The organism is Micromonospora fulviviridis (genome assembly GCF_014648395.1).
Classification (GTDB): Bacteria; Actinomycetota; Actinomycetes; order Mycobacteriales; family Micromonosporaceae; genus Micromonospora; species Micromonospora fulviviridis.
In genome coordinates this window covers 1-56,471 of the sequence record NZ_BMRA01000019.1, presented here as the reverse complement: position 1 = coordinate 56,471, position 56,471 = coordinate 1, and the positions used below count along the sequence as shown (strand labels likewise).

Here is a 56,471-nt window from a genome sequence, read left to right as displayed (position 1 = left end):
GAGCCGTTCCACGTCGCCCCAGCCGCCGATGCCGACGCCGATGCCCGCGCCGCCCATCTGCTCGCCGTTGTCCAGCCGGCCGCAGCCCACCACGACCACCCCGTCGATCAGGCTGTCCTGGAGGAAGTCGCAGCCCAGACCGGTCGCCCCGGTGTGGTGGATGTAGAGGTTGCGGAACACGCCGCGCACCACGTACTGGAGGCCGAGGCCCTTGGCGAGGTAGTTGTACCGGGCCATGCCGACGCCGGAACCGTCGATCTCGAAGTCGGCGAAGGTGCAGTCGGCAATGTGCCGGTCCCGGTCCGCGCCGTGCTGCACGGTGGTCCAGTACGCCAGCGGGACGGGGTCGTCCCGGTTGCCCTCGTTGCTGAGCAGGAACCGGGTCGCCGCCGATCCCGCGCCGACCAGCGACACCCCGCTGCGCCAGACGGTGCCGGCGTCCCGGATCGAGTAGATGCCCGGCGGGCAGTAGATCACCCGGGCCCGGCCGTCGGCGTCGTATCCCTCGCCCAGCCGGTCCACGAGGGCGGCCAGCGCCGGCTGGTCGTTGGTCACGCCGTCGCCGGTGAGCCCGAACTCGTGGGCGTCGCACCACAGCGGCGCGCCGGCCACCGGTGTCAGCCGCTGCGGGACGGTCGTGGCCAGGCCCTTGCGCGACACCGGCGGCTCCCCTCGGGCGGACGGTCCGTGACCCGGACCGCTTTCCCGCTGTCGGCGAGGGGTAACGCCGGTCCGCCGCCTCAGGCGGCCGCGGTGACCGGCTGCTCCGCCGGGGCGGTCGTGGTGGCCGGGGCCGGCGGAGCGGCCGGACGCCGCTCCCGGGTGGCCCAGAGCACGCCCAGGGTCGCCAGCAGCACCAGGCAGGAGCCGAGCATGTGCGCGGCGACCAGCACGGCGGGCAGGTGGGTGAAGTACTGCACGAAGCCGATCAGGCCCTGGCCCAGCTCGACCGCGACCAGCACCCCGGCGGCCCGGGCGGCGCGGGCGGCACCCACCGCGCGGAACGCGAAGAGCAGCGCCACCGAGAGGCCGATGAGCAGGAACACCCCGTCGGCGTGCACCTGGGAGATCGCCTCCGGGTCCAGGCCGTTGCGGGCCGCACCCTGGTCGCCCGCGTGCGGGCCGCTGCCGGTCACCCAGGTGCCGACCACCAGCACGGCCGCGCCGACCACGGTCGTGAGCACGGCGAGGGTACGGAGCGGCGCCGGCACGGTCGGGCGGACCGGCCCGTCCGGCTCGACGGTGCGCCGCCAGAGCGCGTACGCGGCGGCGATCACCACCATCGAGGCGAGGAAGTGCAGCCCGACCACCCACGGGTTGAGGTTGGTGAGCACGGTGATGCCGCCGATGACGGCCTGGGCGGGGATGCCGAACAGGACGCCGATCGACAGCGGCAGCAGCCCGCGCGGGCGGGTCCGCTGGGCCAGCACGGCGAGCACCACGGCCAGCGCGATGATTCCCACGGCGAAGGTGAGCAGCCGGTTGCCGAACTCGATCACCCCGTGCACGCCCATCTCGGCCGTGGTGTGGTACGACTCGTCGGTGCACCGGGGCCAGGTGGGGCAGCCGAGACCGGACGCGGTGAGCCGGACCGCCCCGCCGGTGACCACGATCGCCACGTTCGCGATGATCGAGGTGTACGCGAGGCGACGCAGCAGCGTGGGGGAGACCGGGAACCGGACGGAAGCCTTCACGGAGCGAATCCTACGCACCGTAGTGGATCCCGATCGGGTGACTCCGCCGCACCGGTGGTCGGGATCACCGGACCCCGGGTTTGCGGGCCTCCGGCGAATTACGTAACGTTGGCGTTGTGAAAAACGCGGCGGCGCTCTCCGGAGACCAGTCGGCGACCGCTCCGGTCGTCGGCGACGGCTCCAGGTCGCGGCGCGGCGTCAGACGCGCCGAGCTGGAGTTGTCGCAGGCCGCGTCCACCGATCTTTCCACCCGCGACCGGGTCACCCAGCTGCTGCTGGAGCAGGGCGCGACCACCGCAGCCCAGCTCGGCTCGGCGCTCGGGCTCAGCCCGGCCGCGATCCGCCGGCACCTCGACGCGATGCTCGCCGACGGCGACGTGGAGGCCCGCGAGCAGGTCGTCCGGGGCAGCCGGGGCCGGGGCCGGCCGGCCAAGGTCTTCGTGCTCACCGAGGCGGCCCGGGTGCGCTGCGGCACCCACCACTACGACAACATCGCCACCGCCGCGCTGCGCTGGATCTCCCGCACCGGCGGCTCGCGGGCCGTCGAGGCGTTCGCCGCCGAGCAGGTGACCGCGCTGGAGGAGCGCTGCCGCGCCGCCATGGAGGACGCCGGCGACGACCCGCTGGCCCGGGCGGAGGCGCTCGCCGGGGCGCTGACCGCCGAGGGTTACGCTGCCAACGCGTCCACGATCGCCTCCGGCGGCCAGCTGTGCCAGCACCACTGCCCGGTGGCGCACGTGGCCGCCGAGTTCCCCCAGCTGTGCGAGGCCGAGACCGCGGTGATCTCCCGTCTGGTCGGCACCCACGTGCAGCGCCTGGCCACCATCGCGCACGGCGACGGGGTGTGCACCACGCACATCCCCGCCCAGCCGCGTGCCCAGTCCGGTAACACCGTCACCACTGTGAGGACAGATAGATGACCGAGCAGATCGTCCAGCCCCTGACCCAGGAGGAGCAGCTCGCCGCCCTCGGTCGCTACGAGTACGGCTGGGCCGACCCCGACGTCGCGGGGGCGGCTGCCCAGCGTGGCCTCAACGAGGCGGTGGTGCGGGACATCTCGGCCAAGAAGAACGAGCCGGCCTGGATGCTCGACCTGCGCCTGAAGGGCCTGCGGCTGTTCGGCCGCAAGCCGATGCCGGCCTGGGGCGCGGACCTCACCGGGATCGACTTCGACAACATCAAGTACTTCGTGCGGTCCACCGAGAAGCAGGCCACCAGCTGGGAGGACCTGCCCGAGGACATCAAGAACACCTACGACCGGCTGGGCATCCCCGAGGCGGAGAAGCAGCGGCTGGTCGCCGGTGTCGCGGCGCAGTACGAGTCCGAGGTCGTCTACCACAAGATCCGTGAGGACCTCGAGGAGCAGGGTGTCATCTTCCTGGACACCGACACCGCGCTGCGCGAGCACGAGGACATCTTCAAGGAGTACTTCGGCACGGTGATCCCGGTCGGCGACAACAAGTTCGCCGCCCTGAACACCTCCGTCTGGTCCGGTGGCTCGTTCATCTACGTGCCGAAGGGCGTGCACGTGGAGATCCCGCTGCAGGCCTACTTCCGGATCAACACGGAGAACATGGGCCAGTTCGAGCGGACGCTGATCATCGTCGACGAGGGTGCGTACGTGCACTACGTCGAGGGCTGCACCGCGCCGCTCTACTCCTCGGACTCGCTGCACAGCGCGGTCGTGGAGATCATCGTCAAGAAGAACGCCCGGTGCCGCTACACGACCATCCAGAACTGGTCGAACAACGTCTACAACCTGGTCACCAAGCGCGCCGTCTGCCACGAGGGCGCGACCATGGAGTGGGTCGACGGCAACATCGGCTCCAAGGTGACCATGAAGTACCCGGCGGTCTACATGACCGGCGAGCACGCCAAGGGCGAGGTGCTCTCGGTGGCCATGGCCGGCGAGGGCCAGCACCAGGACGCGGGCGCCAAGATGGTGCACGCCGCGCCGCACACCTCCTCGACCATCGTGTCGAAGTCGATCGCCCGGGGCGGCGGCCGCACCTCCTACCGGGGCCTGGTGCAGGTGCTGGAGGGCTCGCACAGCAGCCGGAGCACGGTCAAGTGCGACGCCCTGCTGGTCGACACCATCTCCCGCTCCGACACCTACCCCTACGTCGACATCCGCGAGGACGACGTGTCGATGGGGCACGAGGCGACCGTCTCCAAGATCAGCGACGACCAGCTCTTCTACCTGATGAGCCGGGGCCTGAGCGAGGACGAGGCGATGGCCATGATCGTGCGCGGCTTCATCGAGCCGATCGCCAAGGAGCTCCCGATGGAGTACGCCCTGGAGCTCAACCGCCTGATCGAGCTCCAGATGGAGGGCGCGGTCGGCTGACCGCCGGCCCGCTCGCCCCGCACCCGACCCCGTCGTCGCAGAACAGACCAAGGAAGAGATGACTACCCAGGCTTCCGCGCCGCCCGCGACCAAGTCGCAGGCGCTCCGCTCGTACGACGTCGCCGACTTCCCGGCCCTCACGGGCCTGGAGGAGGAGTGGCGCTTCACCCCGCTCAAGCGCCTGCGCGGCCTCGTGGGTGGGGCGCAGGCCGCCACCGGCACGGTCCGCCACGAGCACGGCGACCTGCCCGAGGGCGTCACCGTCGGCCGGATCGGCAGGGACGACCCGCGGGTGGGCAGCGTGCTCACCCCGTTCGACCGGGTCAGCGCGCTGGCGTACGGCGGGGTCGACGAGGCGCTGCTGGTGCAGGTCGCCCGGGACGCCGTGGTCGAGGCGCCGGTGAGCCTGCGGGTGGTCGGCGGAGGCGCCGACACGCTCGCCCTCGGCCACACCTTCGTCGAGGTGGGCCGGTTCGCCGAGGTGACCCTGGTGCTGGAGCACGTCGGGTCCGCCACCCTGGCCGACAACGTCGAGGTGTCGGTGGGCGACGGCGCGAAGCTGACGCTGGTCACCATCGCGGACTGGGCCGACGACGCGGTGCAGGCGCAGCACCTCAAGGTGAAGCTGGGCCGCGACGCCAAGGTGGTGCACGTCCAGGTGAGCCTGGGCGGCGACCTGGTCCGGCAGTACACCTCGGTGGAGTACACCCAGCGCGGCGGCGAGGCCGAGCTGTACGGCCTCTACTTCGCCGACTCCGGCCAGCACCTGGAGCACCGCCAGCTGGTCGACCACACGGTGCCGGACTGCCGCAGCTACGTCGGCTACCGGGGTGCCCTCCAGGGCGACAGCGCGCACACCGTCTGGGTGGGTGACGTGCTGATCCGGGCCGAGGCGACCGGCACCGACACGTACGAGATCAACCGGAACCTGCTGCTCACCGACGGCGCCCGGGCGGACTCGGTGCCGAACCTGGAGATCGAGACCGGCGAGATCGCCGGCGCCGGGCACGCGAGCGCGACCGGCCGCTTCGACGACGAGCAGCTCTTCTACCTGATGGCCCGGGGCATCCCGGAGGGCGAGGCCCGGCGCCTGGTGGTCCGCGGCTTCTTCGCCGAGCTGATCAACAAGATTCCGGTCGAGGAGCTGCGCGAGCGCCTCGGTGACGCGATCGAGGCCCGCCTGACCAAGGCGGGCGCCTGATGATCAAGATCTGCTCGACCGAGGACGTGCCGAAGGGCACCGCGATCAGCGCCGACGTGGACGGCACCCAGATCGCCGTCGTGCACGGTGAGGACGACAACTTCTACGCCGTGTACGACGAGTGCTCGCACGCCGCGGTGGCCCTCTCCGAGGGCGAGGTCGACGGCTGCACGCTGGAATGCTGGCTGCACGGATCCCGTTTCGACCTACGGACCGGCGAGCCCACCGGGCTGCCCGCGACCGAACCCGTTCCCGTCTACCCCGTCGAAGTCCGCGACGGCGACATCTACGTCAGCCTGACGCCGAGCAATGGAGTGACCCGATAATGAGCACCCTGGAGATCCGCGACCTGAAGGTGTCGGTCAAGCTGCCCGAGGGTGAGCTCAAGCCGATCCTGGCCGGTGTCGACCTGACCGTGAAGGCCGGCGAGACCCACGCGATCATGGGCCCGAACGGCTCCGGCAAGTCGACCCTGGCGTACTCGATCGCCGGTCACCCCAAGTACGAGATCACCGGCGGCTCGGTGACCCTCGACGGCGAGGACGTGCTGGCCATGTCCGTCGACGAGCGGGCTCGCGCCGGCCTCTTCCTGGCCATGCAGTATCCGGTCGAGGTCCCCGGCGTCTCGGTGGCCAACTTCCTCCGCACCGCCAAGACCGCCATCGACGGCGAGGCGCCGAAGCTGCGCACCTGGGCCGGTGAGCTGCGCGGCGCCATGGAGAAGCTCCAGATGGACCCGGCGTTCGCCCAGCGCAACGTCAACGAGGGCTTCTCCGGCGGTGAGAAGAAGCGGCACGAGATCATGCAGCTGGAGCTGCTCAAGCCGCGGATCGCCATCCTCGACGAGACCGACTCCGGCCTCGACGTGGACGCGCTGCGCGTGGTCAGCGAGGGCGTCAACCGGGTGCGCGACACCGGCGACACCGGCCTGCTGCTGATCACCCACTACACGCGGATCCTGCGCTACATCAAGCCCGACTTCGTGCACGTCTTCGTGGCCGGCCGGATCGTCGAGCAGGGCGGCCCGGAGCTGGCCGACAAGCTCGAGGAAGAGGGCTACGAGCGGTACGTCGCCGGGGCCGGTTCGGCGCGGGCCTGAGCACCATGACCTCCATCGCGATCCCGTCGGGCATGCCGCAGTACGACGACGTGCCCCGCTTCGACGTGGCGCGGGTGCGGGCCGACTTCCCGATCCTGGACCGGGAGGTCAACGGGCACCCGCTGGTCTACCTCGACAGCGCCAACACCTCGCACAAGCCGCGGCAGGTGCTCGACGTGCTCGCCGAGCACTACGCGATGCACAACGCCAACGTGTCGCGCTCGGTGCACACGCTGGGCACCGAGGCGACCGAGGCGTACGAGGGGGCCCGGGCGAAGATCGCCGCCTTCATCAACGCGCCCAGCGTGGACGAGGTGGTCTTCACCAAGAACTCCACCGAGGCGATCAACCTGGTGGCGTACGCGTTCTCCAACGCCTCGCTGCGTCCGGACGCCGACCCGCGCTTCCGGATCGGGCCCGGTGACGAGATCGTCATCTCCGAGATGGAGCACCACTCGAACATCGTCCCGTGGCAGCTCCTCGCGGAGCGGACCGGCGCGACCCTGCGCTGGTTCCCGGTCACCGACCATGGGCGGCTCGACGAGTCGGGGCTGGACGACCTGGTCACCGAGCGGACGAAGATCGTCTCGCTGGTGCACATGTCCAACATCCTCGGCACGGTCAACGCCACCGCGCGGATCACCCAGCGGGTCCGCGAGGTGGGCGCCCTGCTGCTGCTGGACTGCTCGCAGTCCGTGCCGCACATGCCGATGGACGTGGTCGACTACGACGCCGACTTCATCGTCTTCACCGGCCACAAGATGTGCGGCCCGACCGGCATCGGCGTGCTCTGGGGCCGGGGTGAACTGCTCGCCGCGATGCCCCCGGTGCTCGGCGGCGGCTCGATGATCGAGACCGTGTCGATGGCACGCTCCACGTTCGCCGCGCCGCCGGCCCGGTTCGAGGCGGGCACCCCGCCGATCGCCGAGGCGGTCGCGCTCGGCGCGGCGGTCGACTACCTCACCGGGATCGGCATGCGGGCCATCCAGTGGCACGAGAAGGAGCTGACGGCGTACGCGCTGGACGCCCTCGCCACCGTGCCGGGCCTGCGGATCTTCGGCCCGAACGTGCCGGTCGGCCGCGGCGGCACGATCTCCTTCGCGCTCGGCGACGTGCACCCGCACGACGTCGGGCAGGTGCTCGACTCGCTCGGCGTGCAGGTCCGGGTGGGGCACCACTGCGCCAAGCCGGTGTGCACCCGGTTCGGCGTGCCGGCCATGACCCGGGCCTCGTTCTACCTGTACACCACGACCGAGGAGATCGACGCGTTGGTGGCCGGTCTCGAGCAGGTGCGGAAGGTGTTCGACTGATGCAGCTCGACCAGCTCTACCAGGAGATCATCCTGGACCACTACAAGCACCCGCACGGCCGTGGCCTGCGGGACGCGACGGACCCGGCCGCCCGGTTCGGCGAGGCGCACCACGTCAACCCGACCTGCGGTGACGAGATCACCGTGCGGGTGGCCACCGACGGCAAGGTGTTCACCGACATCTCGTACGACGGGATGGGCTGCTCGATCAGCCAGGCGTCGGCAAGCGTGCTGCACGAGCTGCTGCGCGGCCGGGCCGCCGACGACGCCGCCACGGTGCACGAGGCGTTCGTCGAGTTGATGTCCGGCCGTGGCCAGGTCACGCCGGACGAGGACGTGCTCGGAGACGGGGTGGCGTTCGCGGGTGTCGCGCGCTACCCGGCCCGGGTCAAGTGCGCGCTGCTGTCGTGGATGGCGTTCAAGGACGCCGCGGCACGCGCCGGGGTGGGCGTGAGCCCGGAGGTGAAGGCATGAGCAGCGAAGAGACCACCTCGACGCCGGACACCGGCGCGGTGGCGACCGACGGCCCGGCTCCGGCCGGCGGCGCGGCGACCGAGGGTGCCGTCCGCGGCGGCAAGGCCGCCATCGACGACATCGAGGAGGCGATGAAGGACGTCGTCGACCCCGAGCTGGGCATCAACGTGGTCGACCTCGGTTTGGTGTACGGCATCCACGTCGACGACCAGAACGTCGCCACCCTGGACATGACGCTGACCTCGGCGGCGTGCCCGCTCACCGACGTGATCGAGGACCAGGCCCGGCAGGCGCTGACCACCGGCCCGGGCGGCGGCCTGGTCGACGACATCCGGATCAACTGGGTCTGGCTGCCGCCGTGGGGCCCTGACAAGATCACCGACGAGGGCCGGGACCAGCTCCGCTCCCTCGGCTTCAACGTCTGACCGTTGCCGGTCTCCGTCGAGCGCGACACCCCGTGCGGGTGCCGCGCTCGACCCGTTTCACCCCCCGCTCAGCGGTTGTCGCCGCTGCCACCCAGCACGCCACGACCCTGGCGGCTGGCCAGCTTGGCCAGGTTGGCCGCCGCGATGTCGTCCAGCGACAGGTCGAGGTAGTCGGCGAGCACCGCCACGTACCAGAGCACGTCACCGAGTTCCCTGGCGATGTCGGCCCGGTCGATCCGCGACTCGTCGCTGTCGAGGTCCCGGACCCACTTCTTGAACTTCTCGGCGATCTCACCCGACTCACCGACCAGCCCGAGCACCAGGTGGAGCAGCTCGTTCCTCTTGTCACGGGGCGCGGCCGTCCGGAGGGCGCCCCGCTGATACTCGTCCAGGTCCATGGCGGACCAGTATGGCCGAACCCCTCGCACGCGCCGGGTCACGTGCGGGTGGGGAAATCGGGTGGCGGCCTCGGGGGAGGGCGTGCACGATGGGCGCGTGATCGAGGCGTACCCGAAGCAGGTCCCTGTCCGTGCGGCCACTGCCGCGCGCCGACAGCGCACCCTGCCGCCGGCCGCCTCGACCCGCCGCCCACCGTCGTGACCGGGGCGTTCCTCGCCGGTCTGGTGGCCGGCTACGGCGTCGCCGTCCCGGTCGGCGCGATCGCGATCCTCATTCTCGGGCTCAGCGCCCGTACCGGCTTCCGGGTCGGCGCGGCCGCGGCGCTCGCCGTGGCCACCGCCGACGGGCTCTACGCGGCGGTCGCCGCGCTGGGTGGCGCCGGGTTGGCCGGGCTCATCGCGCCGGTCGCGGGCCCGCTGCGGGTGGTGGCCGCGCTGGTCCTCCTCGGGCTCGCCGGCCACGGGCTGTGGCGGACCTGGTCCGCCCGCCGGACCCGGGAGGTCGCGGAGGCGCCCGTGGGGCGCGGGCTGAACAGCCCCGGGCGCGCCTATGCGGCGCTGCTCGGGCTGACCCTGCTGAACCCGGCCACGGTGCTCTACTTCGCCGCCCTGGTGCTCGGCCGCCAGGACACCGCCGACCCGGACGCGGCCACCGCCGCGCTCTTCGTGGCCGGCGCGTTCCTGGCCTCGGCGAGCTGGCAACTGGTCGTCGCCGGCGGCGGCACCATGGTCGGCCGGGCGCTGGCCGGACCGCGCGGCCGCCTGGTCACCGGCGTGGTCTCCAGCGCCCTGATCGCGGCCCTCGCCGTCGCCACCCTGCTGCCCGACTGAGCCGCACCCGTCGCGGCCGGCCGGCCGCGATGCGGTCCGCCGCAGCGCCGCCCGGCGACCCCGTCACGCCGGCCGTGCCGTACGGTCGGGCGGTGACCAGCCGACCCGCAGCCGGGGGCGGCCGGTGGGTCGAGGTCGACCCGGCCCGCGTCGCCCGCTGGGTCGAGGGCTTCGCCGACCGGCACGGCCCGCCCACCACGACCGTCGAGGGGTACGGGCTGCTGCTCACCGCCCCCGACGGTGCCACCGCCGAGCTGCACACCCCGCCCGGCGCCCCGGCCACCGCCGACGTGCCCGGGTTCGTGGCCGCGGCCGGCGCGCCCCGCCGGCTGGGCCTGCTGCTGGCCCGCAAGGGCGCCGTGGCGGTCGGCGTCGCCGACGGCCCCGACCTGGTCGTCTCCAAGGTGGACACCCGGTACGTGCAGGGGCGCACCGCCGCCGGCGGCTGGTCCCAGCAGCGCTTCGCCCGGCGGCGCGACAACCAGGCGAAGGCGGCGCTGGGCGACGCGGCCGAACTGGCCGTACGCCTGCTGTTGCCGGAGGCGGAGCGCCTCGCGGCCGTGGTCGGCGGCGGTGACCGGCGGGCCGTGGACACCGTGCTGGCCGACCGGCGGCTGGCTCCGCTCGCCGCCCTGCGCGCGGAGCGGCTGCTCGACGTGCCCGAGCCCCGGCACGCGGTGCTGGTCGGCGCGGTGGCCGCCGCCCGCGCGGTGCGGATCCTGGTCCGCGACCCCGAACCCGACGGCGCCCGCTGACCTCACCCGGTGGTCGGCGAGGCGACCACAGGTCTTCGCCGACGGCCGGCCACGCCCCGGAGTCGTGCGCGGATCAGCTTCCCGCCGACGCCAGCCGCGCCGGGTCGATGCGGTCCAGGAACTCGTCCTGATGGTCGGCGAGGCGGCCGGCGAGCGGCAGCGGGACGAAGCGGCAGGCGAAGCGCAGCCCGCCGTCCTCGCCGTCGCCCGCGACCCGGTGCGCCCAGTCACCGGCCGTACCACCGGTCACCCGGAGCTGGACGTACGTGGTGCGCCGGGCCCGGCCCGTCACCGGGTGCGGCCACTCGCTGACGCCCAGCTCGGCGACCGCCTCGACGCCGGTCAGCCCGGTCTCCTCGGCGACCTCGCGGACGGCCGCCTGGGCCGGGGTCTCGCCCGGTTCCATCCCGCCGGCCGGGATCTGGGTGCCCGCCTCAGGAAAGTCGACGTGGTCGAAGACGAGCAGCTCGGGGCCGTCCGCAGTGCGCCGGAGGACGTACGCGGCGACCCGGAGCCGGGGTGGGACGGTCATCCGGACATCGTGCCCCGGCCGGGCCCGCGCCGGTGCCCCGGGACACGACGGGACCCCGGCGCCGGGGCGGTCGCCGGGGTCCGAGGTGCGGGCGGTCGGGCGTTACAGGGTGCCGCCGAAGGTGTCGCAGGCCTTCGGGTCGCCGGTGGAGAAGCCCTTGGTGAACCACTGCTTGCGCTGCTCGGAGGTGCCGTGGGTGAACTCGTCCGGGTTCACCGGCCGACCGGAGCGCTGCTGGATCGCGTCGTCGCCGATCTTCTCGGCGGTGTCGATCGCCTGCTGGATGTCCTGGTCGGTGATGCTCTTGAAGATCTTCTGGCCCTGCTCGTCGGAGGTGCCCGTGGCGTTCTTCGCCCAAGCGCCCGCGTAGCAGTCGGCCTGGAGTTCCAGCTTCACCGAGAGGGTGTTGGCGTTCTGCGGGTCGCGCTGCTGCTGGCGGCGCATCTGCGCCTCGGTGCCGAGCAGGTCCTGGACGTGGTGGCCGTACTCGTGGGCCAGCACGTACGGCTGGGCGAACTCGCCCTGGGCGCCGAGCTGGTCGGCGAGCAGGCGGTAGAAGGTGAGGTCGATGTAGACCAGGTCGTCCGCGGGGCAGTAGAACGGGCCGACCCCGGAGTCGGCCGCGCCGCAGCCGGTGCTGACGTTCTGGCTGAAGAACACGGTCTTCGACGGCTTGTACTGCTCGCCGAACACCTCCGGCATGGCGGTCCGCCAGTACGCCTGGATCGAGTTGACGTAGAGGGTGTTGCGGCAGTCGAGCTGCTCCAGCGCGTCCTGCGCCGAGCACTTCTGCTCCAGCGAGGTGTTGTCGCCCTGCTCGGAGCCGCCGCCGTTGGTGGCCGCGTTCAGCCCGAAGCCGCCGCCCACCAAAGCGACCAGCACGGCGATGATGATGCCCACGATCCCGCCCCGGCCGCCGCCGATCGGGATCGGTATGCCCATCCCGCCGCCTCCGCCGGACCCTCGCCGATCCTCCACCTGGCTGGTGTCGACCCGCGCGTTCTCGTTCAGCTCCATGTTGACCCCGATCACCGAATAAGCCGTATGTGGTGGTTGCGGTACCGGACCGGGTCCGGACGAGGTTTCCGGTACCCGATGATCTTGCGCGGTAATCCGGCGGGCCCTCCAGGCGCCGCCCGGTACACTTGGCCCGTGCTGCGCTGCGAAGGCTGAACGGCCCCGCGCCGACGGGAAGTAACGACCCGCCGGCGCTTTCGCGTGCCCTGAATCAGCCCTTCGCCGAACCCCGAGAGCGAGTACCTCGAAATGATCACTGCCACCGGCCTGGAACTGCGCGCCGGTTCCCGGATCCTGCTGTCCGACACCACGCTGCGGGTGCAGCCGGGTGACCGGATCGGCCTGGTCGGCCGCAACGGCGCCGGCAAGACCACCACCCTCAAGGTGCTGGCGGGGGAGGGGCAGCCGTACGGCGGGCAGATCGACCGGCGCAGCGCCATCGGCTACCTGCCGCAGGACCCGCGAACCGGCGACCTGGAGGTCACCGGGCGGGACCGGGTGCTCTCCGCCCGCGGGCTGGACGTGCTCATGGCGCAGATGAAGGAGCTGGAGGCGAAGCTCGCCGAGGGCGCCGACGACGAGAAGCTGGTCCGCCGCTACGGCGCGCTGGAGGACCAGTTCGCCTCCCTCGGCGGGTACGCGGCCGAGGCCGAGGCGGCCCGGATCTGTGCCAACCTGGGCCTGCCCGACCGGGCCCTGGCGCAGACCATCGGCACCCTCTCCGGCGGCCAGCGCCGCCGCATCGAGCTGGCCCGGATCCTGTTCCGCGACGCCGGCGAGAACGGCGGCGGCATCCTGCTGCTCGACGAGCCGACCAACCACCTCGACGCCGACTCGATCACCTGGCTGCGCGGCTTCCTCGGCAACCACAAGGGCGGCCTGATCGTGATCTCCCACGACGCGTCCCTGCTGGAGGCGGTGGTCAACAAGGTCTGGTTCCTGGACGCCACCCGTTCCGTGGTCGACGTCTACAACCTGGGCTGGAAGGCGTACCTGGAGGCGCGGGAGACCGACGAGCGGCGCCGCCGCCGGGAGCGGGCCAACGCCGAGAAGAAGGCCGGCGCGCTGAAGGCCCAGGCGGACAAGATGCGGGCCAAGGCCACCAAGACCGTCGCCGCGCAGAACATGGCACGCCGGGCCGAGAAGCTGCTGTCCGGCCTGGAGGACGTCCGGGTCGCCGACAAGGTGGCGAAGGTGCGCTTCCCCACCCCGGCGCCGTGCGGCAAGACCCCGCTCACCGCCTCCGGGCTGTCCAAGTCGTACGGGTCGCTGGAGATCTTCACCGACGTCGACGTGGCGGTCGACCGCGGCTCCCGCGTGGCCATCCTGGGCCTCAACGGCGCCGGCAAGACCACCCTGCTGCGGATGCTCGGCGGCCTGCTGGAGCCGGACACCGGCGAGGTGCGCCCCGGGCACGGCCTGCGGCTCGGCTACTACGCCCAGGAGCACGAGACGCTCGACGTGGAGCGGACCATCCTGGAGCACATGCGCAGCGCCGCGCCGGACCAGACCGACACCGACCTGCGCAAGATCCTCGGTGCGTTCCTCTTCTCCGGCGAGGACGTGGACAAGCCGGCCGGGGTGCTCTCCGGCGGCGAGAAGACCCGGCTGGCGCTGGCCACCCTGGTCTGCTCCGGCGCGAACGTGCTGCTGCTGGACGAGCCGACGAACAACCTCGACCCGGTCAGCCGCGAGCAGGTGCTCGACGCGATCGCCCGCTACCCGGGCGCCATCGTTCTGGTGACCCACGACCCCGGCGCGGTGATGGCCCTCAAGCCCGACCGCGCCATCCTCCTGCCCGACGGCGATGAGGACGCCTGGTCCGACGACCTCCTCGAACTGGTCGAACTCGCCTGACCGGCGGCCCCCGCCGCCCCCGCCCCCGCCGCTCCCGGCCCCGCCGCTCCCGGCCCCGCCCGGCTCGTGTCGATCATGAGGTTGGCGGCACTTTCGGCGATCCACATCGCCGTCAACCTCATGATCGACGGGATGGGGTGGGGTGCGGCTTCCCTCAGGGGAGCAGGGCCGTCAGGGGAGCGGGGCCGTCAGATGGGGGAGGACGCCGGAGGTGGTCAGGATGATCAGGCCGAGGGCGATGAAGACGGTCGGGACCAGCCAGTGGCCGGCGCGGCCGACCAGGGCGACCACCCGGGGGTGGCTGCCCAGCGCGGCGGCGACCGCGCACCAGACGGCCACCAGGGCGGCGAAGACCAGCAGCCAGACCAGGCCGGCGGCCGGGTCGAGCGAGCGGAACACGGGCACGTAGACGGCGATGTTGTCGGCGCCGTTGGCCACCGTCACCCCGGCCACGCCGAGCAGGCTGCCGACCACGGCCGGGGGCTCGTCGTCGTCGCCGTCGCGGGTCAGCAGGGCGCGGACGCCCAGCGCGATCGGCAGCAGCCCGAGCAGGCCGGTCCACGGGTCGGGCACCACCAGCAGCCCGGCGGCGACCACCACGGCGACCGCGACCAGCGCGCCGATGCCCGCGTACTGGCCGGCGACGATCTGCCAGGGGCGGGGCCGGCCGGTGCCGCGGGCCGCCACGAAGAACACGGTGAGCACGACGATGTCGTCGACGTTGGTGGCGGCGAACACCCCGGTGGCGGCGGCCGCCGTGGCGAGCAGGTCGATCACGCGAGGCAGCGTACGGGTCGGCTGGCCGGGCGGCCCCTCATGATCCGGGCGGACGGCGTCGGCTGACCGGTCAGAAGGATCACTCTATCGGGAAGCTGACATTGCATAGCGTGTCGGTTGGCGAATAGTTGATATCTGGCGCATGATCGTTCGAGGCGGTCTAATAGGTGGGACCGTATCCGAACCGCACAGTCTGGGACGTGAGGAATCAGCATGGCAGCCACCGGCACAGCCACCAGCACTGAGAAGGGTCGCCGGATCGTCGGGGCCGAGCGCCAGACGCTCGCCAAGGACCTGGTAAAGCGGTACACCTCGGGTGAGAGCATCCGTGCGCTCGCGGCCTCGACCGGCCGTTCCTACGGGTTCATCCACCGGGTGCTCACCGAGTCCGGGGTGCAGCTGCGGCAGCGCGGCGGCGCCCGGCGCCGGAAGAAGGCGTGACCCGCCCCCCAGCGTCGTCCATCAGCGCCGTGCTCCGGGTGGTCCGGTGACCGCCGAGACGACCGGAGTACGACTCGACTGCGACGGGCCGGTCGCGACGGTGACGTTGTGCCGGCCCGACGTGCTCAACGCCCAGACCCCGGCGATGTGGCGCGCGATGAGCGACTTCTCCCGGGATCTGCCCGGCGACGTCCGCGTCGTCGTGGTGCGCGCCGAGGGGCGGGCCTTCTCCGCCGGCCTCGACCTGTCGGTCGCCGGCTCCTCCGGCCCGGGCTCCTTCGCCGAGCTCTCCACCCTGTCCGAGCAGGAGTGCGCCGACCGGATCGCCGAGTACCAGGGCGGCTTCACCTGGCTGCACCGGCCGGACGTGATCTCGATCGCCGCCGTGCAGGGCCACGCCATCGGCGCCGGCTTCCAGCTCGCCCTCGCCTGCGACCTGCGGGTGCTCGCCGAGGACGCCAAGCTCTCCATGGCCGAGGTGACCCTCGGTCTGGTTCCCGACCTGGCCGGCACCAAGCGCCTCGCCGAACTGGTCGGCTACTCCCGCGCGCTGGAGATCTGCGCCACCGGCCGCCGCATGGACGCCGCCGAGGCGGACCGGATCGGCCTGGCCACCCTGGTCGTGCCAGGCGCCGAGCTGGACGGCGCGGTGCGCGATCTGACCGCGGGCCTGCTGGCCAACAACCGGGACGCGATCGTGGAGATCAAGGCGCTGCTGGCCGGGGCCGGCGGCCGGACCCACGCCGAGCAGCAGCGGGCCGAGCGGGAGGCGCAGACCCGGCGTATCCGCGACCTGGCCGGGCGGGGCGAATAGTAAGGACCGTTCGGGAAGATCCGGGTTACTCGCGAGGTTGTCGTAGTCGTCGGGAGAATTGACCCCGACGGTCCACGGCTGCCGACGACCCGGAGGTGACGAGTGTCCAACCCGATGGCCGGTGGCGGCATGGGCGGCTGGAGCATGCTCCGGTCGATGCGCAACCGCGACGAGATCTCCACCCATCAGCTCAAGCGCGGCACCGCCAAGCGGATCGTCGCGTTCGCCCAGCCCTACCGGCGGGACATCATCGTCTTCCTGCTCACCGTGGTGATCGCCGCGGTGATCGGGGTGGCCACCCCGCTGCTCGCCGGTGACGTGATCGACGCGATCGCGGGCGGCGGCTCCGACGCGGGCGCCACGGTGGTCCGGCTCGCCCTGATCATCGCCGTGCTGGCCGTGGCCGACGCGCTCTTCTCGCTGGCCCAGCGGTGGTATTCGGCGCGGATCGGCGAGGGCATCATCCTCGACCTGCGCACCCGGGTCTACGACCACGTCCAGCGGATGCCGCTGCAGTTCTTCACCCGGACCCAGACCGGCGCGCTGGTCAGCCGGCTCAACAACGACGTGCTGGGCGCCCAGCGGGCGTTCACCTCGACGCTGTCCGGCGTGGTCAGCAACGTCATCCAGCTCGTGCTCACCGCCGGGGCGATGCTCGTGCTGTCCTGGCAGATCACCGTGCTGGCGCTGGTGCTGCTACCGATCTTCATCATCCCGGCCCGCCGGGTCGGGCGGCGGCTGGCCGAGATCACCCGCGAGTCCTACAACCTCGACGCCAAGATGAACGCGACGATGACCGAGCGGTTCAACGTCTCGGGCGCCCTGCTGGTCAAGCTCTTCGGCTCGCCCGAGGTGGAGGCGACGCGGTTCGCCGGCCGGGCCGAGCGGGTCCGCGACATCGGCATCCAGTCCGCCATGTACTCGCGCACCTTCTTCGTGGCCATGCTGCTGGTCGCCTCCCTCGCCCAGGCGCTCACCTACGGGCTGGGCGGCTGGCTCGCCGTCGCCGGTGCGGTCAGCGCGGGCACCGTGGTCAAGCTGGCGCTGCTGCTCACCCGCCTCTACGGCCCGCTCACCGCCCTCTCCAACGTCCGGGTCGACGTGATGAGCGCGCTGGTCTCCTTCGACCGGGTCTTCGAGGTGCTCGACCTGCGCCCCGGCATCGAGGAGAAGCCCGACGCCGTGCCGGTGCCCCGGGGCAACGGCCGGGTCGAGTTCCGCGACGTGCGGTTCCGCTACCCCACCGCCGCCGAGGTCTCGCTGGCCTCGCTGGAGGAGGTCTCCGCGCTCGACCGCACGGTCAACGAGCCGGTGCTCAAGGGCGTCTCGTTCGCCGTCGAGCCCGGCCAGATGGTGGCCCTGGTCGGCCCGTCCGGCGCCGGCAAGTCGACGCTGTCCATGCTGATCTCCCGGATCTACGACGTGAGCGACGGCCAGGTGCTGGTCGGCGGGGTCGACGTCCGGGACGCCACGCTCGCCTCGCTGCGCGACGAGATCGGCGTCGTCACCCAGGATTCCCACCTGTTCCACGAGACCATCCGGGAGAACCTGCGCTACGCCAAGCCGGACGCCACCGACGACGAGATCTGGGCCGCGCTGGCCGGCGCGCAGGTCGCCGACCTGGTCCGCGCCCTGCCCGACGGGCTGGACACCACGGTCGGCGAGCGCGGCTACCGCTTCTCCGGCGGCGAGAAGCAGCGCATCGCCATCGCCCGGCTGCTGCTCAAGGCCCCGTCGATCGTGATCCTCGACGAGGCCACGGCGCACCTCGACTCGGAGAGCGAGGCGGCGGTGCAGCGGGCGCTGTCGGTGGCGCTGACCGGGCGTACCGCGCTGGTGATCGCGCACCGGCTCTCCACCGTCCGCGACGCCGACCAGATCCTCGTCCTCGACGAGGGGCGGATCGTCGAGCGCGGCCGGCACGACGAGCTGGTCGCCGTCGGCGGCCTCTACGCCGAGCTCTACCGCACCCAGTTCGCGGTCACCGACTCGCCAGCCCCGTACGCCGAGCCCGAGCAGCCGGAGCCGGTGGTCACCACGGTGCCGGTCGGCACCTACGTGGCCCAGGAGGCACTGCCGCCGGCCGCCGCGAACTAGCCGGCCGGGCGGCCGAGGAGGCGCTGCCGCGGGCCGCCGCGAACTAGCCGGCCGCGCGAGAGGCGCCCGGCCGCTGGCCGGTGACTGCGGCGCGCAGCTCGCCGAAGGCCGCGCCGAGCGTCTCCGGGGTGAAGTGCGCGTTCAGCCCGCTCGGGTTGGGCAGCACCCAGAGCCGGGCCGCCGCGAGCGGTTCCGGCTGCGGCCCGAAGCCCGCCTTCGGCCGGGCGAACCCGATCCGGTACGCGGTCACCCCGACCACCGCCACCCAGTGCGGCCGGTACCGCGCCACCTTGGCGGCCAGCTCCCGCGCGCCCTCGACCAGTTCCCCGGCGGTCAGCTCGTCGGCGCGGGCGCTGGCCCGGGCCACCATGTTGGTGATGCCCAGCCCGAGCGCGGGCAGCTCGTCCTGCTCGCTGGGGTGCAGTTGGCGCGGGGTGAAGCCGCCCCGGTGCAGCGCCGGCCAGAACCGGTTGCCCGGGCGGGCGAAGTGCCAGCCGGTGGCCGCCGACCACAGGCCCGGGTTGATCCCGACGAAGAGCACGTCCAGCCCGGGGGCGATCACGTCCGGCAGCAGCTTGTCGGCCGCCGCCGCGAGCTGCTCCTTGGTCGGCCGGGGATACCGCCGCCCGGCCGCCGAGCCCGCCCCGGCCACCTCGGGCGGCGCCGCGTCGGTCGCGGCCGCTTCGGGCCGCATGGTGTCCGGCCCGGCCGCATCGGGCTGCGCGGCGTCCGCCTCGGGCCGCGTGGTGCCCGGCTCGGCCGCCCCCTGCTGAGCGTCCCCGGGCCCGCGTCGCCCGTTCACCGGCCCGCCGTCACAGGCCGCGCAGCGCGCCGCCGTCGACCGGCACGGTCACCCCGGTGACGTAGCCGGCGGCGGGGGAGAGCAGGAAGGCGGCCACCCGGCCGAACTCGGCGGGGTCACCGATCCGGCCCAGCGGGATCGACGCCTCCGCTTCGGCCCGGGCCCGTTCCGGGTCGCCGGCGGCGGCCAGGAGTTCCCGGTTCCGGGCGGTCATGATCCGGCCCGGCAGCAGGCTGACCACCCGTACGCCGCGCGGGCCGTACTCGTCGGCCAGGTCCTTGGCCACACCGGCCAGGCCGGGGCGCAGGCCGTTGGAGATGCCGAGCCCGGGGAGCGGGCCGCGCACCGAGGTGGAGAGCACCAACCCGATCGCGCCGCCACCGGTGAGCGCGGCGGCCACCGTGCGCGCGGTGCGGACACTGCCCAGGAAGACCGTCTCGAAGGACTCCCGCCACTGCTCGTCCGTGATCTGGGCGGCGGTGCCCCGGGGCGGGCCGCCGACCGAGATCAGCGCCCCGTCGAGCCGCCCGAACTGCTCGCGCGCCGCCGCGACCAGGCGCTCCGGGGTGCCCGGGTCGGTGAGGTCGGCGGTCAGCCCGATCGCCCGCTCCGGCCCGCCGAGCGCCTCGACGGCGGCAGCCACCCGCTCGGGGGCGCGGGACGAGATCACCACGCGGGCGCCGTCGGCGACGAGCTGCTCGGCGGTGGCGAAGCCGAGGCCGTCCGAGGCGCCGGTCAGCACGTACACCCGGTCGGCGAGTCCGAGATCCATGAGGCCGATCCTGCCGTACCCCGGGTGGGCCTGCCACCCGCTCTCAGCGGGGAGCCGGCCGGAGCAGGCGTACCCGGCCGGCGAGCTGGGCCGCGACGGCGCCGCCGGCCCGGGCGACGGCCGGCAACCGGCGGGGCCGGGGGGCGCCGCGGCCGTCGTAGCGGCTCGCCGCCTCGCGGACGGCCAGTTCCTCCGCGCCCAGCGACGGCAGCGTGCCCTGGTCGCGCAGCTCCCGGGCCAGGTCCCAGCCGTCGCGCAGGGAGCCGTTGGTGGGCCGGCCGGCCGCCCAGCCGGCGAAGGTGGCCGGCCAGGCGTCGCCGAGGCCGGCCGCGAGCAGCGGCCAGTGCCGGGCCACGTCGCCGGCCCGCTTGCGCAGCAGCGCCCGCCGGGCCGCCTCCACCGGTGCGGGGGCGAACCCGGCCGGCAGCGGCCCGCCGGCGACCAGCGCCGCGACCAGTTCCGCCTGCCGCGCGGCCAGGTCTTCGCCGGTCACGTGACCACCGGGTACCCGGACGCGGCGGCGAGGGCGTCCAACTCGCCGCGCAGCTCGGCGGCGGGCGGGTAGTGTCCGTCGCGCTCCAGCAGCAGCGCCGGTGGCCGACGCCGGCCGCACAGCTCGCGGACCAGGTCGAGCACCTCGGCGGGGACCGGGTCGGTGTGCGTGTCGTGGTAGAAGCCGCCCTGCTCGGCTCCGCCAGCCACGTGCACGTAGGCGATCCGGTCCAGCGGCAGCCGGTCCAGCAGGGCGGCCGGGTCGCCGCCCCGGTTGCGGGCGTTGGCGTGCACGTTCGCGACGTCGAGCAGCAGCAGCGCCCCGGTGGCGTCGAGGATCTCGGTGAGGAAGTCGGCCTCGTCCAGCTCGTCGTCCGGCCAGTCGAAGAGCGCGGCGATCGGCTCCAGGGCCAGCGGCACCGGCAGCTCCGCCTGCGCCCGCCGCACGTTTGCCACCACCGCGGCCACGGCCTCCCGGCTGCGCGGCAGCGGCAGCAGGTGACCGGCCTCCAGGCCGCCGGCCCGGACGAACGCGATGTGCTCGCTGACCAGCGGCGCGTCCAGCGCCGTGGCCACACCGGCCAGGTGCGCCACCCGGGCCGGGTCGACCGGTTCCGCGCCGCCGAGGGAGAGCTTCACCCCGTGGGGTACGACGGTGACGCCCCGCCCGCGCAGCTCGGCCAGGCCGTCGGGGAGCGGCCCGGCCGGGGCGACCGCCTCCGCGACGACCTCGACGAAGCGCAGCCCGGGCAGGCCGGCCACGAAGCCGGCGATCTCCGACCGCCACCCGATGCCCACACCGGACGGGCCGGTCGTCATCCGCCGCACCCGCCACCGCCGCCGCAGCCGCCACCGCCCCCGCAGGAGCTGCCCCCGCCGCAGGAGCTGCCGCCGCCGCACGAGCTGCCCGAGCTCCCGCTCGCCCCCATCGCCTGGCGCTGGATCTCGGCCTGCTCGGCGAAGCCCGGGTCCATGCTCCACAGGGTGGCGGTGCCGAACAGCGCCACACCCATCGCCGCGTCGGACGGGCCGTAGGTGGCGTACGCCGGTGCGGCGGAGGGGCGCAGCCAGGTGTGCTGGCGGCGCAGCTCGCGCAGCGCCCGGTCGGCCGCCCGGGTGCGCCACGGCACCCGGTTGAGGAGCAGGAACGCGATGAAGAGCGGCACCAGGGTGAGCATCAGCCAGCCGACGGGCCGGCTGTTGGACATCCCGGCGAAGGCCCGGACGAAGCCGAGCGCGAGCAGGGCCCCGACGAGCAGCGCCCCGCGGCGCAGCGTCGCCCGCCGCTCCTTGTCCAGTGCCAGGCCCCGTCGCACGAGACCGTCGCGCAGCTCGTCGAGGGCGCGCCGGACCCACTCGTCCCGGCCCAGCTCCCGGGAGCGCAGGCCCCGGCTCGCCGCGTGGTGGATCGCCTGGTCCAGCGGGGTGACCCCGGCCGGCAGCGGGCCGCCGGTGGTGAGCCGCCGGTCGGGGCGTACGCCGACCGCGCCGGCCCGGCGCAGCCCGCCGAGCGCGGTCCAGACGGCGAGCTGTTCGCCCCCGTTGAGGTACGCGACCTGCTGCGGCCCGAGCGGCCCACCGTCGTGGACCGGGGTGCCGGCCAGCGCGCGCCACCGGTACACCAGCGCGCCGACGACCAGCACGACGGCCGCCACGAGGTACCAGCGGAGGAAGACGGGGCCGGGGACGCCCCAGGTGTCGCCCGCGAGGACGGTCATGCTCTGCTCCTGTCGCGAGGGGTCGCGGCTCATTGTGGAGCAGGTGCGCCAGCGGTGATCTTCCCAGCCGGTCGAGTTACCGGACCGAGACCCGCGCCGGTCAGTGCCGGCGGACGGCCTCCTCGACCAGGTCGAGCACCCGGCCCAGGTCACCGGCGGGACGGCCCATCGCCAGGTGCAGCACGAGCCCGTCGTACGCCAGCTCCAGGAACTGGGCCAGCACGTCGATCGGCACGTCGTCGCGGAGCACGCCGGCCTCCCGCTGGCGCAGCAGGCGCTCCCGGGTGGCCTCGGCGATCGCCGCCGAGCGTTCCGCCCAGCGCTTGGCGAACGCCGGGTCGGTGCGCAACCGCCGGGACACCTCGAGCTGGCTGCCGAGCCAGCCGGTGGTGTCCGGGGAGATGGCCCGGGCCAGCAGGTCCCGCATCACCTGGACCAGGCCGTTGCGGGCCACGGTCTCCACCATGACCGCGGCGTCGTCCTCGGCCACCGCGAGGAAGAGCGAGTCCTTGTCCCGGAAGTGGTGGAAGATCGCGCCGCGGGACAGCCCGGTGGCCTCCTCCAGCCGGCGGACGGTGGCACCCTCGTAGCCGTGTCGAGCGAAACACGCCCGCGCGGCGCCGAGGATCTCCTGTCGGCGCGCGTCGAGCTGGTCCTGGCTTACTCTGGGCACGCCACGATCGTTCCAGGTGGACCCGGTCGATGCAAACCGTACGTACGGCTTGAGATGCGGTTTTCGCATGATCCGCCCGGTCGGCCCCGCCGGTTACCATCCTCCGGTGACCCAGGCCGTGCCACTCCCCGTCCGTCCGCTGACCGTGGCCACCGTGCAGGCCGAGCCCGTCCCCGGTGACGTCGCCGGCAACGCCGCCACCGCCGCCCGCCTCGTCGGCCGGGCCGCCGGCGCCCGGGTGGTGGTGCTGCCGGAGCTGTTCCTGCCCGCGTACCACCCACCGACCCTGGGCGCCGACCCGGCCGCCACCGACGTGGCCGCCGACGCCGAGGGCCGGGTCGACGACCCGCGGCTGGACCCGCTGCGCGCGGCCGCCCGCGACGGCGCGACGAGCGTCGTGATCGGTGCGGCGGTCCGCCACCCCGACCGGCGGCGCACCATCTCCTCGCTCGTGGTCGACCCGACCGGCGCGGTCACCGTCGGCTACGACAAACAGCAGCTCTGGGGCGGCGAGCGCGAGCTGTTCGTCGCCGGCCGGCGGGGCGCCACGCTGCTGGTCGACGACTGGCGGTTCGGCCTCGGCATCTGCTACGACGGCTGCTTCCCCGAGCACGGCCGGGCCGCCGCCGACGACGGCGCGCACGGCTACCTCTGCCCGAGCGGCTACCTGGCCGGCTCCGAGCACCGCCGCGACCTCTACTACGCCGCGCGCGCCCTGGACAACACCATGTACGTGGTCTTCGCCAACTCGGTCGACGGCGCGGACCCGTGGCGGTTCAACGGTGGGGCGGCGGTCTACGAGCCGGAGGGCCGGGCGCTGGTCCGGGGCGCGGACACCGGCGAGGACGTGCTGGTGGCGACCCTCGACCCGGCCGCCCTGGGCGCCACCCGGGCGGCGCACACCATGCTCGCCGACCGCCTGCCCGACCAGGGGCTGGCCCGGACGGCGCTCGTCGGCTGACGGCCTGGTGCCCTCGGCCCTGTCGGTGGCGCACCCCGTCCCGTAGGGTGCCCGAGTGCCGTTGCTCCTGCTGGATCTGGACAACACCCTGCTCGACCGCGAGGGGCCGTTCCGCGCCTGGGGTGAGCGGTTCCTGGACAGCGTCGGCGCGCCGCCCACCGACATCGACTGGCTGCTCTCCGTCGACGCCGACGGCCTGACCGACCGATGGGACGTCGCCGACGCCATCCGGGACCGGTACGGGCTGCGTATCCCCTCCATCGACCTGGTCGAGGAGCTGCACGACGGCGTGGTGGGGTTCACCCGGCTGGACCCGCTGGTGGCCTGCGCGCTGCGGATCGCCGACGACGCCGGCTGGGTGCCGGTGGTGGTCACCAACGGCACGTCCCGCCAGCAGGACGCCAAGATCCGCCAGACCGGGCTGGACCGGTACGTCGCCGACTGGGTGATCTCCGAGGAGGCCGGGGTCAGCAAGCCCAACCCGCGGATCTTCGCGCTGGCCGCCCAGCGGGCCCGGATGCCGCTGCGCGGCGCCTGGGTGATCGGCGACAGCCCGGAGGCGGACATCGGCGGGGCGACCGCGGTGGGGCTGCCCAGCGTCTGGCTGCATCGCGGGCGCCGCTGGTCGGACACCCGGTTCGCGCCGACCCGCACGGTGGACGGGCTGATCGCCGCGGTGGCCGCCGTCCTGGCCGGCTGAGCGGTAATTCGGTTGACCCGCCCGCGGCCGCCCCGTGAGCATGGTGCGGCGCGAGGGCGCAGCCGGGGATGCCCGGTCGAGGAGAGGAGGTCGGTCATGGCCGTCTTTGCAGGTTCGTACCACCTGCCTCCACCAGCCTCGATCGAAGGACCGATCCACCCGTGCGCGATCACGACTTCCCGGCGCCGCAGCGCCGTGGCCGCGGCAAGAGCCGCTTTGACGACGACGAACCGAATTTCCTGAAGCGGGGCCGGCACGCCGAGCCGGCCCTCGCCGACCCCGACGCCGAGCCGGACGCGGAGGACAGCTGGTCCTCCTGGGATCTGGCCGTGCACGGGCCCGAACCCCACCCGGACTGGCTGGTCACCGAGCTGGCCGCGAAGGACACCGAGCTGGGGGTGCTGAAGACCGGCAAGGAGGCGGACGTCCACCTGGTCCGCCGGGCCGTGCCGGACACCGGCCGCGGCTGCCTGCTGGCCGCCAAGCGGTACCGGGACCCCCAGCACCGCCTCTTCCACCGGGACGCCGGCTACCTGGAGGGGCGCCGGGTGCGCCGATCCCGGGAGATGCGGGCGATGGCCGGCCGGACCTCGTTCGGCCGCCAGATGATCGCCGGGCAGTGGGCGGCGGCCGAGTTCGCCGCGCTCGCCCGGCTCTGGGAGATCGGCGCCGCCTCCGGGCGGATCGCCGTGCCCTACCCGGTGCAGCTGCTCGGCACCGAGCTGATGCTGGAGTTCGTCGGGGACGCCGAGGCGGGCCAGGCCGCGCCCCGGCTGGCCCAGCTCCGGCCCGAGGGCGCCGAGTTGCGCGACCTCTGGGAGCAACTGGTCGACGCTCTGGTCGTGCTGGCCCGCGCCGGGTACGCCCACGGCGACCTGTCCCCGTACAACCTGCTGGTGCACGCCGGGCGGCTGGTCATGATCGACCTGCCGCAGGTGGTCGACGTGGTGGCCAACCCGCAGGGCGCGGAGTTCCTGGCCCGGGACGTCCGGGTGGTCGGCACCTGGTTCACCGCCCGCGGCCTGCCCGCCACGGACACCGACCCGGAGGCGCTGACCGAGGTGCTGCTGCGGGAGGCGGGCCTCCGCTGAGCGCGTCGCGTCCCGGGCGGGTGACAGCCCGCCCGGGAAGCCGCCGCAGGGGCCGAGCGCCGGCCCGGGGTCACTGGAGGTAGCGCTCGACCTCGGTCACCGGGCGCTGGCCCTGGGCATCCGGGTCGCCGTGCGCCTGGCGCGCCGCCCGGCGGCGGCGGAGCAGGTCCCAGCACTGGTCGAGGGATTCCTCCAGGGCCCGTAGCCGCTCCTTGGCCTCGTCGTCGGTGCCGGCCTCGTGCTCCTGCGCTGCCGCGCGCAGCCGGTGCTCCTCGTCGACGAGTTCGGAGATCCGGCTCAGGATGGTCTTGTCGTCCATGCCCGAAGCTTGGCACAGGGGGCGGGCACGCGCCCGCGTTCTTCCCAGTCGGCCGGCAGGAGTCGATCGAGCCGGGCCGCCGCCGGGTGGCGGGCGGCTCGGGCGGCGGCGGCCATCGGGTCGACGGGCGGTGCCGGCCGGACCTGCGCCGGAGTTCGGCGGCGGAGTCCACGGTGGAGGATGGCCGGTGCGGGAAGCCTTCCGGCGTGACGCAAATCCCACCGGCTCCATTGTCGACACTGGGATTGTTGTGGAGTGAGATATTTTCCTGTCCGCCTTTTTATCCGTCGTTCAGGATGGCATGCTCGCGGGCAACGTCACGGGTCATGACGTTGTCGCGACCCTGGGTAGAACTGAGGGAGCCATTCACGTGGACGAGTCGCCGGTCGCGCCCCGGCCCACCGGGCGGCCGCACCCCGTTCCCCTGCGGCAGATCCTGCCCGGCATGCTCCGCGACCCGGCCCGGGCGCTGATCGACGTGGGCAACCGGACCGGGGGTGATCTCGTCCGGCTGAACCTGGGATCGTTCCGTCCCTACCTGGTCACCCACCCCCGGCACGTCCAGCACGTGCTCCGCGACCGGGCGGACAACTACGAACGGGCCGGCGACGGACTGTTCTGGCGCCCGGTCAAGCGGCTGTTCGGCGAGGGCATCCTCGGCGAGGGCCAGATCTGGTCGGCCAGCCGCCGGATGCTCCAGCCGATGTTCACCGCCAAGCGGGTGGAGGCGCTGATCGACGGCATGGCCGACGCCGTCCGGGACGCCGTCGACGAGCTGGACGAGCCCTTCCGCGCCGGGCGTGCCGTCGACATCGGCGCCGAGCAGGCCCGGATCGTCAGCCGGGCGATCATGCGGGTGCTCTTCGCCGACAAGATCTCCGTGCCGGACGCGCTGCGGGTGATCGACGCCCAGGACGTCATCGCCACCGCGGTGATCCCCCGGATCGTCGTGCCGTTCGCCCCGCTCTCGCTGCCCATGCCGGGGGACCGCCCGTTCCGCCGCGCGGTGCGCGTCGTCGACGAGGTGCTGGTGCCGATCGTCCGGGAGACCCGGGCGGTGGCCGACCAGGGCGACGACATCATCTCCACGCTGTGGCGGGCCCGCACCGACGACGGCCAGCAGCTCGACGAGCGGCAGGTCCGCAACGACACCGTGGCCATGTTCGCGGCCACCACCGAGACCACCATCAACGTGCTCACCTGGGCCTGGCCCCACCTGGAGCAGCGGCCCGACGTCGCCGACCGGCTCTACGCCGAGATCGACCGGGTGGTGGGCGGCGAACCGGTACGCCGCGAGCACCTCGCCGAGCTCACCTACACCCGGATGGTCCTGGACGAGCTGCTCCGGCTCTACCCGATCGGCTGGATCATCCCGCGCCGCGCGGTGGCCGCCGACGTCATCGACGGCGTGCCGATCGAGGCCGGGGCGACCGTGGTGGCCAGCCCGCTGATCACCCAGCGGATGCGGCAGTTCTGGGACCGGCCGGACGAGTTCGACCCGGAACGGTTCCGGCCCGAGCGTGTCCGCGCCCGGCACCGGTACGCCCACTTCCCGTTCGGCGGCGGCCCGCACCAGTGCCTCGGGATGTACCTGTTCTACCTGGAGGCGCAGCTCATCCTCGCCACGATGCTCAGCCGCTACCGCTTCCGGCTGCGCCGTCCCGGCGTACCCGGGCTGCGGCTGGCCGCGGCGCTGCGGCCACGGGGACGGGTCGAGCTGACCCTGCTCGCCGCCGACCGGCGGGCGGAGCCGGCATGACCGGCGGGGAGGTACCGGATCCGGTCGCCGCGGCGGCGGAGCAGGGGCGCATCTGCGCCCTCGCCGCCAAGGGCCAGCGCGACCTCCAGCGGTGCGCCGCCGGGCACGCCGAGCTGTTCCCCGGCCGGCCGTTCGACGCGACGCTGTTCAGCAGCATCGCCCTCGCGATGGCGTTCAGCGCCCCCTGGTGCACCGCCGCGGAGCTGGCGCTGACCAACCGCGCCGTGCTCTGGGGCTTCGCGGTCGACTGGCAGGTCGACCACCTGGCGGCCTCCCGGTCGGAGGTCGACCGGATCGTCAAGTCCTGCCTCGCCGTGGTCGACGGCGCCGCGCCCGACGACCCGCTGGGCCGGTTCCTCGCCGAGCTGCGCGACGACCTCGCTGCCACCCCCGCCTACGCCGAGCTGCGCGGGCCGTGGCGGGACGCGATGGAACGCACCCTCGACGCCATGGCCCGCGAGTGGGATTGGAAGCAGGCCGACCGCCCCACCCTCGACGACTACCTGGCGAACGCCGACAACCTCGCCGCGACCGTGGTGAACGTGGCGCACTGGATCCACAGCGGCGACGCCGGCACGCACCGCGCGTTGCCCCGGCTCGTCGCCGTGAGCGACGAGGTGCAGCGGGCCCTGCGGCTGGTCAACGACCTCGGCACCCACCGGCGCGACCGGGAGTGGGGCGACCTCAACGCGCTGATGCTGGTGGACGACCCGGCGGAGATCGAGCGCCGCCTGGCGGAGCAGGTCGACCACTGCCGGCGCCTGCTGGCCGACCTCGCCCCCGCCTGCCCCCGGCAGGCCGACTTCCTCGCCCGGCAACTCGGCTTCACCAGCGGCTTCTACCGGCTCACCGACTTCTGGGGCACCGCGTGAGCCTCACCGCGGGGCCCGCGCCGGTCACCCACCTCGGCGACGTGCGCGCCGCGCAGGCCCGGGACCTGGTCGCGGCCATGGTGGACAACCCGGCGGGGGAGACGTCCGCGTCGGTCTACGAGACCGGCCGGCTGGTCGCCCTGGCGCCCTGGCTGCCGGGCCACGACGTCCGCGTCTCCTGGCTGCTCGACCGGCAGCGCGCCGACGGCGGCTGGGGCGGCCCCGGCGGGTACGCCCTGGTGCCCACGCTGAGCGCCACCGAGGCCCTGCTGACCGTGCTGTGCCGGGGCGACCGGGATCCGGCCGGGGCGCTGGCCGGCGCCGCGCACCGGGGGCTGACCTTCCTGGCCGGCGCCCTCGACGCCGCCGCCCCGCCCGACCTGCCCGCCACCGACCTGATCGTGCCGGCGCTGCGGGAGGCCGTCGACCGGCACCTCGCGCGGCCCCCGGCCGGGCTGGCCGGGTGGACCGGCGTGCGCCTGCCGCTGCCGGCCGGTCTCGACGCGGGCCGGCTGACCCGGGTACGCGGCCTGCTGGCCGCCGGCGGCCCGGTCCCGGAGAAGCTGGCGCACGCCCTGGAGGTGGGCGGCGACCGGGCCCGCCGGGCGTCCGGGGTACGGCCCGGCGAGGCGGGCGCGGTCGGCGCCTCGCCCGCCGCGACGGCCGCCTGGCTCGGTCGCCCCGATCCCGGCCCCGCCCTGGACTACCTGTACGCGGTCGGCCGGCGCGGCCCGGTGCCCTGCGCCAGCCCGATCACCGTCTTCGAGCGTGCCTGGGTGCTCGGCATCCTGGCCCGCGCCGGGGTGCCGCTGACCGTCCCCGGGTCGCTCGTGGCCGAACTGCGGGCGGCCGTCGGCGTGTCCGGCGCGGCCACCGGCCCGGGGCTGCCCGCCGACGCCGACACCACCTCGGTGACCCTCTACGCGCTCGCCCGGCTGGGCCGGCCGCTCGACGTGTCCCGGCTCGACCCGTACGACACCGGCCGGCACTTCTGCACCTGGCCGGGGGAGGACGGGGCGTCGGTGACCACCAACGCGCACGTGCTCGACGCCCTCGGCCAGCACCCCGCCCACCCCGGCGCCGCGGCCACCGTGGACCGGGTCGCCGGCTGGCTGGTCGAGCGGCAGGAGCCGGACGGGCGGTGGGGCGACCGCTGGCACGCGTCGGCGTACTACGCGACGTACTGCGTGCTGCTCGCACTCGCCGACCACGCGCCCGGGGCCGCGGCGCGGGCCGCCGTCGACCGGGGGGTCGGCTGGCTGCTGGCGACCCAGCGCGCGGACGGCTCCTGGGGGCGGTGGGGCGGCACCGCCGAGGAGACCGCGTACGCGGTGCTCGCGCTGGCCGGCGCCGGGCGGCCGGGGGACACCCGGGTCGCCGCGGCGCTCGTGCGGGGACGGCGCCGACTGTCCGAGCGGGACGGATGCGCCGACGGGCCAGCGCTGTGGCACGACAAGGATCTCTACCGTCCGACGCTGATCGTGCGCGCCGCGGTGCTGGCCGCGTCGTGGTCCGCCGACGGTGCGGCCACCCCGGCGACGACACCATGATCAGGATCGCTTGAATGGAGTTCACGACGGCTGCTAGCGTGCGCCGGAGTCGATCGGATTTCGGACTGATCGAATACCGGGCCAGGACGGTGTGATGGGTTCCCGCAGTACGAATCTCCGTACGAAGATCATCGCGCTGCTGGCGTCCCTGATCGCGCTCTGGGCCTTCGCTGCCTGGGTGACCGTGCGCGACGGCTTCAACCTGCTCGGCGTGCAGGCGCTCAACGCGCGGGTCTTCGAGCCGAGCGACCCGCTGCTGCTCCAGCTCCAGAACGAGCGGCGGCTGTCCCTGCTGTACCTGGGACAGTCCGACCCGGACCAGTTGCAGGAGCTGGTCGCGCAGCGCCAGCGCACCGACGACAGCGCCGCGGCGCTGTGGCGCTCCGCGCAGGACTGGCGCACCGAGATCCCGGCCAGCGACGAGCTGGAGCAGCGGATCGCCGAGCTGCGGACCGAGATCGGGCAGCTCGGCGAGGTACGCGCCGAGGTGGGCCGCAAGACCATCGACCGGACCGCGACGCTGGCCGCGTACAACGAGGCGGTCGACGCCATCTTCGGGGTGTTCGACGCGCTCGGCGGTCTGGACGACGACGAGATCGCCCGGGACACCGCCGCGCTGATCAACCTGAACCGGGCCCGTGAGCTGCTGTCCCAGCAGGACGCGTTGCTGAGCGGCGCGGTGGCGGCCAACCGGATGACCGTGACCGAGCAGGCCGCCTTCGCCCGGCTGGTCGGCGCCCAGTGGTTCCTCGCCGACCGGACCGCCCGCGACCTGGCCCCGACCGACCGGGCCCGCTACCAGCAGATGACCGAGGGGGAGGCGTTCCGGCAGCTGCGCGCCCTGCAGGACCGGGTGCTCGCCGCCAAGGGCAGCGACGTGCGCCCGCCGGTGACGGCCGCGGCCTGGCAGGCCGCCGCCAGCCGGTCGATGGAGGACCTGCGCGGGGTGATCCTCGCCGGCGGTGAGGACATCGTGTCCCGGGCCACCCCGGTCGCCATCGGCGTCATCGTCCGGCTGGTGCTCGCCGCCGGCCTCGGCCTGATCGCCGTCGTCGCGTCCATCGTCGTGTCCATCACCACCGCCCGGGCGCTGGTCCGGCAGCTCGAACGGCTGCGCGAGGCGGCGTTCCGGCTGGCGAACGAGCGGCTGCCCAGCGTGGTGGAGCGGTTGGGCCACGGCGAGGAGGTGGACGTCGCCCGCGAGGCGCCACCGCTGCAGACCGGTGACGACGAGATCGGGCAGGTCGGCAAGGCGTTCAACGCCGTGCAGGAGACCGCCATCCGGACGGCCGTCGAGCAGGCCGAACTGCGCCGCAACGTCCGCGAGGTCTTCCTCAGCCTGGCCCGGCGCACCCAGGCGCTGGTGCACCGCCAGCTCACCCTGCTCGACGCCATGGAACGCCGGGAGCACGACGCCGAGGAGCTGGAGGACCTGTTCCGCGTCGACCACCTGGCCACCCGGATGCGGCGCAACGCGGAGAACCTGATCGTCCTCTCCGGCTCGACGCCCGGCCGGGCCTGGCGGCGCAACGTGCCGATGGTCGACGTGGTGCGCGGCGCGGTCGCCGAGGTCGAGGACTACACCCGGGTGACCGTACGGCCGCTCGGCCCGGTCTCGCTGACCGGCCGGGCCGTCGGCGACGTCATCCACCTGCTGGCCGAGTTGATTGAGAACGGCCTCTCCTTCTCGCCGCCGCACACCACCGTCGAGGTACGCGGCCAGATGGTGGCCAACGGCTTCGCCATCGAGATCGAGGACCGCGGCCTCGGCATGGGCGCCGAGGAGCTGGCCGCCGCGAACCGGCGCATCGTGGACCGGTCCGAGCTGAACCTCGCCAACGCCGCCCGGCTCGGCCTCTTCGTGGTCAGCCGGCTCACCGAGCGGCACGGGGTGAAGGTGCAGCTCAAGGAGTCGGCGTACGGCGGGACGACGGCCGTGGTGCTGATCCCGCTCGAGCTGGTCACCCAGGACGGGCCGGACCCGAACACCTCCGGAGGCTTCCCGGTCGGCGCCGGACAGCCCGCCCCGGCCGCGCCCGCCCCCGCCGGAGCGGAGGGGGCGGCGGCCCGGCCCGCCGGTGACCGGCCGGCCGCCACCGTGGCGGTGGCCGAGAACACCGGCGCGGCGGACGCCGCCGAGGACGGCGCGGACCAGCCCGCGCCGGCGCCGGTGGCCGAACCGGACGAGCCCCGGCTCACCCCGTCCGGGCTGCCGGCGCGTACCCGGAAGAGGCAGCCAGCGCCGGCGGAGGCCACGGTGGGCCGGACGGCGGACGCCCCGCCCACCGACCCGCGGCCGGCCGACGAGGCGGCGCCGGCCCGGACCGACGGCGGCCTCCCGGTCCGGGTCCGCCAGGCAAGCCTGGCGCCGGAGCTGCGGCACGACCCGTCCACTCCGGACGACGACGGGAACGACGACGCGGTGCGCCCGCCGGAGCAGGTGCGCCGCATGATGAGCTCCTACCAGAGCGGCACCCGACGCGGCCGGACCGATGCGGCCCGGCTGCTCGGCGGGGCGCACGAGGCCGGCGCGCCGGACACCGGCGACGGTCAGGCGACCTAGGGACGCCGATCCGGCGATCCCGGACGAGCACGGCACACCAGCCGGGGGAGAAGAGGACGACGAGTGGCGCAGAAGACGGCTTCGAGCGCGGATCTGACGTGGTTGCTGGACGACCTGGTCGGCCGGGTCAAGCAGGCGGAACACGCCGTGGCGCTCTCCACCGACGGACTGCTGATGGCCTCGTCGCGCGGGTTGAGCCGGGACGACGGCGAGCACCTGGCGGCGATGGCGGCGGGCATCCAGAGCCTGGCGCGTGGCGCGGGCAAGCGGTTCGGCGGTGGTCAGGTGCAGCAGACCATCATCGAGATGCAGTCGTCGTTCCTGTTCGTCACCGCGGCCGGCCGCAACGCCTGCCTGGCCGTGCTGGCGTCCGAGGACGCCGACGTCGGCCTGATCGCGTACGAGATGGCCATGCTGGTCACCCGGGTCGGCCGGTTCGTCGCCTCACCGACCCGGGAACAGCCCCTCGGCGAGAATCCGGCGCGATGACCGGCCAGGGGGAGACCGCGGAGCACGAGTGGGTGGACGACCACGCTGGTCCGGTGGTGCGCCCCTACGCGGTGACCGGTGGCCGGGCCCGCCCGGTGACCGGCACGTTCGACCTGATCTCCCTGGTCACGGCGACCCGGGCCGAGGTGGGGTCGGAGTCCGGGCTGGGCCCGGAGCACGTGGCGATCGTCGGCCTCTGCCAGCGGATCCAGTCCGTGGCCGAGATCGCCGCCCATCTCGACCTACCGGTGGGCACCGTCCGGGTCCTCCTGGGTGACCTGGCGGCCCGCAGCCTGGTGCAGGTCCGTGAGCCGCGCGCGACCCCCGCCGGCCTTCCCGACGACAGTGTTTTCGAGGCGGTTATCAATGGACTACGGGCGCTCTGAGCGGCCGGCGGGAGCGGCGCCGCTGCCCACCGCGATCAAGATCCTGATCGCCGGCGGTTTCGGCGTCGGCAAGACCACCCTGGTCGGCGCGGTCAGCGAGACCCGGCCGCTGCGGACGGAGGAGGTGCTGACCGAGACCGGGATCGGCATCGACGACCTGTCCGGGGTGGAGGAGAAGACCACCACCACCGTGGCCATGGACTTCGGCCGGATCACCCTCAGCGACGACCTGGTGCTCTACCTGTTCGGCACCCCCGGGCAGGACCGGTTCTGGTTCGTCTGGGACGAGTTGGCGCTGGGCGCGATCGGGGCGGTGGTGCTGGCCGACACCCGGCGACTGGCCGACTGCTTCCCCTCGATCGACTACTTCGAGGGGCGGGGCACGCCCTTCGTGGTGGCGGTGAACTGCTTCGAGGGCGCCAAGCAGTACCGGCTGGACGAGGTGCAGGGAGCGCTCGACCTGGACCCGGAGGTGCCGGTGGTGCTCTGCGACGCGCGGAAGCGGGAGTCGGTCAAGGAAGTGCTGATCACGCTGCTGGAGTACGCCATGAAGCTGCGTGAGGAGCGCCGCCGCGCCGTCGGCGACTGACGACACGTCGATCGGCGGGGGCTGCCCGGATTCGCCTGGCGGATCGGCAGCTCCCGCCGGTCGTTTCCGGCGGCTGCCCGACGCCTGATCGACGCCTTTGCTCGATGTCGATCACATTCTAAAGGAAGGCATAAGCCCCTCCACTTTCAAGGTATACCGCAAGGGGGGTCTTGCGGCAAGACCCGGTTCGTGGCGCAGAATCGCTGGCCGAGGCCAGTGCCCGCGTACATCGGGGGAGTTGCGACGTGCGACTTCAGATCGGAATTGATGAATTGAGTTCTCAGACCACCAGCGCGTTCGACATTCCCGACCACCTGTCCGCCAAGGCCGACCCGACGTTGATCGCCGGCGACGAGCAGCACTTCGCGGCCATCGCGGAAAGCCTGGAGCAGTTGCTCGCCGACCTGTCCGACCGCCTCGACGCTGAGCGCAGGGCGCCCGGCGGCATGGGCCGCCGGGCGTCGGACCGGGACATGGAGATCCGCCGGCTGACCGGTCGCCTGCGTGCCCTGCGCCGCTTCGGCCTGGACCTGTGCCTCGGGCGCATGGTCGGTGCCGACAACCCCGAGCCCGTGTACGTCGGACGGCACGGCCTCACGGACAGCGCGGGCCGCCGGCTGCTGGTCGACTGGCGGTCCCCCGCGGCCGAGCCGTTCTTCGGGGCGACCCACGCCAACCCGATGGGTCTGACCAGCCGCCGCCGGTACCGCTGGACCCGCGGCCGCGTCATCGACTACTGGGACGAGGTGTTCACCCCCGACGGGCTGGAGGGGCACGCCGCGCTCGACGACCAGTCCGCCTTCATCGCCAGCCTGGGCAGCAGCCGGTCGAACCGGATGCGGGACGTGCTCGGCACCATCCAGGCCGACCAGGACGCCATCATCCGGGCCGGGTCCCGGGGCGCTCTCGTGGTCGACGGCGGGCCGGGCACCGGGAAGACCGTCGTCGCCCTGCACCGCACCGCCTACCTGCTCTACTCCGACCCGCGCCTCGGTCACCGCCAGGGCGGCGTGCTGTTCGTCGGCCCGCACCAGCCCTACCTGGCCTACGTCGCCGACGTCCTGCCCAGCCTCGGCGAGGAGGACGTGCAGACCTGCACGCTGCGGGACCTCGTTCCCGAGGGAGCCGGCGCGAGCATCGAGGCGGACCCGGAGGTGGCGCGCCTGAAGTCGTCCGCGGACCTGGTGCGGGCCATCGAGGCGGCCGTGCGGTTCTACGAGGAGCCGCCGGCCACGGGGATGACCGTCACGGCCGGCGACACCGACATCCGGCTGAGCGCCGACGACTGGGCCGAGGCGTTTGCGGCGCCGGGACCCGGCACCCCGCACAACGAGGCGCGCGACGAGATCTGGGCGGAACTGGTCACGATCCTGCTGGAGAAGTACCACGGCGACGAGCCGGACGACCTGGTCCGCAGGTCGCTGGAGCAGAACCGGGAACTGCGCACGACCCTCCACCGGGCGTGGCCGCTGCTCGAAGCGACCGACCTGGTCGGCGACCTGTGGTCGGTCCCCGCGTACCTGCGCCGGTGCGCTCCCTGGCTCAGCCTCGACGAGGTCCGGAAGCTGCAACGCGGCGACGCCCGGGCCTGGACGGTCTCCGACCTGCCGCTCCTGGATGCGGCACGGCAGCGGCTCGGCGACCCGGAGACGTCACGACGCAACCGCCGGCACGAAGCCACGGTCGTCACCGAACGCGCGCGGATGGCCACGGTCGTCGACGACCTCATCGCGGCCTCCGTCTACGACGACGGTGAGGGCCTGCTGACGATGCTGCACCAGCAGGACCTGCGCGACGCCCTGGTCGACGAGGCCGCACTGCCCAGCGCCGACCCGGACCGGCTCGCCGGCCCGTTCGCGCACATCGTGGTGGACGAGGCTCAGGAACTGACCGACGCGGAGTGGCAGATGCTGCTGCTCCGCTGCCCGTCCCGGAGCTTCACCATCGTGGGGGACCGTGCCCAGGCCCGGCACGGGTTCACCGAGTCGTGGCAGGAACGGCTGGAGCGGATCGGGCTCGACCGGATCAACCTGGCGTCCCTGACCGTCAACTACCGGACGCCGAAGGAGGTCATGGCGGAAGCCGAGCCGGTCATCCGGGCCGTGCTCCCGGACGCCAACGTGCCGACCTCCATCCGCGGCGGCGTACCCGTCGTACACGGATCCGTTGCCGACCTGGGCTCGATCCTCGACACCTGGCTGGCCGCGCACGCCGAGGGGACGGCCTGCGTCATCGGCGACCCCACGTTCCCGGCGACGCCCCGGGTCCGTTCGCTGACCCCGGAGCTGGCCAAGGGGCTCGAATTCGACCTGGTCGTCCTCGTCGACCCGGAGGCGTTCGGGACCGGCATCGAAGGAGCGGTCGACCGCTACGTCGCGATGACCCGGGCGACGCAGCAACTGGTCATCCTCACGAGCGCCTGACGGCGCGGTCGTCCTCTCCGGAGAGACGCGGAAGCCCCCGGCGCCTGCCGGGGGCTTCCGGGTACGGGTCAGCCGCGCCTGGTCACTGCCATGATGGGGCGATGTCCACGGAATCGCGGCACCTGAGCGTGCACATCGACCGGCCGGCCGCCGAGGTCTACGCGTTCGTCTCCGACCCCCGCAACCTGTCCCGCTGGGCGCCCGGCCTGGGCAGCTCCGTGGTGCGCGAGGACGGCGAGTGGTTCGTCGAGACACCGGAGGGCCGGGCGCGCGTCACCTTCGCCCCGCCCAACGAGTACGGCGTGCTCGACCACGAGGTGGTGACGCCCTCCGGCGAGACGGTGTACGTGCCGCTGCGGGCCATCGCGGACGGCGACGGCTGCGAGGTGGTCTTCACCGTGCGCCGCTCGCCGGGGATGACCGACGCCGAGTTCGACCGGGACGCCGGGCTCGTCAGTGCCGACCTCGCCCTGCTCAAGAAGGTGCTGGAAACCGCGACGCCGTGACCGGCAGGCCACCGGCCCGCCCGGTCGTGCCCGGACCGATCGGGCCGCTCGTTCCTCCGTACCGTGGCCCCGGCCGGGCGCTTCCTCTGGTTCCTGCCGCTGTCCGACGAGGAGGCCCGCGCGGTCGCGCTGAGGCTGCGATGACCAGCGGGCCGCGTTCGGGCGTTCGAGATCTTGGACAGTTTCCGTTCCGTGCGAACAGAAAATCTCCAAGATCTGACCAGGGGACGTTGAGCGCCGGAGCAGAAACGCCGGAGGGCCCCTCCCCGCGTTTGCGGGAAGGGGCCCTCCTCAGCTGAACGACGTCAGCTGGCGATCATGCGACGCAGCACGTACTGCAGGATGCCGCCGTGCCGGTAGTAGTCCGCCTCACCAGGGGTGTCGATGCGGACCACGGCGTCGAACTCCACGCCGGTGTCGGTGGTGACCTTGACGGTGCGCGGGGTGTCGCCCTCGTTGAGCGCGGTGACGCCGCTGATCGAGAAGGTCTCCGTGCCGGTCAGGCCGAGCGACTCGGCGGTGGTGTCGACCGGGAACTGCAGCGGCAGGACGCCCATGCCGATCAGGTTCGAGCGGTGGATCCGCTCGTACGACTCGGCGATGACCGCCTTCACCCCGAGGAGCATGGTGCCCTTGGCCGCCCAGTCGCGGGACGAGCCGGAGCCGTACTCCTTGCCGGCCAGGATGACCAGCGGGACGCCCGCCTCCTGGTACGCCATCGAGGCGTCGTAGATCGAGGTCTGCTCGCCGGTCAGGTGGTTGACCGTGAAGCCGCCCTCGACGCCCGGGACCAGCTGGTTGCGCAGCCGGATGTTGGCGAAGGTGCCGCGGATCATCACCTCGTGGTTGCCCCGGCGGGAGCCGTACGAGTTGAACTCGTGCCGCGCCACGCCGTGCTCGGCGAGGTACTTGCCGGCGGGGGAGTCCGCCTTGATCGAGCCGGCCGGGGAGATGTGGTCGGTGGTCACCGAGTCGCCCAGCTTGGCCAGCACCCGCGCGTCGGCGATGTCCCGCACCGGCTTCGGGTCGCGCTCCATGCCCTCGAAGTACGGGGGCTTGCGCACGTACGTCGAGTCGCCGGCCCAGGCGAAGGTGTCGCCGGTCGGGGTCGGCAGCGACTGCCAGCGCTCGTCACCGGCGAACACGTCGGCGTACGCGGCGCTGAAGCCGGTGGCGCCGATCGCCGAGGCGATGACGTCCTGGATCTCGGCGCTGTTCGGCCAGATGTCCCGCAGGAACACCGGGTTGCCCTCGGAGTCCTCACCGAGCGGCTCGTTGGCCAGGTCGATGTCCATGGTGCCGGCGAGCGCGTACGCGACCACCAGCGGCGGGGACGCCAGGTAGTTCATCTTGACGTCCGGGTTGATCCGGCCCTCGAAGTTGCGGTTGCCGGAGAGCACCGAGACGACGGCCAGGTCACCCTCGTTGACCGCGGCGGAGACCTCCTCCGGCAGCGGGCCGGAGTTGCCGATGCAGGTGGTGCAGCCGTAGCCGACCAGGTTGAAGCCGAGCTTCTCCAGGTAGGGCGTCAGGCCGGCGCGGTCGTAGTAGTCCATGACGACCTTGGAGCCCGGGGCCAGGGTGGTCTTCACCCACGGCTTGCGGGACAGGCCCTTGTCCACCGCGTTCCGGGCCAGCAGCGCGGCACCGATCATGACCTGCGGGTTCGACGTGTTGGTGCAGGAGGTGATCGCGGCGATCACCACGGCGCCGTGGTCCAGCTCGTACTCGACGCCGTCGGCGCTGGTCACCCGGACCGGGTTGGTGGCGCGGCCACCGGCGCCCGCCGCGGCGGTCTCCAGGTCGCGCGGCTCGTCGGCCGGGTCGCTGAACTCGTTGGCCGGCGGGTCGCTGGCCGGGAAGGACTCGGCGCTGGCCTCGTCGGCCGGGCCGTTGGCGCCGCGCGGCAGCTGCTCACGGGCGACGCCCGGCTTGAGCTCGCGCTCGCCGGTGGAGTCGTCGGCGACGTAGTCGGTGAGCGCCGAACGGAACAGCGTCTTGGCGGAGCCCAGCGGCACCCGGTCCTGCGGGCGCTTCGGGCCGGCCAGGGACGGCTCGATGGTGCTGAGGTCCAGCTCCAGCCGCTCCGAGTACTGCGGCTCGCGCTCCGGGTCGTGCCAGAGGCCCTGCTCCTTGGCGTACGCCTCGACCAGCGCGACCTGCTGCGCGTCGCGGCCGGTCAGCTCCAGGTAGCGGACGGTCTCGGCGTCGATCGGGAAGATCGCCACGGTGGAGCCGTACTCCGGGGACATGTTGCCGATGGTGGCCCGGTTGGCCAGCGGCACCGCGCTCACGCCCGGGCCGTAGAACTCGACGAACTTGCCGACCACGCCGTGCTTGCGGAGCATCTCGGTGATGGTGAGCACCAGGTCGGTGGCGGTGGTGCCGGCCGGCATCTCGCCGGAGAGCTTGAAGCCGACGACCCGGGGGATCAGCATGCTGACCGGCTGGCCGAGCATCGCGGCCTCGGCCTCGATGCCGCCGACGCCCCAGCCCAGCACGCCCAGGCCGTTGACCATGGTGGTGTGCGAGTCGGTGCCGACCACGGTGTCCGGGTACGCCTGGCCGTTGCGCTCCATGACCGTGCGGGCCAGGTACTCGATGTTGACCTGGTGCACGATGCCGGTGCCCGGCGGGACGACCTTGAACTCGTTGAACGCGGTCTGGCCCCAGCGCAGGAACTGGTAGCGCTCCTTGTTGCGCTCGTACTCCAGCTCGACGTTGCGCTCGAAGGCGTCCTCGCGGCCGAACAGGTCGGCGATGACCGAGTGGTCGATGACCAGCTCGGCCGGGGCGAGCGGGTTCACCTTGGTGGCGTCGCCGCCGAGGTCGCGGACGGCCTCGCGCATGGTGGCCAGGTCCACGACGCAGGGCACGCCGGTGAAGTCCTGCATCAGCACCCGCGCCGGGGTGAACTGGATCTCCACGCTCGGGTCGGCGGTGGGGTCCCACGCGCCGAGCTGCTGGATGTGGTCGGCCGTGATGTTCGCGCCGTCCTCGGTCCGCAGCAGGTTCTCCAGCAGGATCTTCAAGCTGTAGGGCAGCCGGTCGTGGCCCTCCACCTTGTCGATCCTGAAAATCTCGTAGCTCGCGTCTCCGACGCGTAGCTGGGTCTTCGCACCGAAGGTGTCGAGGCTCGCCACGTCGTACTCCTTCACACCAGCGACCGTGAGTAGTCCTGAGCAGTTTGTCGCACCGGCCGGGGCGCCGCCGTGGTTAGGCAACACTTACCCGCGCCGGTCTCAACAAAACCGTACGTCCGTCTTGCTATTCGCGCAACCTCGTGCCAGGGTTCGGGACGAGGAGGTGCCACCATGATCCATCACGTCCTGCTCGCCTGCCCACGCGACTCCGAGGAAACCTCGCGGGCGTTCTACGCCGGCCTGCTCGGCCTGGTCGAGAAGGCCAAACCGCTGGCCCTCGCCGCCCGCGGTGGCTGCTGGTTCACCGGGTACGGCGCGGAGCTGCACCTCGGCGTCGAGGACGACTTCCGACCCGCCCGCAAGGCGCACCCGGCGCTGCTCCGCCCCGACCTCGACGGGCTGGCCGCCCGGCTCGACGCCGCCGGACACCCCGTGACCTGGGGCGACGACGAGATTCCCGGCATGCGCCGGTTCCACACGTACGACCCGCACGGCAACCGGCTGGAGTTCCTCGCCCCCGTCGACTGAGCCTCCGCGGGTAGGGTTCGGGGGTGGTCGACGTCCAGCACTGGCTCTCCGCGCTGCCCCCGGGCGTGCTCTACCTGATCGTCGCCGGGGTGATCGGCGTGGAGAGCATGGGCATCCCGCTCCCCGGCGAGATCGTGCTGGTCAGCTCCGCCCTGCTCGCCGCCACCGGCGTGGTCGAACCCGAGTGGGTGGCCACCGCAGCCGCCGCCGGCGCCATCATCGGCGACTCCGTCGGATACGCCGTGGGCCGCCGCGGCGGGCGGCCGCTGCTCCAACGGCTGGGCCGGCGCTTCCCCAAACACCTCGGCCCGGCGCAGCTCGCCCGCGCCGAACAGAGCTTCGCCCGGCACGGTGTCTGGGCGGTCTTCTTCGGGCGGTTCGTCGCCCTGCTCCGCATCCTCGCCGGCCCGCTGGCCGGGGCGCTGCACGTGCCGTACCGCCGGTTCCTGCTGGCCAACGCGGCCGGCGGCCTCGTCTGGGCGTTCGGCACCACCTACCTGCTCTTCTCGGTGGGCCGGGCGGCCGAGCACTGGCTCAAGGACATCTCCTGGGCCGGGCTGGCCCTCGCGGTGCTCGCCGGCCTGGCCAGCACCTGGTGGTTGCGCCGCCGCGCCCGGCACCTGGAGTCGGCCGAGGTGCCCGCCGAGGCCGACGAGCCCGTGCACGCCGGCGACCGCTGACCGGACGCCGAAAGGGCCCGACCCCTGGTGGGGTCGGGCCCTTTCGTGGTTGGCGCTGTGGATCAGGACGCCGAGTAGCCGCGGGTGGCGATCCAGTCGGCGAGGTTGTCCACGCTCATCCGGTAGGAGGCCATGTTCGGGTCGGCGGAGTCGGCGATGGTGACGGTCTTCCCGTTGTCGCGGTAGCCCACGACGCTGATGTAGTGGCCGCCTTCGAAGGAGTGGGTGTTGCCGTCGGTGTCGGTGGCGGTGCCGGCGATGTTGGCGACCACGGCGCGGCCGTCGTCGACGGTGCGCACGATGTCGGCGCGCAGGGTGTCGGTCTGCTTGTCGTCGGCCTTGCCGTCCTTGATTTCCACCGACCGGTAGGTCTTGCCGGTCTCCTTGTTCAGGACGGGGGTGATGTCGTTGATGCTGTTGGTGCCGGCCTCGGTGGTGCCCATCTCCTTGGCCATGGCGTCGACGTCGATGTTCTTGCCGAGGACGCTGATGGCGTTACGGGTGGCGGCGGGGCCGCAGTAGTAGAAGTTGGGCTGGGCCTCGTAGCGGACGTCCAGCTCCCGCTCGCCGTGACCCTTGCGGTCGGCGACGGCCTTGGTGGTGTTCTCGGCGGGGGCGGCGTGCGCGGCGATCGCGGGGCCGGCGATCCCACCGGCGGTGGCGGCGATACCGGCAGCGGTCAGGACGGTGTTCCGCAGCAGATTGGTACGCATGATGAGTGCCTCTCTGTCGGGGGTTCACGGCACACCCGCAAAAGGGGTGCGGGTGCCGCTGGGAGAAGTCTTCGGGGTGCCCGGCGATCGGGGGGATCTGCTCGGGCGGTCCGGGGGTGTAACCATCGGCGGCGGGGAAGTGATTCCCTCGGCCTGATCCGACGTCCCGGGGAGATGTAACGACCGGGGCCCGGGGGTCATTCCCTGGCTCAACCCGGTGCGGACCGGTGGTGCACGGTCCGGGAGATGTAACCGCCGGGGCCCCGGGATGATTCCCTGGCTCACCGGCTCGGACCGGTGGTGCGCGGTCCGGGAGATGTAACGACCGGGGCCGGCAGGTCATTCCCACGACCAGCCCGACGCGGTGGTGCGGTGGTGCCGGGGGATGTAACGACCGGCGCCGGCAGGTCATTCCGGCCGGGGCTGCCTCACCCGAGGGGCGGGCTGCGTGCGGTCTGCCATGTACAACGACCCGGCCCCCGGCATGATTCCGGCCCGGCGGTGGCGCCGACCACGGGACGCCGTGGCCGAAACCGGACACCGACCCCACATCCCGACCGCACGAAACCGACAGCCACCCCAGGGCGCGCAGACGCCGATCAGCGCCCGGGAACGCAGAGGCCGCGGGCCGCGTCGGTGGAACGCTGTGCAGGTCACCGACGCGCGGAAACGTCCACAGCGTTCCACCGATGCCGGCGCGTCGCCCGCGATCACGTCCCGGCCGATCCTCGGAGCGAAGGGTGCGGAAAACGGACAGCTTGGCGCGGCGGTGACGTGAGGGCATTCGAGATCTTGGCGAGTTTCCGTTCGCAGCAAACGGAATCTCGCCAGGATCCGGGTGAGGAACACCGGATCATCTCGCCACCGCTGCGGAGCGGACGGAGGGCTCATCAGGGCCGGTCCGCTGCCCCCTCAGGCTTCGCAGTGGGCGTGCCACCATGTCGGGCATGGAGATCTGGCACAACCCGGCGTGCTCGAAGTGCGCCACGGCCCGGGCCTCGCTGGACGAGGCGCGGGTGCCCTACCGGCTGCGGGCGTACCTCGCGGAGCCGCCGAGCGCGGAGGAGCTGACCGAGGTGCTGCGCCGGCTGGAGGCCCGGGCGTGGGACATCTGCCGCACCGGCGAGCCCGCCGCGACCGAGCTGGGCATGGCGGACTGGCCCCGGGACGACGCCACCGAGCCGCGCTGGGTGGCCGCGATGGTGGCGCACCCCGAGCTCATCCAGCGCCCGATCCTGCTGCTCGACGACGGCAGCGCGCTGGTCGGTCGTACCCCCGAGGCCCTGGACGAAGCGGTGTGCCGCACCGACCGGTGAGCTCCCGGCCGGGTCAGGACGGCCGGTCGCCGGCCTTCGCGTGCCGCTCGCGCAGCCGGCCCCGGATCTCCTCCGGGGTGTACGCCCGGCGCCGCCGTTCCGCCCGGGCCACGACCACACCGGTCGCCGCCACGCCGGCGAGGCCGGCCAGCCCGAGCAGTTTCCACCAGCGCATCCGTTGCCGCTTCGGCATAGGGTAGTCCTCCATGAGCATCAGCCTGGACGAGGCGGTCGAGCTGACCCGCACCGGCGACCTGTGGGTCTTCCGCGGGCGCAGCGTGCCGGACCGCGCCATCCAGCTCACCACCAACAGCCCAGTCAACCACGTGGGCATGGCCGTGGTGCTCGACGACATGCCGCCGCTGATGTGGCACGCCGAGCTGGGCCGCTCGCTGCCGGACATGTGGACCGGCACCCACCAGCGTGGCGTGCAGCTGCACGACCTGCGGGACGCGGTCTGCGTCTGGGCCAACCGGTACGGCCAGCGGGCCTGGCTGCGCCAGCTCGAACCGCCGGCGGACACCACGATGGAGGAGGCGGTGCTGCGGACCGTGGCGCGCCTCGACGGCACCCCGTTCCCGTCCACGGCGCAGCTCGCCTGGCGCTGGGCCCGGGGCCGGGTGCCGAACCTGCGCCGCGGCCGACCCTCCATCGCCGACGGTGGCGGCGTGCCGGTCCGGGACCGGGCGCTGGAGACCGCGTACTGCGCGGAGGTGGTGGCCGTGACCTACGAGGCGATGGGGCTGCTCCCCGCCGGTCGGCGGCCCAACTGGTACGACCCGGGCCGGTTCTGGAGCGGCGACGACCTCGACCTCACGGACGGCGCCCAGCTCGGCGCGGAGATCGAGGTACGCATCCCGCCCCGCTGACCAGGTTTGCCGGGCCCGCCGGCCGGAAATGGAGAGCGGCGTGACGGCTTCCACGGACCTCGACACGCTCACCGACTTCTTCGACCGGTACGGCGTGGCGCTGACCACCGCCGACGTGCCCGCCATCGCCGGCTGCTACGCGCTGCCGGGGCTGGTGGTCGCCGACACGTACAGCTTCTCGTTCACCTCGCCGGCGGCCGTGGCGCTCAGTTTCGTCGGGGCGGCACCCGACTACCAGGAGCGGGAACTGGTCGCGGCCAACGCGGAGATCGAGGACGTGCAGCAGGTCTCCGCGCTGCTCACCGAGGTGGCGGTGCGCTGGGAGTTCCTGGACAGCCAGGGCCGGGCCGTGCCCGGCGAGCGCTACCGCTACCTGCTGCGGTCCACCGACGACGGCCCGGCCATCTGCACCGTCATCCGCACCGCCTGACCGCGCCCGGACCGGGTGCCCGCGGCGGCTCAGCGGACCAGGGCCTGCCGCTCCCGCTGCCGGGGCAGCGCGTCGACGAGCGGGCCGCCGGTCGCCACGTCGGCCACGAAGGCGTCGACGGCCTCCCGGGTGACGCCGGGCATGCAGATCAGGTGACTCCGGCCGGCGCTGCTGGCCAGCACCCACTTCGCCGTCACGGCCGGGGACGGGGTGGGGAAGACCACGGTGAAGGCGTGCTCGTGCCGCCAGGCCGGCCAGCCCACCTCGTTGAGTCGCCGCACCGCGTACGCGGCCAGCTCGCGGGCCCGCTCGGCGCGCTGCCGCAGGCCGTCGTGGCCGAGGCTGCGGATCACGTACCAGAGCAGCAGGGCCGGGTGGCCGCTGCGCGAGCCGCTGATCGTCGTGTCCACCGTGCCGGTGTAGTTGGGGGACTGGGCGAGCTGCTGCTGCAGGGTGCGGCGGGTCAGCACCACCCCGCACGGCACCGGGGTGCCGAGGAACTTGTAGCCGGAGATGGAGATGCTGTCCACGGTGGCGTCCAGCCGCAGCGTGGTCCGCCCGTCGGCCAGGGCCAGCGGGACCCCGGCCAGCGCCCCGTCGACGTGCAGGTGGTGGCGGACCGGCGTGCGGGCGAGCAGGCGCCGGATCCGGGGTACGTCGTCGGCGGCCTCGGTCATCGTGGTGCCGCAGGTGGCCACCACGATGGCCGGCCGGTCCCGGTGCCGGTCGACCATCCGGGCCAGGTCGTCGTAGTCCATCTCGCCGCGCTCGTCGGCGCGGACCACCACCGAGTCGAGGCCGAGGATGTCGACGCACTTGGGCAGCGAGTAGTGGGCGTCGGCGGAGTGGTAGACCAGCGCCCTGGGGAACCGGGCCCGGGCCAGGTAGAGCGCGTAGAGGTTGCCCTCGGTGCCGCCGGAGGTGAGGTAGCCCCAGCGGTCGTCGACCGGGGCCTGGAAGAGGTCGGCGAACCAGTCCAGCACCTCCCGCTCGTAGCGTTTCGTGTGGTTGGCGCCGGCCGGGTCGGTCCACGGGTCGCCGATGTTGTTCAGCAGCGAGCCGAACAGCGGCGCGAGCGGGCTGTAGTCGATGTCGGTGGCGACCGGGAAGCCGACGTGTGTCTCCCGGCCGGCCACCGCGGCCGAGCGGACCGCGGCGAGTTCGGCGAGGAGCTCCTCGGGGCGGGTGACGGATCCGTCACGGCCTGGGTCGGCTGACAACACGGCGCTCCCTCGTCGTCACGGTGCACAGCGCACAGAGTGGACCATGAGTCACGGAGAGCGGGCAAGCGTTACGAAATTGGCCACCAATTGTCCATAATCGACGCACTGCTCGGGCGGAAACCGCTGGTCATCCGCTCGATGCGGCTGTGGACGGTCGGGACGGACTGAGTGTGCAGTCAGCAGCGGGCGCCCCGGAGAATGCTCGCTGACAGTTGATAACCCGTGCACTCAGTGAAATCATCGGCCGGGCGAATTCCCGCTAGCCAGGAGCTGCCACGTGTCGCACGAACCTCCGTCGCCGCTGCCGCATCCGTCCTATGAGGACCTCCGCGGCAGTGGCCCCGACCGGCCGGCGTACCCGCCGGCACCGCCGGTCCGGCCGCCCGCGCGGTGGGGGAGCCACCGGCTCTCCGGTGGCGCGCCGGCCCCGGGCGGGCCCGGCCACGGCGTTCCGGCCGGCCCGGTCCACGGCGCGCCCGCCCCGCCGGCGCGCGGCTACGGCGTCCCGGCTGCCGGAGGCTTCGCCACGGGCCCGGACCACCCGGCGACGGCGACGGCCGGCGGCTTCGGACCGGCCGAGACCCGGCACCCCGGCGGCGCGGGCTCCACCGGTGGCTTCGGCGCCGCTCCGGCACCCGGCTACCGCGACCCGGTCGCCACGGCGAACTTCGACCCGGCGTACGGAGCCCCGGCGACCCCCGGCAGCTTCGGCGGTCCGGTGGCGCCCGGCGGCTTCGGCAGCCCGGCGACGGCCGGCGGTTTCGGGGGCCCGACCGCCGCACACCGGTTCGCCCCGCCCGAGCCTCCGGGCCACGGCGCTGCCTTCCGCGGGTCCGGGCTGGGCGCCGCGGCGGCGCCGACCTACGGGGCCCCCGCGTCGGCGCACCCGGTCACGCCGGGCGGCTACGGCGCGCCGGGCGCCGCCGGGTACGGCGCCGCCGGGCCGGCCCCGGCGAGCTGGTCCGCGGGCGACGCGCCCGGGGCGAGCGCCGACGGCTACTCGAACCAGGCCGTCCACCACCAGATCCGGCAGGCGGTGGTGCACCGGGTGCAGTACGCGAACGCGCTGCACGCCTCGCACTACTGGGACCTGCGCCGGACCAAGCCGGTCGGGCCGCACGCGCTGGTCTTCCTCTACGCCAGCCTCGACCCCCGGTTCGCCGACCCGCGCCGGCCCTACTACGAGATCAAGGCGGCCTCCCGCCTGTTCCGGGACGGCAGCGACGTGCAGGACCTGCCGGCGCTGCTCGCCGAGCTGTGCGAGATCGCCGAGGGCTACCTGGCCGGCGGCGGGGTCTTCGACCCGGTCGCCCAGATGACCCAGGCCGGCGAGCCGATGCCGGCCGAGGCGCGCTACGTCGGGGTGTCCGTGTCGACCCTGCTCGGCAGCGGCGACGAGGCCGGCGGCGCGCTGCCCGGCGCCGGCGGGATGGGCATCCCCGGGCGCAGCCTGGTGGTCATGTCCGACGACAACCTGCTGGTGGTCGAACGCCCGGCGCGGGCGCACGAGCAGGTCGTGGTGCACTCCACCTGCCCGCACTACAGCGGCGGGGGCGTGGAGTACCGCAGCTGGCTCCCGCTCAGCCCGGAGCACCAGGTCCACCCGGCCTGGCGCTGGTTGCAGCGCCTCAACGAGCTGGTGATGACCGGCCAGGAGCGCAAGGCCGCGCTGGCCGGGACGGTCGGGGGCCGGCGCCGGCGTTGAACGGGCCGACGGCCCGCCCCCGGGTGTCGGGGGCGGGCCGTCGCGCGTACGGGCCGTCCTACAGGGAACGGCCGACCAGGTCCTGCTCGATGACCGCGAGCGGGCGCGGCTGGCCCTGCCCGACGTTGTCCAGCACCTCGGGGTGGGTGGCCCGGATGACCGCCGCCCAGACCAGGCCCACCGCCGCAGCGGCCGCCACCGCGCCGGGGACCAGCCACTTCGTGGTGGAGCCCGGCGGCGCCCCGAGCACGGCGGAGAGGTTGACCAGCGTGGTGAGCAGGGCCGCGCCGACCAGCGCCGCGCCGATGGCCGGCGCGACCGTGCGCTGCCAGGCGCTCTCGTCGCCGCCGCCGCCCCGGCGGAAGAAGGCGATCGCCGCGATCGAGGTGACCGCCATCATGAGCAGCACCGCGATGGCCGCGACGCCGGAGAGCCAGCTGAACATGATGGCGACCGGATCGGCGCCGGTCAGCGCGAAGACCAGGATGACCGGCAGGGCGATCGCCGACTGGAGCACCGACCCGGCGACCGGCGCGCCACCCCGGCCGACCCGCTCGAACACCGCGGGCAGCACCCGTTCCCGGCCGAGGCTGAAGGCGTACCGGGCGATCGAGTTGTGGAAGCTGATCATCGCAGCGAAGACGCTGGTCACCACCAGGATGGTCGCGACGCTGCCGAGCATGGGACTGGCGTTCGCCTCCAGGATCGAGAACGGCAGCCCGGCGTTCGGGTCGCGGGACCGGTCGACGACCTGGTCCGGGCCCACGGCCACGGCCATGGCCCAGGCGGCGAGCGCGTAGAGGACGCCCAGCAGGATCAGCGCCGAGTAGGCCGCCCGGGACACCGCCTGCGGCGACCGGGACTCCTCGGAGTAGACGGCGGCCGACTCGTAGCCCACGAACGAGGCCGCGCAGAACGCGACGACACCACCGATGCCGGGAACCAGCAGGTTGCCGGGGTCCAGCGGCGCGAAGCTCACCGAACCGCCGGCCGGGTGGGTGAACGAGGTGAGCACGAAGAGCAGGATCACCGCGACCTCGACGGCCAGCACCGCGCCCAGCAGGCCGACGCTGATCCGCGCCTTCAGCACGCCGACCAGGGCCACCCCGGCCCAGGCGAGCAGCGCCCAGGCCCACCAGGCGCCGCCGAGGCTGCCGCTGACGACCGCGCCGAGCAGCCCGTACAAACAGATCTGGATGGCGTTGTAGCCGAGCAGCACGACGGGCGCGGCGACCACGCCCCAGAACCGCCCGAAGCCGGCCGCCAGGGCCGCGTAGAAGACGCCGGCGCTGGAGACGTAGCGGGCCATGGCCAGGTAGCCGACGGAGAAGAAGAGCAGGGCGGCCGCGATCACGAGGAAGCCGAGCGGTGTGCCGGTGACGCCGGTCGAGGCGTACGTGGCAACGATCGCACCGGCGAGCACGGCCATCGGGGAGGAGGCGGTGGCGCTGAACACCAACAGGGCGCCGGTGCCGAGGGACTTGCGGATGAGCCCGGTTGGCGCGCTGGCAATCTGCATGGAGCTGCTCCGAGTGGGGGAGGGAGGGGTTGTCGGGGCGGGGCGGGGTCGTCGGCGGCCGGGCGCCGACCGGGGGTGGTGGGGCGGGTGCACGTCGGGGCGGCGCTCCATGATGGACAGTGCGGGCGGATGTGCGCGTCCTTGCCCGGATCTGAACCATTTAGGAGCTCCGATAGCTGAGCCCGGACAGCGTAGCCGACGACGCGGTGCGACGTGTCGAGTGCGGGTCGTGTCCGTGGACCGGCCGGCGAGGGCCGATCCGCCGCGCATGATCGTCCGTTTCGCGCGTCCGGGGTGCCCGGACGGTCGGATCGCACCGGGCGCGCTGCGCGACGCGGCGCACCCTGGCTACGCTGGCGCGTCGGGTGACACGAGGGGGGCATGTGATGAGCGGCGGGCCAGCCGAGCCGGCCGAGGCGCCGGCGGCGCCGCGGGTGCTCACGTCGGTGCCGTGGATCGTGGTGCTGCTCGGCGTCGGCCTGATCGTCGGCCTGCTGGTGATCGCTCTGCTCTCGCTGCGCGGGGAGGAACGCCAGCCGGTGCCGGCGCCCGCCCCGCCGATGTACCTCCCGACCCTCGGGGTCGACGCCACCACCTCCGCGCCGCCGACCGGCGGCGCCACCGACGCGCCCGGATCGGCGACGCCGTCGCCCAGCGCGACCGCCTCGCCCTCGGCCGGCGCGTCCCGATCGGCGACGCCGCGGCCCACCGCCTCGACCCGGGGGGTCGCGCAGGGTGCGGTGACCGCACGGTACGAGGCCACCGCCAGCGACCGCAGCGGGTTCGAGGCCCGGCTGACCGTGGTCAACGGCTCGGATGGCGGGCAGGGCTGGAGGGTCGAGCTGCTCTTCACCGGCAACGTGAAGACCATCGAGGCCTCGTCCACCTCCGGGGTGTCGGTCAGCACCCAGGGCAGCGGGGTGTTCGTGCTGCGCGGCACCGGGCCGCTGCCGGCCGGGCAGACCGCCACGGTGCGGATGCGGTTCGGCCGCACGGGCACCGGTGACCAGCCGGGCCAGTGCACGGTCAACGGCGCGGCCTGCGTGATCGGCTGAGGCGCGCACCGGTCGGGCTCCACCGGGCGGACAGCGCTCGTGGTCGTTACGCTCGCCCGACGGGGACCGACAGGGGAGGGGCATGTCCGGCACACGACGCGTACGCCCGTCATCCGGCGCCGCCATCGCCTCCTCGCCCTGGATCATCGTCTCGATCGGTGTGATCGTCATGGTGGTGCTGCTGGTCGTGGCGCTGGGCTCGGTGCGCGGGCGGCGGACGTTCGCCGAGACACCGCCGCCGGCCCCGACGATGTCGCTGCCCGAGGTGCCGGCCACCAGCCCCGCCATCCCCGGCCAGGCCACCCGGCCGCCCACGTCCGCCGCCGGGCCGGTGGTCCCCGGGCTGTCCCCCCGGTCGACCGTGCTGCCCGCCCGACCCACGCCGAACCGGCCGGCCGGCACGGCCACGGGCAGCAGCCCCGGCGGCCGGCCCGCCCCACCGCCGCCCGCCCCGCCGGTGACCGGCCGGTACGGGGTGGTGAGCAGCTTCGACGGCGGATTCATCGGTGAGGTGCGGCTGGTCAACACCGCCGGCACGGCGCGGGGCTGGACGGTGCGGCTGACCTTCCCTCGGGGCCGTCTCGTGACCGCCTGGGTGAGCGGCGCGGAGCAGGGCAGCGGCGACTTCACCGACGGCGTCTTCACCTACCGCAGCGGGGTGGCCCTGGCGCCCGGGGCGTCGGTGGCGCTGCAGTTCCACTTCGAGCAGACGGGGACGACCCGGCCCACGAGCTGCGCGGTCGACGGCGCCGCCTGCTCCGGCCTCTGATCCTCGGCCTCCCGGGTCACCCTCGGCGACCGGCGCGTTGCCGTGTTTCGCAAGACGGCTGCTTTGTTGCGACTTCGTTTGCAAGGTATTGCAGAATGTTTCGGCGAGAGCTAGCGTGCGGGCGAATCAGCGACCAGAGAAAGGCCGTCGATGAAACCCCCGCCGATATCCCGCAAGGCGCTCGCAGCCTTGGCCTCCTCCCTCGTGCTCACCCTCGTCGGCGTGCCGGTGGCCCTCCACCAGCTGGGTGCCGACGGCAGCGACCGCCCCGCCACCCCCGACGTGCTGGCCGCCGCGAACGCCCCGCAGTGGAGCCGCGAACCGTCCGCCGAGGCGCTGCTCAAGGCCGGCAACAACAGCGCGAAGGCCGAGCAGTTCTACTTCGTCCTGCCGGACCGCTTCGCCAACGGCGACAAGCGCAACGACACCGGCGGGCTGGCCGGCGACCGGCTCAGCACCGGCCTGGACCCCGCGGACAAGGGCTTCTACCACGGCGGTGACCTCAAGGGGGTCATCGACAAGATGGACTACATCCAGGGCCTCGGCACCACCGCCATCTGGCTCGCCCCGATCTTCAAGAACCGGCCCGTGCAGGGCACCGGCGCCGACGTCTCCGCCGGTTACCACGGCTACTGGATCACCGACTTCACCCAGGTCGACCCGCACTTCGGCACCAACGCGGAGCTGAAGAAGCTGGTCGGCCTCGCCCACCAGCGGGGCATCAAGGTCTACCTGGACATCATCGTCAACCACACCGCGGACGTCATCCGCTACGCCGAGGACAAGTACGGCTACGTCGACAAGAAGACGAGCCCCTACACCGACGCGCAGGGACGGGCCTTCGAGGACCGCAACTATGCCGACGGCACCCGGGCGTTCCCGCAGGTGGACAAGGAGTCCTTCCCGTACACCCCGACCTTCGCCAACGCGGCCGACGCCACGGTCAAGGTGCCCTCCTGGCTGAACGACCCGACCATGTACCACAACCGGGGCGACTCCACCTTCGCCGGTGAGAACAGCGAGTACGGCGACTTCTTCGGCCTCGACGACCTGTGGACCGAGCGTCCCGAGGTGGTCCGCGGCATGACCGACATCTACGCGCAGTGGATCGGGAAGGCCGGCGTCGACGGCTTCCGCCTCGACACGGTCAAGCACGCCAACCTCGACTTCTGGCCGCAGTTCACCCGGGGCATCGACGCCGCCGCCGCCAAGGCCGGCAAGCCGGACTTCTTCATGTTCGGCGAGGTCTACAGCGCCGACCAGGAGATCGAGTCGACCTACGTGCGGCAGGGCGGCCTGCCGGCCACCCTCGACTTCTCCTTCCAGGAGGCCGCGCGGGGCTACACCGCCGCCGACGGCTCGGCCAGGGCGCTCGCGGACCTGTACGCCAAGGACGACCTCTACGCCGCGCGGGACACCGACGCCAACCGGCTGACCACCTTCCTCGGCAACCACGACATGGGCCGGATCGGCTCGTTCATCGCGGCCGCCGGCGGCGACGACGCCAGTCAGCTCCGCCGCGACCAGCTCGCCCACCAGCTGATGTTCCTCACCCGGGGCCAGCCGGTCGTCTACTCCGGCGACGAGCAGGGCTTCACCGGGCCCGGCGGGGACAAGGACGCCCGGCAGGACATGTTCGCCAGCAGGACGGCGGACTACCTCGACGACGACCTGATCGGCACCACCCGCACCCACGCCAGCGACCAGTACGACACCGCCCACCCGCTCTACCGGACCATCGCCGAGCTGGGCGAGCTGCGGCAGGCCCACCCCGCGCTGCGGGACGGCATCCAGGTCACCCGGTACGCGGCCGCCGGCCCCGGCGTGTTCGCCTTCTCCCGCGTCCTGCCGAAGGACCGCACCGAGTACGTCGTCGCGGTGAACAACGCCGCGACCCCGCAGACCGTCACCGTGGACACCTGGTCGGCCGGCGCCACCTTCACCGGCGTCTACGGCGGCGCGGCCACCGCGAGCGCCGGCGCCGACGGCAAGCTGGGCGTGACCGTGCCGGCCATGTCGGCCGTCGTGCTCAAGGCCGACCGGGCGATCCCGCAGGCCGGCGCGGCCCCGATGATCACCCTCACCGAGCCGGGCGACGCCCCGGTCGCCACCAAGGCCACCGTCACCGCCCAGGTCACCGGCGACCCCCTCGCGACGGTCACCTTCGCGGCCCGGGTGCCGGGCGGCAAGTGGACCCTGCTGGGCAGTGCGCACAAGGCCCCGTACACCGTCCACCACGACCTGACCGGCCTGGCCGGCGGGACGAAGGTCGAGTACAAGGCGGTGGTCCGCGACGGCAAGGGCCGCGTGGCCGCCGCCCGCACCACCGGCGTCGTCGGCACCCCGGCCCAGAGCGCGTCACGGGACTGGGCGGTCGTGCACTACCAGCGACCCGCCGGAGGGTACGCCGACTGGGGCCTCTACACCTGGGGTGACATCGACCCGGCCTACCAGACGGAATGGCCCAAGGGGCAGCCGTTCGCGGGTGAGGACTCCTTCGGCCGGTTCGCCTGGGTCAAGCTGAAGCCGGGCGCCAAGTCGGTCGGCTTCCTCGTGGTCGACAAGGACGGGAACAAGGACGTCGCGAACGACCGCACCATCGACGTGACGCAGACCGGCGAGGTCTGGGTCAAGCAGGGCGACGGCACCCTCTACCCGACCCGGCAGGCCGCCACCGGCGAGCCCGACCCGCCGGTCGACCAGAGCACCGCGGTCATCCACTGGCGCAAGGCGGACGGGAACTACGACGGCTGGGGCCTGCACCTCTGGGACGGCGCCGCCAACCCGACCGACTGGGGCAACCCGCTGAAGCCGGAGAAGATCGACGCGTACGGCGCCGTCTTCCGGGTGCCCCTGGCCGCCGGGGCCACCGGGCTGAACTACATCGTGCACAAGGGCGACGAGAAGGACCAGCCCGACGACCAGCGGCTGGACTTCGCCGCCGCCGGGCACGAGATCTGGCTGCTGGCCGGGGTCAAGGGCCGGCTGCTGCCGCCGACCTCGTCCGGCGTCGCGAAGGACCTCGACATCACCAAGCAGAAGGCACAGTGGATCGACCGGTCCACGGTGGCCTGGCAGACCGGTCCGACCGACGGCAAGCGGTACGCCCTGGTGGCCGCCCCGGCCGGCGGGCTCGCCATCGCCGACGGTGAGCTGACCGGGACGTACACCACGCTGCCGCTGCGGGCGGGGCGCAACGGGCTGACCGAGGCCCAGCGGCAGGCGTACCCGCAGCTCTGGGCCTACCGCGCGTTCACGCTGGACCGCGCCGACCTGGCCAGGGTGCCCGCGGCGCTGCGCGGCCAGCTCGTGGTGACCGAGCGGGACGCCGAGGGCCACCTGCTGGGCGCCACCGGGGTGCAGATCCCCGGCGTGCTCGACGACGTCTACCGGGCCGCGACCGACGCGAAGCTCGGCCCGACGTTCGCCGGCAAGGTGCCCACCCTGGCCGTCTGGGCGCCCACCGCCCGGAAGGTCTCGCTCCAGCTCTTCGACTCGCCGGCGGCCGAGCCGACGACCGTGTCGATGAGCCGCAACGACACCACCGGCGTCTGGTCGGTGCGCGGCACGAAGGGCTGGACCGGGAAGTACTACCGCTACCAGGTCGAGGCGTGGCAGCCGGCGGCGCAGAAGGTGGTCACCGCCGCGGTGACCGACCCGTACTCGCTGGCCCTCGCGCCGGACTCGACGCACAGCCAGATCGTCGACCTGGCCGACCCGGCGCTGGCCCCGGCCGGCTGGGCGAACCTGCGCAAGCCGACGGCCGTGCCGTCGGCGAAGGCTCAGATCCAGGAGGTGTCGGTCCGCGACTTCTCCATCGCCGACACCACCGTGCCGGCCGAGCGGCGGGGCACCTACCTCGCCTTCACCGACCCGGACACCGCCGGAATGAAGCACCTGAAGGCGCTCGGCGACGCCGGGGTCAACTACCTGCACCTGCTGCCGGCGTTCGACTTCGCCACCATCCCCGAGCGGCGGGCCGACCAGGCGCAGCCCGCCTGCGACCTGGCCGCGCTGCCCCCGGACTCCGCCGAGCAGCAGAAGTGCGTCGCGGCGGTGGCCGACAAGGACGGCTACAACTGGGGGTACGACCCGCTGCACTACACGGTGCCGGAGGGCGGCTACGCCGTCGACCCGGCCGGGGCGAAGCGGACCACCGAGTTCCGGCAGATGGTCGCCGGGATCAACCAGGCCGGCCTGCGCGTGGTGATGGACGTCGTCTACAACCACACCTCGGCGGCCGGCACCGACCCGAAGTCGGTGCTCGACCAGGTGGTGCCCGGCTACTACCAGCGGCTGCTGGAGGACGGCACCGTCGCCAACTCGACCTGCTGCGCCAACACCGCCCCGGAGCACGCCATGATGGGCAAGCTCGTGGTGGACTCGCTCGTCACCTGGGCGAGGGCGTACAAGGTGGACGGCTTCCGGTTCGACCTGATGGGCCACCACCCGAAGGCGAACATCCTGGCCGTCCGCGCCGCGCTGGACCGGCTGACCCCGGCCCGCGACGGCGTGGACGGGAAGAAGATCCTGCTCTACGGCGAGGGCTGGAACTTCGGCGAGGTCGCCAACGACGCCCGGTTCGTGCAGGCCACCCAGGCCAACATGGCCGGCACCGGGATCGGCACCTTCAACGACCGGCTCCGCGACGGGGTGCGCGGCGGCGGCCCGTTCGACGGCAACCCGCGGATCCAGGGCTTCGCGTCCGGGCTCTACACCGACCCGAACGGCGACGACGTCAACGGCTCGGCCGCCGAGCAGAAGGCCCGGCTGCTGCACCAGCAGGACCTCATCAAGGTGGGGTTGGCCGGCAACCTGCGCGGCTACCGGTTCACCGACTCGTCCGGCCGGCCGGTCACCGGCGCGCAGGTGGACTACAACGGCTCGCCGGCCGGCTACACGGCGGCGCCGGGCGAGGCGGTCACCTACGTCGACGCGCACGACAACGAGATCCTGTACGACGCGCTGGCGTACAAGCTGCCGCAGGGGACCTCGGCGCAGGACCGGGCCCGGATGCAGGTGCTCGCCCTGAGCACCGTGGTGATGGGGCAGGGGACCGGGTTCGTGACGGCCGGCTCGGAGCGGCTGCGCTCGAAGTCGCTGGACCGCAACTCCTTCAACTCCGGTGACTGGTTCAACCAGATCCGCTGGGACTGCGCCCAGGGCAACGGCTTCGGCGCCGGCCTCCCGCCGGAGCAGGACAACAAGGACAAGTGGCCGTACGCGAAGCCGCTGCTGGCCGACCCGAAGCTGGTGCCGGACTGCGCCGCGATCAACCTGGCCGACGCCCGGTACGCGGAGCTGCTCACCATCCGGCGTTCCTCGCCGGTCTTCGGGCTGACCACCGCCGACCAGGTGCAGAAGCGGGTCGCCTTCCCGCTCTCCGGCGACCGGGAGACCCCGGGCGTCATCACCATGTCCCTGGACGCCCGCGGGCTGGGCGGGAAGTGGAAGTCGGTCACCGTGGTGTTCAACGGCACCCCGGAGACGGCGACGCAGACCGTCACCGGGCTGCGCGGGGCGAACGTGGCGCTGCACCCGGTGCTGCGGAACTCCGCCGACCCGGTGCTCCGGACGGCGTCCTTCGACCGGGCCGGCGGCACGTTCACCGTGCCGGCGCGCAGCGTGGCGGTCTTCGTCCAGAGCTGACACCGACGACGGTCCGGCCCCCTGCCACTTCGTGGCAGGGGGCCGGACCCTTTGCGTCGAGCCGTACGTCGACCGTTGCTCAGTTGAAGCAGTCTTCGACGGTGTTGGCGCAGTTGGTGGGGTCGTTGTTGGTGATGGT

At 73.3% G+C, this 56,471-nt stretch carries 54 protein-coding genes (1 of these 54 running past the window's edge); 36 read left to right on the top strand and 18 right to left on the bottom strand.

Annotation, left to right across the window (positions count from 1 at the left end; genetic code table 11):
• Positions 1–660 carry the 5' portion of a right-handed parallel beta-helix repeat-containing protein gene (locus tag IEY96_RS31445; protein ID WP_189198423.1) on the bottom strand. It extends 1,008 nt beyond the left edge of the window, so only the first 660 of its 1,668 coding nucleotides appear in the window; its start codon is at positions 658–660; its stop codon lies beyond the left edge, outside the window.
• An 80-nt stretch (positions 661–740) separates the two neighbouring features.
• The gene (locus tag IEY96_RS31440) at positions 741–1,712 is read right to left on the bottom strand and encodes a COX15/CtaA family protein (RefSeq protein WP_189198422.1); all 972 of its coding nucleotides are present in this window, start codon (positions 1,710–1,712) and stop codon (positions 741–743) included.
• A gap of 194 nt (positions 1,713–1,906) precedes the next feature.
• Between IEY96_RS31440 and IEY96_RS31435 the strand changes: the two genes are divergently transcribed.
• From IEY96_RS31435 to IEY96_RS31400, 8 genes are read left to right on the top strand one after another with little or no spacing between them, the layout of a single operon-like run.
• The gene (locus tag IEY96_RS31435) at positions 1,907–2,614 is read left to right on the top strand and encodes a helix-turn-helix transcriptional regulator (RefSeq protein WP_229791996.1); all 708 of its coding nucleotides are present in this window, start codon (positions 1,907–1,909) and stop codon (positions 2,612–2,614) included.
• Positions 2,611–4,041, top strand: a complete 1,431-nt coding sequence (gene sufB, locus IEY96_RS31430; protein WP_107075697.1) for a Fe-S cluster assembly protein SufB — start codon at positions 2,611–2,613, stop codon at positions 4,039–4,041. The genes IEY96_RS31435 and sufB overlap by 4 nt, the downstream gene beginning before the upstream one ends.
• A 58-nt stretch (positions 4,042–4,099) precedes the next feature.
• Complete coding sequence (sufD, locus tag IEY96_RS31425; RefSeq protein WP_189198420.1) at positions 4,100–5,242, top strand: Fe-S cluster assembly protein SufD; 1,143 nt, start codon at positions 4,100–4,102, stop codon at positions 5,240–5,242.
• Positions 5,242–5,568 (top strand): non-heme iron oxygenase ferredoxin subunit, encoded by a 327-nt coding sequence (locus tag IEY96_RS31420; RefSeq protein WP_091320789.1) that lies wholly within the window; start codon positions 5,242–5,244, stop codon positions 5,566–5,568. The genes sufD and IEY96_RS31420 overlap by 1 nt, the downstream gene beginning before the upstream one ends.
• On the top strand, positions 5,568–6,341 hold the full coding sequence (gene sufC / locus IEY96_RS31415; protein ID WP_189198419.1) for a Fe-S cluster assembly ATPase SufC: 774 nt from the start codon (positions 5,568–5,570) through the stop codon (positions 6,339–6,341). Before IEY96_RS31420 ends, sufC begins: the two co-directional genes overlap by 1 nt.
• 5 nt (positions 6,342–6,346) lie before the next feature.
• Entirely contained in the window at positions 6,347–7,651 is a 1,305-nt protein-coding gene (locus IEY96_RS31410; protein WP_189198418.1) for a cysteine desulfurase, read from the top strand.
• The gene (gene sufU, locus IEY96_RS31405) at positions 7,651–8,124 is read left to right on the top strand and encodes a Fe-S cluster assembly sulfur transfer protein SufU (protein WP_189198417.1); all 474 of its coding nucleotides are present in this window, start codon (positions 7,651–7,653) and stop codon (positions 8,122–8,124) included. Before IEY96_RS31410 ends, sufU begins: the two co-directional genes overlap by 1 nt.
• Positions 8,121–8,549, top strand: a complete 429-nt coding sequence (locus IEY96_RS31400) for a metal-sulfur cluster assembly factor (protein ID WP_189198416.1) — start codon at positions 8,121–8,123, stop codon at positions 8,547–8,549. The genes sufU and IEY96_RS31400 overlap by 4 nt, the downstream gene beginning before the upstream one ends.
• A 68-nt stretch (positions 8,550–8,617) precedes the next feature.
• Here the strand turns inward: IEY96_RS31400 and IEY96_RS31395 are convergent, their stop codons facing one another.
• Entirely contained in the window at positions 8,618–8,947 is a 330-nt protein-coding gene (locus IEY96_RS31395) for a nucleoside triphosphate pyrophosphohydrolase family protein (protein WP_189198415.1), read from the bottom strand.
• 198 nt (positions 8,948–9,145) lie between these two features.
• Here IEY96_RS31395 and IEY96_RS31390 point away from each other — a divergent pair, with 198 nt between their 5' ends.
• Positions 9,146–9,778, top strand: a complete 633-nt coding sequence (locus IEY96_RS31390) for a LysE family transporter (protein WP_189198414.1) — start codon at positions 9,146–9,148, stop codon at positions 9,776–9,778.
• Positions 9,779–9,870: 92 nt separating this feature from the next.
• Positions 9,871–10,533 carry an acVLRF1 family peptidyl-tRNA hydrolase gene (locus tag IEY96_RS31385; protein ID WP_189198413.1) on the top strand — a complete coding sequence of 221 codons (663 nt, stop codon included), beginning with the start codon at positions 9,871–9,873 and terminating at the stop codon, positions 10,531–10,533.
• A 73-nt stretch (positions 10,534–10,606) separates the two neighbouring features.
• Here IEY96_RS31385 and IEY96_RS31380 read toward each other — a convergent pair whose 3' ends face one another.
• Positions 10,607–11,065, bottom strand: a complete 459-nt coding sequence (locus IEY96_RS31380) for an NUDIX hydrolase (RefSeq protein WP_189198412.1) — start codon at positions 11,063–11,065, stop codon at positions 10,607–10,609.
• 102 nt (positions 11,066–11,167) lie between these two features.
• On the bottom strand, positions 11,168–12,082 hold the full coding sequence (gene ypfJ, locus IEY96_RS31375) for a KPN_02809 family neutral zinc metallopeptidase (protein WP_189198443.1): 915 nt from the start codon (positions 12,080–12,082) through the stop codon (positions 11,168–11,170).
• Positions 12,083–12,331: 249 nt separating this feature from the next.
• On the opposite strand from ypfJ, the gene IEY96_RS31370 reads away from it, so the two are divergent.
• Positions 12,332–13,939 carry an ABC-F family ATP-binding cassette domain-containing protein gene (locus IEY96_RS31370; RefSeq protein ID WP_189198411.1) on the top strand — a complete coding sequence of 536 codons (1,608 nt, stop codon included), beginning with the start codon at positions 12,332–12,334 and terminating at the stop codon, positions 13,937–13,939.
• A 171-nt stretch (positions 13,940–14,110) separates the two neighbouring features.
• Here IEY96_RS31370 and IEY96_RS31365 read toward each other — a convergent pair whose 3' ends face one another.
• The gene (locus IEY96_RS31365; protein ID WP_229791995.1) at positions 14,111–14,716 is read right to left on the bottom strand and encodes a cadmium resistance transporter; all 606 of its coding nucleotides are present in this window, start codon (positions 14,714–14,716) and stop codon (positions 14,111–14,113) included.
• Positions 14,717–14,929: 213 nt separating this feature from the next.
• Between IEY96_RS31365 and IEY96_RS31360 the strand changes: the two genes are divergently transcribed.
• From IEY96_RS31360 to IEY96_RS31350, 3 genes are all read left to right on the top strand, one after another.
• Positions 14,930–15,157 (top strand): helix-turn-helix domain-containing protein, encoded by a 228-nt coding sequence (locus IEY96_RS31360; protein ID WP_007462679.1) that lies wholly within the window; start codon positions 14,930–14,932, stop codon positions 15,155–15,157.
• Positions 15,158–15,203: 46 nt separating this feature from the next.
• Entirely contained in the window at positions 15,204–15,971 is a 768-nt protein-coding gene (locus IEY96_RS31355) for an enoyl-CoA hydratase/isomerase family protein (RefSeq protein ID WP_189198410.1), read from the top strand.
• A 114-nt stretch (positions 15,972–16,085) separates the two neighbouring features.
• A complete protein-coding gene (locus tag IEY96_RS31350; RefSeq protein WP_189198441.1) occupies positions 16,086–18,068 on the top strand; it encodes an ABC transporter ATP-binding protein in 1,983 nt (660 codons plus the stop codon).
• A 43-nt stretch (positions 18,069–18,111) separates the two neighbouring features.
• On the opposite strand, the gene mug is transcribed toward IEY96_RS31350, so the two are convergent.
• The 6 genes from mug to IEY96_RS31320 form a co-directional block, all read right to left on the bottom strand.
• Positions 18,112–18,762, bottom strand: a complete 651-nt coding sequence (gene mug / locus IEY96_RS31345; RefSeq protein WP_189198440.1) for a G/U mismatch-specific DNA glycosylase — start codon at positions 18,760–18,762, stop codon at positions 18,112–18,114.
• Positions 18,763–18,880: 118 nt separating this feature from the next.
• Positions 18,881–19,642 carry an SDR family oxidoreductase gene (locus IEY96_RS31340; protein WP_189198409.1) on the bottom strand — a complete coding sequence of 254 codons (762 nt, stop codon included), beginning with the start codon at positions 19,640–19,642 and terminating at the stop codon, positions 18,881–18,883.
• A 43-nt stretch (positions 19,643–19,685) separates the two neighbouring features.
• Positions 19,686–20,135, bottom strand: coding sequence for an SCO6045 C-terminal-like domain-containing protein (locus IEY96_RS31335; RefSeq protein ID WP_189198408.1), 450 nt, complete (start codon positions 20,133–20,135; stop codon positions 19,686–19,688).
• A complete protein-coding gene (locus tag IEY96_RS31330) occupies positions 20,132–20,953 on the bottom strand; it encodes an MbnB/TglH/ChrH family RiPP precursor modification enzyme (RefSeq protein WP_189198407.1) in 822 nt (273 codons plus the stop codon). The genes IEY96_RS31335 and IEY96_RS31330 overlap by 4 nt, the downstream gene beginning before the upstream one ends.
• The gene (locus IEY96_RS31325) at positions 20,950–21,852 is read right to left on the bottom strand and encodes a TIGR04222 domain-containing membrane protein (RefSeq protein WP_189198406.1); all 903 of its coding nucleotides are present in this window, start codon (positions 21,850–21,852) and stop codon (positions 20,950–20,952) included. The genes IEY96_RS31330 and IEY96_RS31325 overlap by 4 nt, the downstream gene beginning before the upstream one ends.
• Positions 21,853–21,952: 100 nt before the next feature.
• Positions 21,953–22,525, bottom strand: a complete 573-nt coding sequence (locus tag IEY96_RS31320) for a TetR/AcrR family transcriptional regulator (RefSeq protein ID WP_091320811.1) — start codon at positions 22,523–22,525, stop codon at positions 21,953–21,955.
• 106 nt (positions 22,526–22,631) lie between these two features.
• Here IEY96_RS31320 and IEY96_RS31315 point away from each other — a divergent pair, with 106 nt between their 5' ends.
• From IEY96_RS31315 to IEY96_RS31305, 3 genes are all read left to right on the top strand, one after another.
• Complete coding sequence (locus IEY96_RS31315; protein WP_229791994.1) at positions 22,632–23,486, top strand: carbon-nitrogen hydrolase family protein; 855 nt, start codon at positions 22,632–22,634, stop codon at positions 23,484–23,486.
• Between the two features lie 55 nt (positions 23,487–23,541).
• Positions 23,542–24,186, top strand: coding sequence for an HAD family hydrolase (locus IEY96_RS31310; protein ID WP_189198404.1), 645 nt, complete (start codon positions 23,542–23,544; stop codon positions 24,184–24,186).
• 161 nt (positions 24,187–24,347) lie between these two features.
• Positions 24,348–25,277 carry a serine protein kinase RIO gene (locus IEY96_RS31305; RefSeq protein ID WP_189198403.1) on the top strand — a complete coding sequence of 310 codons (930 nt, stop codon included), beginning with the start codon at positions 24,348–24,350 and terminating at the stop codon, positions 25,275–25,277.
• Positions 25,278–25,347: 70 nt separating this feature from the next.
• On the opposite strand, the gene IEY96_RS31300 is transcribed toward IEY96_RS31305, so the two are convergent.
• Entirely contained in the window at positions 25,348–25,596 is a 249-nt protein-coding gene (locus tag IEY96_RS31300; protein WP_091322434.1) for a DUF2630 family protein, read from the bottom strand.
• A 445-nt stretch (positions 25,597–26,041) separates the two neighbouring features.
• Between IEY96_RS31300 and IEY96_RS31295 the strand changes: the two genes are divergently transcribed.
• The 9 genes from IEY96_RS31295 to IEY96_RS31255 all read left to right on the top strand — a co-directional run bounded on the left by IEY96_RS31295 (position 26,042) and on the right by IEY96_RS31255 (position 36,733).
• Positions 26,042–27,355: a cytochrome P450 gene (locus IEY96_RS31295; protein ID WP_189198439.1), complete on the top strand. Its 1,314-nt coding sequence runs from the start codon at positions 26,042–26,044 to the stop codon at positions 27,353–27,355.
• Positions 27,352–28,227 (top strand): terpene synthase family protein, encoded by an 876-nt coding sequence (locus IEY96_RS31290; RefSeq protein WP_189198402.1) that lies wholly within the window; start codon positions 27,352–27,354, stop codon positions 28,225–28,227. Before IEY96_RS31295 ends, IEY96_RS31290 begins: the two co-directional genes overlap by 4 nt.
• Positions 28,224–29,777, top strand: a complete 1,554-nt coding sequence (locus IEY96_RS31285) for a prenyltransferase/squalene oxidase repeat-containing protein (protein ID WP_229791993.1) — start codon at positions 28,224–28,226, stop codon at positions 29,775–29,777. Before IEY96_RS31290 ends, IEY96_RS31285 begins: the two co-directional genes overlap by 4 nt.
• A gap of 94 nt (positions 29,778–29,871) precedes the next feature.
• Positions 29,872–32,340: a nitrate- and nitrite sensing domain-containing protein gene (locus tag IEY96_RS31280; protein ID WP_189198401.1), complete on the top strand. Its 2,469-nt coding sequence runs from the start codon at positions 29,872–29,874 to the stop codon at positions 32,338–32,340.
• A 63-nt stretch (positions 32,341–32,403) separates the two neighbouring features.
• Positions 32,404–32,829 carry a roadblock/LC7 domain-containing protein gene (locus IEY96_RS31275; protein ID WP_091320827.1) on the top strand — a complete coding sequence of 142 codons (426 nt, stop codon included), beginning with the start codon at positions 32,404–32,406 and terminating at the stop codon, positions 32,827–32,829.
• Positions 32,826–33,215: a DUF742 domain-containing protein gene (locus tag IEY96_RS31270; protein WP_154227676.1), complete on the top strand. Its 390-nt coding sequence runs from the start codon at positions 32,826–32,828 to the stop codon at positions 33,213–33,215. The genes IEY96_RS31275 and IEY96_RS31270 overlap by 4 nt, the downstream gene beginning before the upstream one ends.
• Positions 33,196–33,804, top strand: coding sequence for a GTP-binding protein (locus IEY96_RS31265; protein WP_189198400.1), 609 nt, complete (start codon positions 33,196–33,198; stop codon positions 33,802–33,804). The genes IEY96_RS31270 and IEY96_RS31265 overlap by 20 nt, the downstream gene beginning before the upstream one ends.
• A 272-nt stretch (positions 33,805–34,076) precedes the next feature.
• The gene (helR, locus tag IEY96_RS31260) at positions 34,077–36,227 is read left to right on the top strand and encodes an RNA polymerase recycling motor ATPase HelR (RefSeq protein WP_189198399.1); all 2,151 of its coding nucleotides are present in this window, start codon (positions 34,077–34,079) and stop codon (positions 36,225–36,227) included.
• A gap of 101 nt (positions 36,228–36,328) precedes the next feature.
• The gene (locus IEY96_RS31255) at positions 36,329–36,733 is read left to right on the top strand and encodes an SRPBCC family protein (RefSeq protein WP_189198398.1); all 405 of its coding nucleotides are present in this window, start codon (positions 36,329–36,331) and stop codon (positions 36,731–36,733) included.
• A 305-nt stretch (positions 36,734–37,038) separates the two neighbouring features.
• Here the strand turns inward: IEY96_RS31255 and IEY96_RS31250 are convergent, their stop codons facing one another.
• Positions 37,039–39,891, bottom strand: a complete 2,853-nt coding sequence (locus IEY96_RS31250) for an aconitate hydratase (protein ID WP_189198397.1) — start codon at positions 39,889–39,891, stop codon at positions 37,039–37,041.
• A gap of 156 nt (positions 39,892–40,047) precedes the next feature.
• On the opposite strand from IEY96_RS31250, the gene IEY96_RS31245 reads away from it, so the two are divergent.
• Positions 40,048–40,404, top strand: coding sequence for a VOC family protein (locus tag IEY96_RS31245; RefSeq protein WP_189198396.1), 357 nt, complete (start codon positions 40,048–40,050; stop codon positions 40,402–40,404).
• 23 nt (positions 40,405–40,427) lie between these two features.
• Positions 40,428–41,084 (top strand): DedA family protein, encoded by a 657-nt coding sequence (locus IEY96_RS31240; RefSeq protein ID WP_189198395.1) that lies wholly within the window; start codon positions 40,428–40,430, stop codon positions 41,082–41,084.
• 62 nt (positions 41,085–41,146) lie between these two features.
• Here IEY96_RS31240 and IEY96_RS31235 read toward each other — a convergent pair whose 3' ends face one another.
• Positions 41,147–41,797: a C39 family peptidase gene (locus IEY96_RS31235; protein ID WP_189198394.1), complete on the bottom strand. Its 651-nt coding sequence runs from the start codon at positions 41,795–41,797 to the stop codon at positions 41,147–41,149.
• A gap of 646 nt (positions 41,798–42,443) precedes the next feature.
• On the opposite strand from IEY96_RS31235, the gene IEY96_RS33250 reads away from it, so the two are divergent.
• Positions 42,444–42,575, top strand: a complete 132-nt coding sequence (locus tag IEY96_RS33250; RefSeq protein ID WP_268247181.1) for a hypothetical protein — start codon at positions 42,444–42,446, stop codon at positions 42,573–42,575.
• Positions 42,576–42,744: 169 nt separating this feature from the next.
• Positions 42,745–43,113 (top strand): ArsC/Spx/MgsR family protein, encoded by a 369-nt coding sequence (locus IEY96_RS31230; RefSeq protein WP_189198393.1) that lies wholly within the window; start codon positions 42,745–42,747, stop codon positions 43,111–43,113.
• 13 nt (positions 43,114–43,126) lie between these two features.
• On the opposite strand, the gene IEY96_RS31225 is transcribed toward IEY96_RS31230, so the two are convergent.
• Positions 43,127–43,321, bottom strand: a complete 195-nt coding sequence (locus tag IEY96_RS31225) for a hypothetical protein (RefSeq protein WP_189198444.1) — start codon at positions 43,319–43,321, stop codon at positions 43,127–43,129.
• Here IEY96_RS31225 and IEY96_RS31220 point away from each other — a divergent pair.
• Both IEY96_RS31220 and IEY96_RS31215 read left to right on the top strand, forming a co-directional pair.
• A complete protein-coding gene (locus tag IEY96_RS31220; protein ID WP_189198392.1) occupies positions 43,320–43,982 on the top strand; it encodes a hypothetical protein in 663 nt (220 codons plus the stop codon). The genes IEY96_RS31225 and IEY96_RS31220 overlap by 2 nt on opposite strands.
• A gap of 40 nt (positions 43,983–44,022) precedes the next feature.
• The gene (locus tag IEY96_RS31215) at positions 44,023–44,412 is read left to right on the top strand and encodes a DUF6841 family protein (protein ID WP_189198391.1); all 390 of its coding nucleotides are present in this window, start codon (positions 44,023–44,025) and stop codon (positions 44,410–44,412) included.
• Between the two features lie 29 nt (positions 44,413–44,441).
• Here IEY96_RS31215 and IEY96_RS31210 read toward each other — a convergent pair whose 3' ends face one another.
• Positions 44,442–45,632, bottom strand: coding sequence for a histidine decarboxylase (locus IEY96_RS31210; protein ID WP_189198390.1), 1,191 nt, complete (start codon positions 45,630–45,632; stop codon positions 44,442–44,444).
• A 280-nt stretch (positions 45,633–45,912) separates the two neighbouring features.
• On the opposite strand from IEY96_RS31210, the gene IEY96_RS31205 reads away from it, so the two are divergent.
• Entirely contained in the window at positions 45,913–47,340 is a 1,428-nt protein-coding gene (locus IEY96_RS31205) for a hypothetical protein (RefSeq protein ID WP_189198389.1), read from the top strand.
• 58 nt (positions 47,341–47,398) lie between these two features.
• Here IEY96_RS31205 and IEY96_RS31200 read toward each other — a convergent pair whose 3' ends face one another.
• Positions 47,399–48,859: an APC family permease gene (locus IEY96_RS31200; protein ID WP_189198388.1), complete on the bottom strand. Its 1,461-nt coding sequence runs from the start codon at positions 48,857–48,859 to the stop codon at positions 47,399–47,401.
• A 386-nt stretch (positions 48,860–49,245) separates the two neighbouring features.
• Between IEY96_RS31200 and IEY96_RS31195 the strand changes: the two genes are divergently transcribed.
• The 3 genes from IEY96_RS31195 (at position 49,246) to pulA (ending at position 56,332) form a co-directional block, all read left to right on the top strand.
• Entirely contained in the window at positions 49,246–49,914 is a 669-nt protein-coding gene (locus IEY96_RS31195) for a cellulose binding domain-containing protein (RefSeq protein WP_189198387.1), read from the top strand.
• 82 nt (positions 49,915–49,996) lie between these two features.
• Complete coding sequence (locus IEY96_RS31190) at positions 49,997–50,683, top strand: cellulose binding domain-containing protein (protein ID WP_189198386.1); 687 nt, start codon at positions 49,997–49,999, stop codon at positions 50,681–50,683.
• 150 nt (positions 50,684–50,833) lie between these two features.
• Entirely contained in the window at positions 50,834–56,332 is a 5,499-nt protein-coding gene (gene pulA / locus IEY96_RS31185) for a pullulanase-type alpha-1,6-glucosidase (protein ID WP_189198385.1), read from the top strand.
• Positions 56,333–56,471 lie beyond the last annotated feature (139 nt).

Coding starts and splice junctions, on each gene's coding strand:
- IEY96_RS31340 (WP_189198409.1), bottom strand. CDS start 19,642: ATGGATCTCGGACTCGCCGACCGGGTGTACGTGCTGACCGGCGCCTCG.
- IEY96_RS31280 (WP_189198401.1), top strand. CDS start 29,872: ATGGGTTCCCGCAGTACGAATCTCCGTACGAAGATCATCGCGCTGCTG.
- IEY96_RS31325 (WP_189198406.1), bottom strand. CDS start 21,852: ATGACCGTCCTCGCGGGCGACACCTGGGGCGTCCCCGGCCCCGTCTTC.
- IEY96_RS31200 (WP_189198388.1), bottom strand. CDS start 48,859: ATGCAGATTGCCAGCGCGCCAACCGGGCTCATCCGCAAGTCCCTCGGC.
- IEY96_RS31220 (WP_189198392.1), top strand. CDS start 43,320: ATGAGCATCAGCCTGGACGAGGCGGTCGAGCTGACCCGCACCGGCGAC.
- IEY96_RS31395 (WP_189198415.1), bottom strand. CDS start 8,947: ATGGACCTGGACGAGTATCAGCGGGGCGCCCTCCGGACGGCCGCGCCC.
- IEY96_RS31290 (WP_189198402.1), top strand. CDS start 27,352: ATGACCGGCGGGGAGGTACCGGATCCGGTCGCCGCGGCGGCGGAGCAG.
- IEY96_RS31330 (WP_189198407.1), bottom strand. CDS start 20,953: ATGACGACCGGCCCGTCCGGTGTGGGCATCGGGTGGCGGTCGGAGATC.
- IEY96_RS31410 (WP_189198418.1), top strand. CDS start 6,347: ATGACCTCCATCGCGATCCCGTCGGGCATGCCGCAGTACGACGACGTG.
- ypfJ (WP_189198443.1), bottom strand. CDS start 12,082: ATGGAGCTGAACGAGAACGCGCGGGTCGACACCAGCCAGGTGGAGGAT.
- IEY96_RS31225 (WP_189198444.1), bottom strand. CDS start 43,321: ATGGAGGACTACCCTATGCCGAAGCGGCAACGGATGCGCTGGTGGAAA.
- IEY96_RS31400 (WP_189198416.1), top strand. CDS start 8,121: ATGAGCAGCGAAGAGACCACCTCGACGCCGGACACCGGCGCGGTGGCG.
- IEY96_RS31195 (WP_189198387.1), top strand. CDS start 49,246: ATGAGCGGCGGGCCAGCCGAGCCGGCCGAGGCGCCGGCGGCGCCGCGG.
- sufB (WP_107075697.1), top strand. CDS start 2,611: ATGACCGAGCAGATCGTCCAGCCCCTGACCCAGGAGGAGCAGCTCGCC.
- IEY96_RS31300 (WP_091322434.1), bottom strand. CDS start 25,596: ATGGACGACAAGACCATCCTGAGCCGGATCTCCGAACTCGTCGACGAG.
- mug (WP_189198440.1), bottom strand. CDS start 18,762: ATGCGGCCCGAAGCGGCCGCGACCGACGCGGCGCCGCCCGAGGTGGCC.
- IEY96_RS31370 (WP_189198411.1), top strand. CDS start 12,332: ATGATCACTGCCACCGGCCTGGAACTGCGCGCCGGTTCCCGGATCCTG.
- IEY96_RS31255 (WP_189198398.1), top strand. CDS start 36,329: ATGTCCACGGAATCGCGGCACCTGAGCGTGCACATCGACCGGCCGGCC.
- IEY96_RS31270 (WP_154227676.1), top strand. CDS start 32,826: ATGACCGGCCAGGGGGAGACCGCGGAGCACGAGTGGGTGGACGACCAC.
- IEY96_RS31190 (WP_189198386.1), top strand. CDS start 49,997: ATGTCCGGCACACGACGCGTACGCCCGTCATCCGGCGCCGCCATCGCC.
- sufC (WP_189198419.1), top strand. CDS start 5,568: ATGAGCACCCTGGAGATCCGCGACCTGAAGGTGTCGGTCAAGCTGCCC.
- pulA (WP_189198385.1), top strand. CDS start 50,834: ATGAAACCCCCGCCGATATCCCGCAAGGCGCTCGCAGCCTTGGCCTCC.
- IEY96_RS31420 (WP_091320789.1), top strand. CDS start 5,242: ATGATCAAGATCTGCTCGACCGAGGACGTGCCGAAGGGCACCGCGATC.
- IEY96_RS31295 (WP_189198439.1), top strand. CDS start 26,042: ATGCTCCGCGACCCGGCCCGGGCGCTGATCGACGTGGGCAACCGGACC.
- IEY96_RS31245 (WP_189198396.1), top strand. CDS start 40,048: ATGATCCATCACGTCCTGCTCGCCTGCCCACGCGACTCCGAGGAAACC.
- sufD (WP_189198420.1), top strand. CDS start 4,100: ATGACTACCCAGGCTTCCGCGCCGCCCGCGACCAAGTCGCAGGCGCTC.
- IEY96_RS31265 (WP_189198400.1), top strand. CDS start 33,196: ATGGACTACGGGCGCTCTGAGCGGCCGGCGGGAGCGGCGCCGCTGCCC.
- IEY96_RS31360 (WP_007462679.1), top strand. CDS start 14,930: ATGGCAGCCACCGGCACAGCCACCAGCACTGAGAAGGGTCGCCGGATC.
- IEY96_RS31350 (WP_189198441.1), top strand. CDS start 16,086: ATGGCCGGTGGCGGCATGGGCGGCTGGAGCATGCTCCGGTCGATGCGC.
- IEY96_RS31380 (WP_189198412.1), bottom strand. CDS start 11,065: ATGACCGTCCCACCCCGGCTCCGGGTCGCCGCGTACGTCCTCCGGCGC.
- IEY96_RS31230 (WP_189198393.1), top strand. CDS start 42,745: ATGGAGATCTGGCACAACCCGGCGTGCTCGAAGTGCGCCACGGCCCGG.
- IEY96_RS31235 (WP_189198394.1), bottom strand. CDS start 41,797: ATGCGTACCAATCTGCTGCGGAACACCGTCCTGACCGCTGCCGGTATC.
- sufU (WP_189198417.1), top strand. CDS start 7,651: ATGCAGCTCGACCAGCTCTACCAGGAGATCATCCTGGACCACTACAAG.